At 37.8% G+C, this 57,671-nt stretch carries 58 protein-coding genes and 1 CRISPR repeat array (1 of these 59 running past the window's edge); of the genes, 25 read left to right on the forward strand and 33 right to left on the reverse strand.

Going from position 1 to position 57,671, the window contains the following annotated elements:
• The first annotated feature begins 158 nt into the window (after nt 1-158).
• The 22 genes from ACZ430_RS03000 to ACZ430_RS03105 all read left to right on the forward strand — a co-directional run bounded on the left by ACZ430_RS03000 (nt 159) and on the right by ACZ430_RS03105 (nt 15,059).
• Complete coding sequence (locus tag ACZ430_RS03000; protein ID WP_464910671.1) at nt 159-629, forward strand: hypothetical protein; 471 nt, start codon at nt 159-161, stop codon at nt 627-629.
• Nucleotides 626-1,078, forward strand: coding sequence for a lysozyme (locus tag ACZ430_RS03005; RefSeq protein WP_068861423.1), 453 nt, complete (start codon nt 626-628; stop codon nt 1,076-1,078). Before ACZ430_RS03000 ends, ACZ430_RS03005 begins: the two co-directional genes overlap by 4 nt.
• Nucleotides 1,075-1,572 carry a Gp37 family protein gene (locus tag ACZ430_RS03010; protein ID WP_068861422.1) on the forward strand — a complete coding sequence of 166 codons (498 nt, stop codon included), beginning with the start codon at nt 1,075-1,077 and terminating at the stop codon, nt 1,570-1,572. Before ACZ430_RS03005 ends, ACZ430_RS03010 begins: the two co-directional genes overlap by 4 nt.
• Nucleotides 1,565-1,777, forward strand: coding sequence for a hypothetical protein (locus ACZ430_RS03015; protein ID WP_068861421.1), 213 nt, complete (start codon nt 1,565-1,567; stop codon nt 1,775-1,777). The genes ACZ430_RS03010 and ACZ430_RS03015 overlap by 8 nt, the downstream gene beginning before the upstream one ends.
• Nucleotides 1,767-3,017, forward strand: a complete 1,251-nt coding sequence (locus ACZ430_RS03020; RefSeq protein WP_281321233.1) for a phage tail sheath subtilisin-like domain-containing protein — start codon at nt 1,767-1,769, stop codon at nt 3,015-3,017. Before ACZ430_RS03015 ends, ACZ430_RS03020 begins: the two co-directional genes overlap by 11 nt.
• Nucleotides 3,018-3,029: 12 nt before the next feature.
• The gene (locus ACZ430_RS03025; protein ID WP_464910672.1) at nt 3,030-3,551 is read left to right on the forward strand and encodes a phage major tail tube protein; all 522 of its coding nucleotides are present in this window, start codon (nt 3,030-3,032) and stop codon (nt 3,549-3,551) included.
• Nucleotide 3,552: 1 nt separating this feature from the next.
• Nucleotides 3,553-3,801 carry a hypothetical protein gene (locus tag ACZ430_RS03030; RefSeq protein WP_068861775.1) on the forward strand — a complete coding sequence of 83 codons (249 nt, stop codon included), beginning with the start codon at nt 3,553-3,555 and terminating at the stop codon, nt 3,799-3,801.
• 132 nt (nt 3,802-3,933) lie between these two features.
• The gene (locus ACZ430_RS03035; RefSeq protein WP_464910673.1) at nt 3,934-6,096 is read left to right on the forward strand and encodes a phage tail tape measure protein; all 2,163 of its coding nucleotides are present in this window, start codon (nt 3,934-3,936) and stop codon (nt 6,094-6,096) included.
• The gene (locus tag ACZ430_RS03040; RefSeq protein WP_464910674.1) at nt 6,096-6,611 is read left to right on the forward strand and encodes a phage tail protein; all 516 of its coding nucleotides are present in this window, start codon (nt 6,096-6,098) and stop codon (nt 6,609-6,611) included. Before ACZ430_RS03035 ends, ACZ430_RS03040 begins: the two co-directional genes overlap by 1 nt.
• The gene (locus tag ACZ430_RS03045; RefSeq protein WP_464910675.1) at nt 6,608-6,820 is read left to right on the forward strand and encodes a tail protein X; all 213 of its coding nucleotides are present in this window, start codon (nt 6,608-6,610) and stop codon (nt 6,818-6,820) included. Before ACZ430_RS03040 ends, ACZ430_RS03045 begins: the two co-directional genes overlap by 4 nt.
• Nucleotides 6,808-7,791 carry a phage late control D family protein gene (locus tag ACZ430_RS03050; protein WP_464910676.1) on the forward strand — a complete coding sequence of 328 codons (984 nt, stop codon included), beginning with the start codon at nt 6,808-6,810 and terminating at the stop codon, nt 7,789-7,791. The genes ACZ430_RS03045 and ACZ430_RS03050 overlap by 13 nt, the downstream gene beginning before the upstream one ends.
• Nucleotides 7,784-8,356, forward strand: a complete 573-nt coding sequence (locus ACZ430_RS03055) for a phage baseplate assembly protein V (protein ID WP_464910677.1) — start codon at nt 7,784-7,786, stop codon at nt 8,354-8,356. The genes ACZ430_RS03050 and ACZ430_RS03055 overlap by 8 nt, the downstream gene beginning before the upstream one ends.
• A gap of 11 nt (nt 8,357-8,367) precedes the next feature.
• A complete protein-coding gene (locus ACZ430_RS03060; protein ID WP_068860577.1) occupies nt 8,368-8,697 on the forward strand; it encodes a hypothetical protein in 330 nt (109 codons plus the stop codon).
• Nucleotides 8,681-9,040: a GPW/gp25 family protein gene (locus tag ACZ430_RS03065; protein WP_464910678.1), complete on the forward strand. Its 360-nt coding sequence runs from the start codon at nt 8,681-8,683 to the stop codon at nt 9,038-9,040. The genes ACZ430_RS03060 and ACZ430_RS03065 overlap by 17 nt, the downstream gene beginning before the upstream one ends.
• Nucleotides 9,037-10,146: a baseplate assembly protein gene (locus ACZ430_RS03070; RefSeq protein ID WP_464910679.1), complete on the forward strand. Its 1,110-nt coding sequence runs from the start codon at nt 9,037-9,039 to the stop codon at nt 10,144-10,146. Before ACZ430_RS03065 ends, ACZ430_RS03070 begins: the two co-directional genes overlap by 4 nt.
• Entirely contained in the window at nt 10,139-10,756 is a 618-nt protein-coding gene (locus ACZ430_RS03075; protein ID WP_464910680.1) for a phage tail protein I, read from the forward strand. Before ACZ430_RS03070 ends, ACZ430_RS03075 begins: the two co-directional genes overlap by 8 nt.
• Complete coding sequence (locus ACZ430_RS03080) at nt 10,749-11,660, forward strand: phage tail-collar fiber domain-containing protein (RefSeq protein WP_464910681.1); 912 nt, start codon at nt 10,749-10,751, stop codon at nt 11,658-11,660. The genes ACZ430_RS03075 and ACZ430_RS03080 overlap by 8 nt, the downstream gene beginning before the upstream one ends.
• Nucleotides 11,660-11,980, forward strand: a complete 321-nt coding sequence (locus ACZ430_RS03085; RefSeq protein WP_464910682.1) for a hypothetical protein — start codon at nt 11,660-11,662, stop codon at nt 11,978-11,980. Before ACZ430_RS03080 ends, ACZ430_RS03085 begins: the two co-directional genes overlap by 1 nt.
• The gene (locus ACZ430_RS03090; protein ID WP_464910683.1) at nt 11,980-12,336 is read left to right on the forward strand and encodes a hypothetical protein; all 357 of its coding nucleotides are present in this window, start codon (nt 11,980-11,982) and stop codon (nt 12,334-12,336) included. Before ACZ430_RS03085 ends, ACZ430_RS03090 begins: the two co-directional genes overlap by 1 nt.
• Nucleotides 12,337-12,345: 9 nt before the next feature.
• A complete protein-coding gene (locus ACZ430_RS03095) occupies nt 12,346-13,425 on the forward strand; it encodes a phage major tropism determinant (RefSeq protein WP_464910684.1) in 1,080 nt (359 codons plus the stop codon).
• A 29-nt stretch (nt 13,426-13,454) separates the two neighbouring features.
• Entirely contained in the window at nt 13,455-13,790 is a 336-nt protein-coding gene (gene avd / locus ACZ430_RS03100) for a diversity-generating retroelement protein Avd (RefSeq protein ID WP_464910685.1), read from the forward strand.
• 255 nt (nt 13,791-14,045) lie between these two features.
• Nucleotides 14,046-15,059: a reverse transcriptase domain-containing protein gene (locus ACZ430_RS03105; protein WP_464910686.1), complete on the forward strand. Its 1,014-nt coding sequence runs from the start codon at nt 14,046-14,048 to the stop codon at nt 15,057-15,059.
• Nucleotides 15,060-15,199: 140 nt separating this feature from the next.
• A CRISPR array of direct repeats spans nt 15,200-18,406; the repeat unit is 30 nt; unit sequence GTTTCAATTCCTCATAGGTAGGCTCGCAAC.
• Between the two features lie 199 nt (nt 18,407-18,605).
• On the opposite strand, the gene cas2 is transcribed toward ACZ430_RS03105, so the two are convergent.
• The 11 genes from cas2 to ACZ430_RS03160 all read right to left on the reverse strand — a co-directional run bounded on the left by cas2 (nt 18,606) and on the right by ACZ430_RS03160 (nt 28,993).
• Entirely contained in the window at nt 18,606-18,869 is a 264-nt protein-coding gene (gene cas2, locus ACZ430_RS03110; RefSeq protein WP_297212923.1) for a CRISPR-associated endonuclease Cas2, read from the reverse strand.
• The gene (gene cas1b, locus ACZ430_RS03115; protein ID WP_297212925.1) at nt 18,870-19,862 is read right to left on the reverse strand and encodes a type I-B CRISPR-associated endonuclease Cas1b; all 993 of its coding nucleotides are present in this window, start codon (nt 19,860-19,862) and stop codon (nt 18,870-18,872) included. It abuts the gene before it with no gap.
• Nucleotides 19,863-19,943: 81 nt separating this feature from the next.
• Nucleotides 19,944-20,354 (reverse strand): HEPN domain-containing protein, encoded by a 411-nt coding sequence (locus ACZ430_RS03120; RefSeq protein ID WP_297212927.1) that lies wholly within the window; start codon nt 20,352-20,354, stop codon nt 19,944-19,946.
• A complete protein-coding gene (locus ACZ430_RS03125) occupies nt 20,351-20,842 on the reverse strand; it encodes a nucleotidyltransferase domain-containing protein (protein WP_464910687.1) in 492 nt (163 codons plus the stop codon). The genes ACZ430_RS03120 and ACZ430_RS03125 overlap by 4 nt, the downstream gene beginning before the upstream one ends.
• Nucleotides 20,843-20,866: 24 nt before the next feature.
• Nucleotides 20,867-21,379, reverse strand: coding sequence for a CRISPR-associated protein Cas4 (gene cas4, locus ACZ430_RS03130; protein ID WP_297212931.1), 513 nt, complete (start codon nt 21,377-21,379; stop codon nt 20,867-20,869).
• Nucleotides 21,379-23,874, reverse strand: coding sequence for a CRISPR-associated helicase Cas3' (gene cas3 / locus ACZ430_RS03135; RefSeq protein WP_464910688.1), 2,496 nt, complete (start codon nt 23,872-23,874; stop codon nt 21,379-21,381). The genes cas4 and cas3 overlap by 1 nt, the downstream gene beginning before the upstream one ends.
• Nucleotides 23,874-24,614, reverse strand: a complete 741-nt coding sequence (gene cas5b / locus ACZ430_RS03140; RefSeq protein WP_297212935.1) for a type I-B CRISPR-associated protein Cas5b — start codon at nt 24,612-24,614, stop codon at nt 23,874-23,876. The genes cas3 and cas5b overlap by 1 nt, the downstream gene beginning before the upstream one ends.
• Nucleotides 24,615-24,622: 8 nt before the next feature.
• Nucleotides 24,623-25,612 carry a type I-B CRISPR-associated protein Cas7/Csh2 gene (gene cas7b / locus ACZ430_RS03145; protein WP_297212937.1) on the reverse strand — a complete coding sequence of 330 codons (990 nt, stop codon included), beginning with the start codon at nt 25,610-25,612 and terminating at the stop codon, nt 24,623-24,625.
• Nucleotides 25,599-27,587, reverse strand: a complete 1,989-nt coding sequence (locus ACZ430_RS03150; protein ID WP_297212938.1) for a TIGR02556 family CRISPR-associated protein — start codon at nt 27,585-27,587, stop codon at nt 25,599-25,601. Before ACZ430_RS03150 ends, cas7b begins: the two co-directional genes overlap by 14 nt.
• A 109-nt stretch (nt 27,588-27,696) precedes the next feature.
• Nucleotides 27,697-28,446, reverse strand: coding sequence for a CRISPR-associated endoribonuclease Cas6 (cas6, locus tag ACZ430_RS03155; protein WP_297212940.1), 750 nt, complete (start codon nt 28,444-28,446; stop codon nt 27,697-27,699).
• 16 nt (nt 28,447-28,462) lie between these two features.
• On the reverse strand, nt 28,463-28,993 hold the full coding sequence (locus tag ACZ430_RS03160; protein WP_297212942.1) for a YqhA family protein: 531 nt from the start codon (nt 28,991-28,993) through the stop codon (nt 28,463-28,465).
• Between the two features lie 158 nt (nt 28,994-29,151).
• On the opposite strand from ACZ430_RS03160, the gene yedF reads away from it, so the two are divergent.
• Nucleotides 29,152-29,733: a sulfurtransferase-like selenium metabolism protein YedF gene (yedF, locus tag ACZ430_RS03165; RefSeq protein WP_297212944.1), complete on the forward strand. Its 582-nt coding sequence runs from the start codon at nt 29,152-29,154 to the stop codon at nt 29,731-29,733.
• 151 nt (nt 29,734-29,884) lie between these two features.
• Nucleotides 29,885-30,649, forward strand: coding sequence for a GGDEF domain-containing protein (locus tag ACZ430_RS03170; protein WP_297212946.1), 765 nt, complete (start codon nt 29,885-29,887; stop codon nt 30,647-30,649).
• Here ACZ430_RS03170 and recG read toward each other — a convergent pair.
• From recG to ACZ430_RS03200, 6 genes are all read right to left on the reverse strand, one after another.
• Nucleotides 30,636-32,708 (reverse strand): ATP-dependent DNA helicase RecG, encoded by a 2,073-nt coding sequence (recG, locus tag ACZ430_RS03175; protein ID WP_297212948.1) that lies wholly within the window; start codon nt 32,706-32,708, stop codon nt 30,636-30,638. The two genes, ACZ430_RS03170 and recG, sit on opposite strands and share 14 nt — an antisense overlap.
• Entirely contained in the window at nt 32,708-33,811 is a 1,104-nt protein-coding gene (nusA, locus tag ACZ430_RS03180) for a transcription termination factor NusA (protein ID WP_297212950.1), read from the reverse strand. The genes recG and nusA overlap by 1 nt, the downstream gene beginning before the upstream one ends.
• A gap of 4 nt (nt 33,812-33,815) precedes the next feature.
• Complete coding sequence (locus ACZ430_RS03185; protein ID WP_297212951.1) at nt 33,816-34,310, reverse strand: ribosome maturation factor RimP; 495 nt, start codon at nt 34,308-34,310, stop codon at nt 33,816-33,818.
• A 131-nt stretch (nt 34,311-34,441) separates the two neighbouring features.
• Nucleotides 34,442-34,705 (reverse strand): hypothetical protein, encoded by a 264-nt coding sequence (locus tag ACZ430_RS03190; RefSeq protein WP_297212953.1) that lies wholly within the window; start codon nt 34,703-34,705, stop codon nt 34,442-34,444.
• A gap of 110 nt (nt 34,706-34,815) precedes the next feature.
• A complete protein-coding gene (locus tag ACZ430_RS03195) occupies nt 34,816-35,187 on the reverse strand; it encodes a PA2779 family protein (RefSeq protein ID WP_297212955.1) in 372 nt (123 codons plus the stop codon).
• Nucleotides 35,188-35,196: 9 nt separating this feature from the next.
• Nucleotides 35,197-35,595, reverse strand: coding sequence for a tetratricopeptide repeat protein (locus ACZ430_RS03200; protein WP_297212957.1), 399 nt, complete (start codon nt 35,593-35,595; stop codon nt 35,197-35,199).
• A 112-nt stretch (nt 35,596-35,707) separates the two neighbouring features.
• Between ACZ430_RS03200 and priA the strand changes: the two genes are divergently transcribed.
• Nucleotides 35,708-37,576, forward strand: coding sequence for a replication restart helicase PriA (gene priA, locus ACZ430_RS03205; protein ID WP_297212959.1), 1,869 nt, complete (start codon nt 35,708-35,710; stop codon nt 37,574-37,576).
• Here the strand turns inward: priA and ACZ430_RS03210 are convergent.
• The 16 genes from ACZ430_RS03210 to ACZ430_RS03285 all read right to left on the reverse strand — a co-directional run.
• Nucleotides 37,565-38,518: a bifunctional riboflavin kinase/FAD synthetase gene (locus tag ACZ430_RS03210; RefSeq protein ID WP_464910689.1), complete on the reverse strand. Its 954-nt coding sequence runs from the start codon at nt 38,516-38,518 to the stop codon at nt 37,565-37,567. The genes priA and ACZ430_RS03210 overlap by 12 nt on opposite strands.
• Nucleotides 38,505-39,116, reverse strand: a complete 612-nt coding sequence (gene coaE / locus ACZ430_RS03215) for a dephospho-CoA kinase (protein WP_297212963.1) — start codon at nt 39,114-39,116, stop codon at nt 38,505-38,507. Before coaE ends, ACZ430_RS03210 begins: the two co-directional genes overlap by 14 nt.
• The gene (mutS, locus tag ACZ430_RS03220) at nt 39,109-41,676 is read right to left on the reverse strand and encodes a DNA mismatch repair protein MutS (RefSeq protein WP_297212965.1); all 2,568 of its coding nucleotides are present in this window, start codon (nt 41,674-41,676) and stop codon (nt 39,109-39,111) included. Before mutS ends, coaE begins: the two co-directional genes overlap by 8 nt.
• Before the next feature lie 62 nt (nt 41,677-41,738).
• Complete coding sequence (locus ACZ430_RS03225) at nt 41,739-44,873, reverse strand: EAL domain-containing protein (RefSeq protein WP_297212967.1); 3,135 nt, start codon at nt 44,871-44,873, stop codon at nt 41,739-41,741.
• A 1-nt stretch (nt 44,874) separates the two neighbouring features.
• A complete protein-coding gene (locus ACZ430_RS03230; RefSeq protein ID WP_297212969.1) occupies nt 44,875-45,750 on the reverse strand; it encodes a methyl-accepting chemotaxis protein in 876 nt (291 codons plus the stop codon).
• 9 nt (nt 45,751-45,759) lie between these two features.
• Nucleotides 45,760-46,548 carry an oxygen-binding di-iron domain-containing protein gene (locus ACZ430_RS03235; RefSeq protein ID WP_297212971.1) on the reverse strand — a complete coding sequence of 263 codons (789 nt, stop codon included), beginning with the start codon at nt 46,546-46,548 and terminating at the stop codon, nt 45,760-45,762.
• A 110-nt stretch (nt 46,549-46,658) separates the two neighbouring features.
• On the reverse strand, nt 46,659-47,558 hold the full coding sequence (gene speE, locus ACZ430_RS03240) for a polyamine aminopropyltransferase (RefSeq protein WP_297212973.1): 900 nt from the start codon (nt 47,556-47,558) through the stop codon (nt 46,659-46,661).
• On the reverse strand, nt 47,533-47,940 hold the full coding sequence (gene speD / locus ACZ430_RS03245) for an adenosylmethionine decarboxylase (protein WP_297212975.1): 408 nt from the start codon (nt 47,938-47,940) through the stop codon (nt 47,533-47,535). The genes speE and speD overlap by 26 nt, the downstream gene beginning before the upstream one ends.
• Before the next feature lie 173 nt (nt 47,941-48,113).
• A complete protein-coding gene (gene purL / locus ACZ430_RS03250; RefSeq protein ID WP_297212977.1) occupies nt 48,114-52,019 on the reverse strand; it encodes a phosphoribosylformylglycinamidine synthase in 3,906 nt (1,301 codons plus the stop codon).
• The gene (locus ACZ430_RS03255; protein WP_464910690.1) at nt 52,016-52,414 is read right to left on the reverse strand and encodes a PaaI family thioesterase; all 399 of its coding nucleotides are present in this window, start codon (nt 52,412-52,414) and stop codon (nt 52,016-52,018) included. The genes purL and ACZ430_RS03255 overlap by 4 nt, the downstream gene beginning before the upstream one ends.
• Entirely contained in the window at nt 52,411-53,661 is a 1,251-nt protein-coding gene (gene rho, locus ACZ430_RS03260) for a transcription termination factor Rho (protein ID WP_297213068.1), read from the reverse strand. Before rho ends, ACZ430_RS03255 begins: the two co-directional genes overlap by 4 nt.
• A gap of 196 nt (nt 53,662-53,857) precedes the next feature.
• Nucleotides 53,858-54,220 (reverse strand): preQ(1) synthase, encoded by a 363-nt coding sequence (gene queF, locus ACZ430_RS03265; protein ID WP_297212981.1) that lies wholly within the window; start codon nt 54,218-54,220, stop codon nt 53,858-53,860.
• Entirely contained in the window at nt 54,195-55,151 is a 957-nt protein-coding gene (gene hemH, locus ACZ430_RS03270) for a ferrochelatase (RefSeq protein ID WP_464910691.1), read from the reverse strand. Before hemH ends, queF begins: the two co-directional genes overlap by 26 nt.
• A complete protein-coding gene (locus ACZ430_RS03275; RefSeq protein WP_297212985.1) occupies nt 55,144-55,719 on the reverse strand; it encodes a UbiX family flavin prenyltransferase in 576 nt (191 codons plus the stop codon). Before ACZ430_RS03275 ends, hemH begins: the two co-directional genes overlap by 8 nt.
• 274 nt (nt 55,720-55,993) lie before the next feature.
• A complete protein-coding gene (locus ACZ430_RS03280) occupies nt 55,994-56,617 on the reverse strand; it encodes a Crp/Fnr family transcriptional regulator (RefSeq protein WP_464910692.1) in 624 nt (207 codons plus the stop codon).
• Nucleotides 56,618-56,740: 123 nt separating this feature from the next.
• Nucleotides 56,741-57,671: the 3' portion of an ammonia-forming cytochrome c nitrite reductase subunit c552 gene (locus ACZ430_RS03285; RefSeq protein WP_297212989.1), read on the reverse strand. The gene runs 536 nt beyond the window's last position; the window shows 931 of its 1,467 coding nt (coding positions 537-1,467); its start codon lies off the right edge, out of view — the gene reads right to left on this strand; its stop codon occupies nt 56,741-56,743.

A 57,671-nucleotide genomic window follows, 5' to 3' on the forward strand; every position in this document is an offset into this window, starting at 1 on the left:
CTTATAAGCGATTCTACGAAGCGATTTTAAAAAGTGGACATTTTAAAGTTTTAAATGCCTTTTAAAGGGGGTTTAAGAGGGTATTAAATGGCATTTAAAAAATTGATAAAAAATATTATGTTAAATTTTTTTGTCAGTGACAATGAAGGAGATTTGATATGATACTCGGTACAATTCTGGGGCTGTTAGGGGCAATAATCCCTGAAGGAATTAAGATTTTCAAAGAACGACAGGACCATAAGCATGAAAAAGAGATGCTTGAGCTTCAGATGCAGTACCAGCGAGAGATGATTGAGGCTCGCATTCAGGAAGCAAGGGCTTTAGCAACGCTGGAGCTTGACAAAGAGGCATATCGCTATGCACCAACAGATGTGAAGCCAACCGGTAATTTCTGGATAGACCTTTTGCAGGTTATAGGTGCATTTTACAATCAGACAGTGAGGCCTACTCTCACATACTTAGTCATAGCTTGCTGGCTTATGGTCAAATATGCAAGCTGGCAGATAGCAGGAGGCAATCTTGAGGTGCTCCCTCAGATATGGACAGAGGCAGACAATGAATTCGTTGCAGCAGTGGTCATGTTCTGGTTTGGTGGTAGAGCGTTCAGCAGGACTTTCAAAAGAATATGACTGAAAGAGGCATTGAGCTCATAAAACGCTTTGAGGGCTATAGCCCTACAGTATATCTCTGCCCTGCAGGGTATCTAACTATTGGGTACGGCCATGTGGTCAGGCCAGAGGAGAGGGAAATGTTTGCGAAGGGAATTACAATGGAGCAGGCAGAGGAGCTCCTCAGACAGGATCTCTCAAAATACGAGAAGGCAGTTATCTCACTCCTTCAGCCTGTAGCCTTCAGCCTTCAGCCTCAACAGATAGATGCCTTAACAAGTTTTGCATACAATGTTGGACTTTATGCTCTGAAAGCATCCACGCTGAGAAGAAAGATTTTAAGAGGTGATCTTCTTGATGCAGCGGATGAATTCCTCAAATGGGTCTATGCAGGTGGCAGGAAACTTCAGGGGCTTGTGAGGAGAAGACAGGCAGAGCGAGAGCTATATCTTGAAGGGGTTTTGCAATGACCATAGCAGATATTGAGCAGGCAATAATTGACAGGCTCAAAACAAAGATACAGGGGCTTGAAATCACAGGCTTTCCAGAAAAGCCGAAAGAATACAGGCTTCTACATCCAAAAGGAGCCTTGCTCGTGAGTTATGCGGGCTCAACATTTTCAGAGCCCCAAAGTGTGAATGCGATTGTCCAGGAAAGAAAGATGGAGTTTGATATCACAGTTGCCATGAGACATCTACGGACACACGAAGGAGCATATGCATATCTTGACGCAGTGAGGATTGCGCTGACGGGATATAGAATCACAGGCTGCTCAAAGATGTATCCAGTGAAGGAACAATTTCTTTCAGAGGACAATGGGATATGGCAGTACAGCATTACATTCACTCTGACAGCTCCTGCAGTTGAGCCAACAGAGAAAGAAACAACTGTACTTTTAAGAAAAATAACAGCAACAGATGATTATGATACAACGATAATAAAAAAGGAGGGCTATGATGGCTAAGTATGTGTATCAGGGTCCGCCATCGGGAGTAACACTGAACGATGGCAAAGAGGCTTTGCTTTTCCCCGGTGCTGAGATAGAGCTTCCAGAGGAAAATGATTATGTGAAAACGCTGATAGCAATTGGATACCTGAAAGAGGTAGCAGAGAAAAACGAAATAAAACAGTTTAAAGGTAAAAAGGAGGTAAAAGAAGATGCCAGCTAATTTCTTGCATGGTGTTGAAACAATTGAGATTGAAAAAGGTGCAAGACCTATAAGGGCGGTAAAAACAGCAGTGATAGGTCTTGTTGGAACTGCTCCAATACAGGATGTTGAGAGCGATTACAGAACTGTAAATAGACCAGTTTTAATATTGAATGATAGGGATGCGGCAAAATACTTTGGCACTCAGAAAACAGGCTACACAATCCCGCAGGCACTGGATGCAATATTTGATCAGGGAAGCGGTATTGTCATAGTGGTAAACGTATTTAATCCTGATGTGCATAAAAATGCACAAAATGAGCCAGATCCTTCGCAGGTAACAGTATCTGATATTATAGGCGGGACTGATGCTTCAGGCAATAGGACCGGCATGCAGGCATTCAAAGACTGCTACAATCTCTTTGGCTTCTTCCCGAAGATTCTCATTGCACCTGTCTATTGCACACAGGTAAGTGTAGCAACAGAGCTGAATGTTATGGCAGGAGCAATTAGGGCAGTAGCAATAGTTGATGCCCCAGCAGGAACAACATTTCAGCAGGCAATAGCTGGAAGAGGTCCAAATGGTTCAATCAACTTCAACTTTTCATCTGAAAGGATGATACTCTGCTACCCGCACCTGAAAGTCTATGATCCAGCAACTGACACAGAAAGGCTTGAGCCATACAGCCAGAGGCTTGCAGGAGTGATAGCAGCAAAGGACATTGAAAAAGGCTATTGGTGGAGCCCATCCAATACAGAGATAAAGGGTATTACAGGAGTTGAGAGAAATCTCTCAGCAATGATCAATGATCCGAACTCAGAAGTAAACCTGCTCAACGAAGCGGGCATTGTTACGGTATTCAACTCCTTTGGTACAGGGCTGAGGACGTGGGGAAACCGCTCAGCTGCGTGGCCAAGTGTAACGCATCCAAAGAACTTCATCAACGTGCGCAGAACAGCAGATGTGCTTCATGAAAGCATTGAATACAGCATGCTTCAGTTCATAGACTTTCCAATAAATGATGCATTGATTGATGCCATCTGCGAAAGCGTAAACATGTTCATTAGAACACTCATAGCAAGAGGAGCTCTGATAGATGGCAGATGCTGGTTTGACAAGGCAAAGAATCCATATACAGAGATTGCACTTGGGCATCTCACTTTTGATATTGAATTCATGCCACCAACTCCGGCTGAAAGAATTACATTTGAAAGCTTTATAAACATTGAGCTTCTTAAGAAGCTTGGGGGAAGTCAATAAGGGAGGTAAGAGATGAGCAAGCTTCAGGTAAATAAGCTATACAATGCAAATGTGTATGTAAACGGCATAAGTTTTCTTGGCAGAGCCGAAGAGGTTACACTGCCACAGGTCAAGGCAAAGATGGTTGAACACAAGGGGCTTGGAATGTTTGGCGTAATAGAGACCGCAGCAGGCATTGAAAAGATGGATGCTAAAATCAAATGGGGAAGCCTATATCCAGAGGTTTTAACAGAGGCTGCAAACCCATATAAGGCTGTCTCAATTCAGGTAAGGGCATCCCTTGAAACACATGACTCAACTGGCAGGGTTGATGAGGTTCCTGTAGTTGTGTTTATGACAGCACAATTTAGAAATTTTCCCGGTCTTGGATTCAAACACCAGGACAATGTAGAGGTTGAGACAGAGCTAAGCGTGAGCTACTACAAACTTCAGGTTGACGGCAAAGACATCATTGAAGCAGATGCCTTTGCAAACATCTGGAAAGTGGAAGGTGAAGACATTCTCGCTACATACAAAGCGAACTTAGGAGCATAAGATGAAAGAGATAAAACTTCCAAGTGGTAAAAAAGCAAAAATCAGGGAAGGCAAAGGTAAGGATCTACTTAATGCATGGAGAAAGGCAAAAAACAATGATGAAATAGTTTTTGCCCTTATTGCAGAGCTTGTTGAGATTGATGGCAAAAAAGTAATCTATGAGGATTTGCTCGAGATGGACCTAAAAGATGTGCTTGCAATTCAGGCTGAGGTTGTAGGGGATTTTTTATCCCTACAACAGGGCATATAATTTTTCTGATCAAGACAACAGGAATGACGCTTGCAGAAATAAAAAAAATGAGCATTGAAGAGATTGCTTTCTGGATAGAGGAGGCAAAAAAATATGAACAGCAGAGAGCTGAAGCAATAGAGGAGATTTTAAATGGATAAAACACTCCAGATAGGGTTAATTCTGGTTGCCTATGACAAGATGACAAAAGTCTTAAAGGCTGCCACAGGAGAAGCTATTGAGTCTTTCAGTAGGCTTCAGGAAAAGATCAAACAGACATCAGAAAAGCTCGCTATGGTTGGAACAGCCTCATATTTTGCAGGCTCTCAAATTTTATACAGCATGAAAAAACCGATTGATGCTTTTATGGAGCTTGAAGATGCTTCTACCCAGCTTAAAGTCACACTTATGAAAGATACAGGAGAAATCTCAGAAAAATTTGAAGAGATAAACAAAATTGCTGCAAAACTTGGAGCTGAACTACCAGGAACAACCTCTGACTTCTACAGGATGGCATCATATATGAAAGCACTTGGAATTACAGAGGAATCAATTGCAGGCGGAGCTCTTGAAGCAGCTGCAAAGCTCGGTGCAGTGCTAAAGCCCTTTGGGGTTACATACGAAGAGGCTGCCATATCAGTGGCAAAATTTAAAGAATCACTTGGCATTGCAGATAAAGAGTTAATCTCATTTATGGATATTATTCAGAGAGTTGCACATCAGGGCGTTAAACTTGAGGAGATGAGATACGTCTTTGCAGACCTTGCAGGAACACTTCAGCCTCTCGGGATTCAAGGGCTTGAAGCATCAAAAAGCATAACTTCTCTTGTTGCGATGCTTATAAAGACAGGAAGAACAGGGATGGAAGTTGGAAATGCAATCTCGGACATGATAAGACAGAGCATGGATATAGAGCGTGTTTCAAAGGCAAATCAAATGCTATCGCAGTTTGGAATACAGCTTAATTTTGTAGATGAACAGACAGGCAAATTCAAAGGCATTGAGAATCTGATTGTTCAGCTTGACAAACTCAAAGAGCTTCCAGATGCGGTCAGAATGGAAGTATTCAAGGCGATATTCGGCGCTGGCTCTGCAATGGCTGTGGCAAACATTATTGCGACAAAAGGCATAGAAGGCTACAACCAAATGATTGACAGGATGAAAGAGCAGGCAAGCTTAAACAAAAGAGTTGAGGAATCTCTTGGCACACTCAGAAACATGTGGGAAGCATTTACAGGGACATTTCAGAACGCACTTGCTGCAATCGGCAAAGGGGCCGCTCCATTGCTAAAGTGGCTTGCAAATACACTAAACAACATCTCAGAGGCGATAGGAAACTTTGCAGAAAAGCATAAAACCCTTACCACAATAATATCATCAGGAGCTGTAATTCTTGGTGGAGCATTGATGGTATTCGGCTCTCTGGGGATAGCGCTGTCGGTAGTATTGAGGCTTTCAGGCGCAGCGATAAAAGGTTTCATGATATTTGGCAGTCTTGCAAAGGCAGTAGCGCCGATATTGATATCTTCATTAAAAGCAATCACCGTTGCTTTCAGAGTTTTCAGCGTGACTGCAATTGCAGGGCTTAGGGCTGTAGCAGTTGCCATGCTTACAAATCCAATTGGGTGGATACTGCTTGGTATTACTGCTCTTGTTGCAGCTGGATATCTGCTTTATAGAAATTGGGATAAGGTATCAAAAGCCTTATCTTCAGCGTGGAACTGGCTCAGAGAAAACTGGAAAAAGCTTTTGCAAGTCTTTATGTGGGTCAATCCTATAACAATGCCCATTATGGCTTTAAACAAGCTTGTTAAGTATGTTTTTGGTATAGACTTATTCAGCGCAGGCAAAAAGATCATAGAAACGCTCTGGAAAGGCATTCAGTCTGTGGCAATGAAACCTGTTGAGGCTGTAAAGAACATCGTGCAGAAGATAAGAAACTTTCTGCCTTTCAGCCCTGCAAAAGAAGGACCATTCAAAGACCTGCATAAAATCAGGCTAATAGAGACAATAGCTGAAGGGATGAAAGCATCACCGCTTGTAGTTGCAATGAAGCAGGTACTTGAACCAGTGAAAGCAGTAATGCAGCCACTCATTCAACCTGTAAAGCAAGTGCTTGAACCAGTGAAAGCTACAGGCACAGCTCAAGCAGTAAGAGCATCAAACATTACAGTAAACTACTCACCGAGCATAAACATCTCTGGAGCAGTAGCTCAAGCAAAAGAGGATCTCATGGCAATGCTCAGACAGCATCAGGCAGAGCTTCTCAAGCTTATTCAGGATGCACAGGCTAAAGCCCAGAGGGTGGCATACTGATGGCAAGATATGCATGGCTTGGAGATATACAGCTTGACCTGATCACCTACTTTGACAGCCTTGAGTCCACATCAAGGGTCAATTATGCAGAGCATGAAGTCATAGAAGGAAAACCAAGACTGCAGTACATTGGTGAGGCTCTGGATGAGATCACCATAAAAATTTCACTTCATACAGGCTTCTGCAAGCCCGAAGAGGAGTTAAAAAAAATCAAAGAAGCAATGAAGAAATACGAACCGCTTGATTTCATCTTTGCAAGCGGTGCTTATAAAGGCAAGTATGTGATAGAGGAGATCACATCTACAGTTATACAGACATTTGAAGATGGCACAGTGCAGGCAATAGAGGCAACGCTAAAGCTCAAAGAGTGGGTTCAGGATAGGCCGCTCGAATACAAAAAAGAAGCAAAAAAGAAAGCACAACAGAAAAAGAAAACAGTAAAGAAAACAGAATTCACAACTGTTACAGAAAAAAACAAGGAAGGCATTGAATTTAAAAAAATAGTTAGGCAATGAATCAGTATATAGAATACATAACAAAAGAAGGAGATCGCTGGGATTTGATAGCATACGACTTTTACGGAGACGCAACCATGTATGAACCAATCATAGTTGCCAATCCCGATGTACCAATTTATCCAGTGCTACCATCTGGCATAAAACTTAAAATTCCTGTGATAGAGATAAAAGACACGATTGAGGAGCTCCCACCGTGGAAAAGGTAAGAAAGCCTCTATTTTTCATAGAGTATGAGAAAAAAGATATAACAGCATACATAACACCATATGCGCTTTCAGTCACATACACAGACTATGTGCACGGCAAATCTGATGAGATAGAGATACAGCTTGAAGACAGAGAGCACCTCTGGAAGTCATCGTGGTATCCACAGAAGGGCGACCTTATCGCGCTTAAAATAGGCTACGAAGGGGAAAAGTTGCTTCCATGCGGAAGCTTTGAGATAGACGAAATTGAGCTTTCAGCGCCACCAGACGTGGTGAGCCTTAAAGGGCTTGCAACAAATATTAAAAAAGCGCTAAGACAGGCAAACACAAAAGCATACGAGAACAAAACACTCAAGCAGATTGCAGAAGAGATAGCCAAAAAGCATGGATACGAGCTCGTAGGAGAAATAAAAGACATAAAAATCAAAAGAATCACACAGAAACAGGAGCGAGGCGTAGCATTTTTAAAAAGACTTGCGGAAGACTACGGCTATGTATTCAAAATTACTGATGGGAAGCTGGTTTTCTATGAGATTGAAGCTCTTGAGTCTCAGAGCGTGGTGTATATCATAGACAGAAAAGACATGATTTCATTCAGTTTTAGAGATAAGACTTATGAACTATATAAAGCCTGTGAGGTTCAGTATCATGATCCAAAAACAAAAAAAGTTATTACTCATACAGTTAATGCAGATGGCGTTACAAAGGGAGATACTCTTAAGATCAATGAAAGAGTTGAGAATAAAGAGCAGGCTATTGCAAAAGCAAAGGCACATCTTAAGGCAAAAAACAAAATGCAGACAGAGGGAAGCATTGTCATAATTGGAAATCCAAAACTTGTAGCAGGCTCAAACATAGAAATTACAGGGTTATACATACTCAACGGCAAATATCACATTGAATCGGCGAAACATACAATCTCAAGAATGGACGGATACAAAACAGAGCTGGAGGTAAGAAGAGTTGCTTAGGTTCGGCGTTGTTGTTGGGGTTGACGAATCAAGAGGTATGGTGAGAGTACAGTATACAGACATGGATGGAGAGGTTTCATACTGGCTTGCAGTGCTCAAGCAAAAGACATTGAAAGACAAGGTATACTGGATGCCCGATGTAGGCGAGCATGTTGCGGTGCTGATTGATGAAAATGCTGAAGAAGGCGTTGTTCTTGGAGCAATATATTCTTCAGCTGATTCTGTCCCGGTCAGCAACAAAGACAAATGCCACATCAAATTTGAAGATGGCACCTGGATTGAGTACGACAGGGCAAAGCACAAACTCAGAGCAGAAATACAAGGAGATATTGACGTAAAAGCAACAGGAAGATGCGATCTGGATTGTCAGAGCCAAATATATATCAAGAGTGCCAGCAATATCACGATTCAGGCACCTACAATAAATATGAAGGGTGGCTCACCTGCTGAAGGCTGGTTTGAGGGTAATTTCAGGCTAATAGGCAATCTCGAAGTGCAAGGAAATATATATGTTACAGGGTCAATTATTGACGAGGGTGGCAACACCAATCATCACAGCCATTAGGGAGGGTAAATATGTTAGAGAAAATGCTGAAACTATGGAACAATAAAATTAATCCTTTAGGAAACTTTGATGATGGTTTACCATCTCAGTATCGCTCAATAAAAGGTTTTATTTATTGGTACTTTATCCGCAACCCATTCCATAATTTTTGTGCCTATTGGATAGGCTTTAGAGGGAAAAATATTGATTATTCTCAAATTTGGAACAAAAAACAAAAATGGAATTTAGTGTTACCATTTTTTTCCTTTAAAGGTAATCATTGGGAAATGTATATTGGCTGGAGGCCTGATTCAAAAATGTTTGGTATATCTATCCGGAGAAAAGATGAAAACAATAGATAACATAGAAAGCGTAGATTTTCAGCCAAAACTCGGAGAGATTGGCGAGGTTGTTGAAAATATTGAAGACATCAACCAGTGCATCAGGATCATCCTTTCAACCCCAAAGCGAAGTGACCCACATCGCCCTGAGTTTGGTTCAGACATATGGAAATATATTGACTATCCAGTGAATGAGGCAATCCCGAATATAATTCGTGAGGCAATAGATGCAGTCAACACATGGGAGCCCCGTGTGGAGATTAAAAGCATTCGTGCAAAAGTGGAGCAGGCAAATGTAATTTTACAGATTGAATGGGTGCTTAAGGGCTCAGAAGAGCCTACTTTACTGGAGGTGATAGTATGAGTTTGCCAGAGCCAGAATTTATAGAGCGTGATGCAGAAAAAGTTACAAGAGAGCTAATCTCTTTGTATGAGCAACTTACTGGCAAAACCCTTTATCCAGCCCAGATAGAGCGTCTTATCATTGATCTGATTGCTTATAGAGAAATGCTTATTCGTATTGGTATACAGGAGGCTGCAAAACAGAATCTATTGGCATTTGCACGCTATCCAATGCTTGATTATCTCGGCGAACTGCTCGGTGTGACAAGGCTTCCTGCACAGCCAGCAAGGACAACACTTAGATTTACACTCACTGAGGCACTCTCATTTGACCTTCTAATCCCTGAAGGGACACAGGTTGAAACAAAGGACGGCAAATATATATTTGAGACAGACAGAGACCTCACAATCACGGCAGGGCAAACATATGGAGATGTAACAGCAACATGCACCGTAGCAGGCACAGGCGCAAACGGATATATGCGAGGAGATGTCAATACGCCAGTATCTACGCTTCCATACATTGGGAAAGTTGAAAACATCTCAGTCACCTATGGGGGGGTAGACAGGGAGGATGATGAAAGATTGAGACAGAGAATCAGGGAAGCTCCAGAGAAGTTTTCAGTCGCTGGTCCAAAACTCGCATATCGTTTCTGGGCAATGACAGCTCATCAGGACATCGTAGATGTGGCTGTAGTATCTCCATCACCTGGAGTTGTGAATATATATCCTCTTATGAAGGATGGCAACCCATCAAATGAAATACTTGAGCTTGTATCTCAGGGACTCAATCATGAAAGGGTGCGCCCTCTAACTGATTACGTTCAGGTGCTTACACCTACACGGGTAGATTTTTCAATAGATGCAAGGCTTACGCTATACATAAATACAGATTCTGGAATTGTTCAAAAGATTTGTGAAGAAAAAATCAAGCAATATATAGCTAATATGAAATCAAAGCTTGGCATGGACATAGTGAGAACACAGATTATAGCACTTTTAAACAGCGTTTCAGGGGTATATAAATGCGATTTAATAGCTCCAGAGCAGGACAGAACTCTTGCAGAAAACGAATGGGCAAACTGCACAGGATATACACTAACCATAGTGGGGTCAGTAGATGGCTGATAAAAGACTTATTCCAGCAGGCATAAAAGATTTAAGCGCAGAGGCGTTCAATGAACTCATAGATAGACTTGGCAGCATAGACCTCACGCCTCTTCTTATCTATATTATTGACCATGTAGACTCCTCAGCCCTTCCCCACCTCGCCTGGCAATTCCATATTGAAGGCTGGGAGCTTGCAGAGACAGATAAAGAAAAGCGTACACTGATTAAGCGTGCAATTGAGTTGCATCGCTACAAAGGCACACCCTGGGCGGTGAAAGAGGCAATCAAGGCTTGTGGGTATGAAGCAGATATTTCAGAGTGGTTTCAATACGATGGACAACCCTATATGTTTAGGGTCTATATTCAAAAGCCTGTTCAGAGTGAAGACACATATACAAAGCTCCTCAGGCATATATACGACTACAAAAACGAACGAAGCTGGCTTGACAGCATCGGCACACATCACAGCCATGAGGGAAAGCTGTATGCAGGCTCTACAGTGTGGCTTGGCAGTAGATACATCATTCAACCAAACATGCCAGAAGTAAATGTAAGCCCTGCGCAGGCTCATGAAGGATTTTATTATCGCATGGGCAACTATATGATGATAGGAGCAGCAAATGGCTAACTTTTCGGGGACAATCATAACAAATAAAGGGCTTAACCTGCTTGCAAAGGCATTACAGGGCACACGACTAACATTTACTCGTCTTGCACTTGGTGATGGAGTCTGGCCTACGCCGCATGCTCCAGAACAGATGGAGGCACTTGTATCAGAGAAAAAGAGTATTCAGATACAAGGCATAGAAATCACAGGCAACGGCACAGCACGAATCAGGGCAGTGCTTTTGAACAACGAGATCCAGACTGGATTTTTTGCCCGTGAGCTTGGCATCTTTGCCCAAGACACTGAGCTTGGAGAGATACTCTATGCAGTAAGTTATGCTGGTGAGCAAGCAGATTATATCCCAGCGGGTGGAAATATTGTTCTTGAAAGCATTATAGATGTATTTGTTATTGTCTCCACCGCAGAGCATATCTCTGCATGGATAAATGATACTGTAGTAATTGCAACCAAAAAAGATATTGCAGAGCATAACGAATCTCAATCTTCTCATCAGGATATCAGACAGCAATTAAACACGCACCGCAATTCTCCTGATGAACACAATATCCCTCAGCAAATACAGTATGCCATTACGAATCATGAACATGCTCAATACGCAAAGAAATATTTGCATGCCCAATCATCTGCAAGCACCGAATGGGATATTTTACATAATCTTGGTGTCACATATCCTGTTGTGCGAACATATTCTGAAGACACAGAGCAGGTGAACATGGATGGATTTTGTGGAGCTGGAATATATTGTGGACAGGAGAATGTATATTGTGGTGGCGGAGCAACTGTGCAGGCTATTGTGTTGACAGATATTCCGTATTCGGAAATAGTAATCATTTCTCAAAATAGACTGCGTGTGCGATTTAGCACAGCACAGCAAGGAAAAGCGATTATATTAGGAGGTGTATAATGAAAGGGATGCCCAAATGGTTGAATTCAAAAGAAGATGTATTTAATTGTATGGAACTTGCTATAGAAGGGCAATTGGATAAGAGAGAGTTGAAAAAGAAACTGCAAGACCTATTGAGTGATGAAAAAGTATATAAGTTTTCTAAGATTGTAAATGAAGGATACACTTCTGCAGCAAATGAAAGAGTTTGCGAAGTAAAAAAAGAAGATGGCTCTGTTGAGTATCATTGTTATGTATTGCAGGATAATCCTGATGCTCGTTATGTCCAGATGGGATTCAGTAAAGAGGAAATACAAAGCTTGATTAGAGAATTAGAGTGATGGATATTGTAAAATTTTTGAAAAAAAATAAAATTATCTGGGCAATATTTGGGAATGACGATGACCCCTATCCACCCAGTTGGTTTATGAAAGAACGCAGTGAGTGGTTAAGGCAGCTTATATGGTATTGCAGAAATCCATTGCATAACTTTTTCTGGAATATAATAGGATTTCGGAAATATCCTCTCGATTACAGCCAGATATGGAATCAAAAACAGAGGTGGAATCTTGTATTACCATTCTTTTCGTATAGAGTTTCGTATAGAGGGAAAAAAGTTGAATTCTATCTGGGCTGGCGTCCAGATAGAAAAGCTTTGGGTTTTGCTTTCAGAATAAAAAAATATAAGGAGGAATAAAATAAAAATATGGCACTTTTATGGCAAGATTCATCAGCATATCCATTAAACGCATCATTTTTAAGCCGACCTCACGATGTCCGTGCAGGCGGTGGAGACCATTACCTTGAGCCTAACTCTCAGCTAAATGGAGTGAAGTTGCTTGCAAGAACTATTATCCCTTTGTTCAACGGCACCGTCTGGAAAGTATATGAATTTACAAGCGATGTCAATATCACAACTCTTGACACTGGTAGTTTTCAGTTTGGTAAAGATTATTATGTGTATTTATGCGATAATGGTAGCGCAAGCGGATTATTATTACTCTCATTAAACTCAACTGCACCTTCTGGATTCAATGCTAACAATAGCAGAAAAATTGGTGGGTTTCATTTTGGGAGAAAAAGAAACTCTATGACAGCATCAGATGTAACAAACAATGTAGTTGTGCCAAATAGTGTATGGGATTTAGTCCATAGACCGAAATGCTCACCAGAAGGCATGGTTTATATTGGAGCTGGTGTGTGGGTAGATATATATCTTGTAAGTGTAAACGAAGCAATAACTTTCTCAGCTGGAAATGGATCGCCACTACTTACAGGGACTGGGAAGTCAACATACAACAGCACACCGCTGACAGGAACAGAAGGGTTAAACGGCTACAATTTTATTGAACTTGCCCATAGAACTGGTAAAAGACTGCTTACATATGCAGAATGGCTCAGAGCCGCATATGGGAGTCCTCAAGGAAACAGTAGCGATAACCTGAATGCATGGACAGCTACATCTAACACTCAAAGACAAAGCACAGGATATGTTGAAAGAGCTGTTTCTCTTATGAACTGTATAGACTGTGTTGGTAATGTGTGGGAATGGCTTGATGAATTTAGTATCAGGCAAGATAGCACATCGTGGGCATGGAGAAATCCTATGAGCGGACAAGGAGTTGGACAACTGTATCTGCCAAATGATTACGGTTTAGTTCAATTTGTTTGCGGCGGCAATTGGCACGATGGCGCTTATGCTGGCTCTCGCGCGGTGGCCCTGAACAACTACCCCTGGGACGTGGACCCGATCATTGGCTCTCGCTTTGCCTGTGACTCGTTGTAAATCTGAATTCTGCTTTCTGGAGTTCTGTTTTGGAGAATTTGAAATTATATCAAAAATTATATGACTTTGCGATTTATTTATTCCCAATAATAGACAGATTCCCGAAATTTGAGAAATTTGCATTATGTTCGCAGCTTAAAAATAGCGTGCTTGATGCAATTAGATTAACAGTTAAGGCAAATAAGGTTTATAATAAAAAGCCTGTTATGTATGAGATTGATGTTAAAATTGAAGAGATAAAATTTCTTCTCAGATTCTCACACGAGAAAAGATATTTATCACATAAATCATATAGCCATAGCTGTGAAAGGCTAATAGAAATTGGGAAAATTCTCGGCGGATGGATTAAAAGCATTCAGGGCTAAGGATATTTGCGGCGGCAATTGGAACGATGGCGCTTATGCTGGCTCTCGCACGGTGAACCTGAACAACTACCCCTGGAACGTGAACCCGAACATTGGCTCTCGCTTTGCCTGTGACTTCAACTATATACAGAGACACAGCTTTACGGAGCTATGTCCATTCCTTTGTGAAGTCAGATCCTTAGTCCTTCCCTTATTGGGAAAAGATATACAAACCCCTGCGGTGAGTAAGCAAATGCTGAAAATGGCGGGGGTTAAATGCCTATAACTTATTCTAATTTGTATCCGCAAATTTATGATTTTCAAAATTTATATGATGCCTACTTAAAAGCCCGTAAAGGCAAAAGATATAGAAAAGAGGTTCTTACTTTCTCTTCAACCCTTGAGGAAAATCTTATTATTTTACAAAATGAGCTTATCTGGAAAACATGGATTCCTTCTCCATTTAGAGAATTTTATGTATATGATCCCAAAAAACGATTAATTCAAGCGCCCTGTTTTAGAGACAGAGTGATCCATCATGCTATATGTAATATAATAGAGTCATTATTTGAGAGAAAGTTTATATATGATAGTTATGCGTGCAGAAAAACAAAAGGAACACATGCAGCGGTTAAAAGATGCCAGGCATTTATGAGAAGACTGCCACGAAACAGTTATGTGCTTAAGGCAGATATAAGCCAGTATTTTCCAAGTATAAATCATGATATATTGATGAAGATTATAAAAAGAACAATTTCATGTAAAGATACCTTATGGCTTATTGAAAAGATTGTGAGAATTGATGATATAGGGCTACCAATTGGTGCTTTGACAAGTCAGTTATTTGCAAACGTGTATCTTTCTATGTTTGATCATTTTGTTAAGGATTATCTCGGGGTTAAATATTATGTCAGATATATGGATGATTTTATTATTATTCATCATGATAAACAATATCTCAAATCATTGTTATCAGAGATAGAAAGCTTTCTTTCAGAAAAACTTATGTTAAAGCTCAATCCTAAAACCCATATCTATCCCATGAGACATGGTATAGACTTTTGTGGCTATCGCATCTGGCCTACGCATATATTACCGAGAAAAAGAAACATTAAGAGGGCAAAAAAGCGTTTTAAAAAATTTATGAGACTTTATAATGAAGGCGAAATAACATTAAATAAAATTAAAAGCTCTATAATGAGCTTTATTGGCTATATGAAGCATTGTAATGGATATAGAAGCTTATCTTATATACTCTATGAAACTGTTTTAACAAGAACCCCAGTCTAAACATGTAGTGTTCCAGAAATTTCCAGGAAAATCCCTCCTGATCCCGAATCCTATATTTTTTAACTAAATATTCTCAAATCTCTGTTACTTTTTCTCAAACCTTTTGTTAAGTTACAGCAGAGCAAGCCCGAAAGCAAGAAGTTTCAATTCCTCATAGGTAGGCTCGCAACTATTCCAGAAAAGAAAAGGTTGAGGGATGTCCTTGAGTTTCAATTCCTCATAGGTAGGCTCGCAACGGCCTTGACTTTGGGGGTTGGGCTTGTATATACTTGGTTTCAATTCCTCATAGGTAGGCTCGCAACGATGGAAGCGTCAAGCGCACAAGGACGCATACGTGGGTTTCAATTCCTCATAGGTAGGCTCGCAACCTCGGCGTAAGCCATCAAACGGTAAAAAAAGCCTGGTTTCAATTCCTCATAGGTAGGCTCGCAACAAATTTGATTGCATCAGGGTTATCACAGATTGTGAGTTTCAATTCCTCATAGGTAGGCTCGCAACGGCCTTGACTTTGGGGGTTGGGCTTGTATATACTTGGTTTCAATTCCTCATAGGTAGGCTCGCAACGATGGAAGCGTCAAGCGCACAAGGACGCATACGTGGGTTTCAATTCCTCATAGGTAGGCTCGCAACCTCGGCGTAAGCCATCAAACGGTAAAAAAAGCCTGGTTTCAATTCCTCATAGGTAGGCTCGCAACAAATTTGATTGCATCAGGGTTATCACAGATTGTGAGTTTCAATTCCTCATAGGTAGGCTCGCAACAATTGTTACTACAATTTGTCCGTTTGAAATTCTCTGTTTCAATTCCTCATAGGTAGGCTCGCAACGAAACAAATACAGGCATTCAGGGAGCACCTGATTGCAAGTTTCAATTCCTCATAGGTAGGCTCGCAACTTAGCTTTTATTATGAGAAGGCCTTGCAAGAGCTGATGTTTCAATTCCTCATAGGTAGGCTCGCAACGCATACGGCAACCATTTGCCGTCCGCCCCATTAATAGTTTCAATTCCTCATAGGTAGGCTCGCAACAAAACCAAGGAGGGAAAAAATGAAAAAGCAAACAAAGTTTCAATTCCTCATAGGTAGGCTCGCAACACAACACAAGCGAAGTGACTGGCACGGTGGTAGAAAGTTTCAATTCCTCATAGGTAGGCTCGCAACTGTCATAATGCCACGGACAAAGGTCCCTCATGACAGTTTCAATTCCTCATAGGTAGGCTCGCAACTTATAGCCATCAATCAGCTCTTGCAAGGCCTTTTCAGTTTCAATTCCTCATAGGTAGGCTCGCAACAAAAAGCCCCTGTGGCTGAAATATCAAAGAATTTTTGTTTCAATTCCTCATAGGTAGGCTCGCAACACCCTCATTTTTGGTTGTAACCTTGTCATTTTGGTTGGTTTCAATTCCTCATAGGTAGGCTCGCAACATGGCACAGATGCGCTTTTTTTGTTGTTAGAGACTTGTTTCAATTCCTCATAGGTAGGCTCGCAACTTGCACCCCTCACGGGTGAAGGCATAGGGAAGGTATTGTTTCAATTCCTCATAGGTAGGCTCGCAACCGTGCGATGTCTTGTGGCAAGGTATTGATTTTCTTAAGTTTCAATTCCTCATAGGTAGGCTCGCAACGCTAAAGCTTGCCTTCAGAACTGATTGGATCAAACGCGTTTCAATTCCTCATAGGTAGGCTCGCAACGATAGCTTTGTCAAGAGGAAAATTGCAAAATGGATGTGTTTCAATTCCTCATAGGTAGGCTCGCAACGGTTGGAAAGAAAAGAGGTTGAGAGGTTGCTCGGCGGTTTCAATTCCTCATAGGTAGGCTCGCAACAAGGCTTGGTAAACATCCAAAAGTTATATACATAGAGTTTCAATTCCTCATAGGTAGGCTCGCAACGAGCAAAGAAGGCTTGAGAAAAAGACAATTCAGGCAGGTTTCAATTCCTCATAGGTAGGCTCGCAACACTCAGCGCCCTTACCCTACACCTGCAGTTGTAGCCGTTTCAATTCCTCATAGGTAGGCTCGCAACTGATACTTGGAGCAGTTTTAGGACTACTTGGCAGTAGTTTCAATTCCTCATAGGTAGGCTCGCAACCCTTATTGCATAGCCGATTTTGATATTCTTAGGATTGTTTCAATTCCTCATAGGTAGGCTCGCAACCCTACTGTATAGATGAAACACCGCCAGATCTACTGGTTTCAATTCCTCATAGGTAGGCTCGCAACGAAGAGGTTGCAACCGACCTTCTCAGAGTCGGCCTGTTTCAATTCCTCATAGGTAGGCTCGCAACAAGCTGCAGTGCTGCATCTCTATGCTCAATGCCTTTGTTTCAATTCCTCATAGGTAGGCTCGCAACCTTGTCAGGTTTTTTAGTCCCTTCCTTATAGTGCCTCCTGTTTCAATTCCTCATAGGTAGGCTCGCAACGATTTGTGTATGTGTCTGGAGTGCCAGGCGTCTTTGGTTTCAATTCCTCATAGGTAGGCTCGCAACCTGGTGTGAGCCTGCCATCCCTCATCAGTTCTTCACAGTTTCAATTCCTCATAGGTAGGCTCGCAACGAGGATTTTTGCTTTCAGCTTGATTGGGATGAGGCGTTTCAATTCCTCATAGGTAGGCTCGCAACGGTTTACACTTTGGTTTACACTTTCAGGCTGAAAGTGGTTTCAATTCCTCATAGGTAGGCTCGCAACTAAATATATAGGTGAAGACTATGTCCTGATACCTATGGGTTTCAATTCCTCATAGGTAGGCTCGCAACGCCTCAGACAATGGTTGACAGGCGAAAAGAAATTAGTTTCAATTCCTCATAGGTAGGCTCGCAACAAACCGGGTGATGATGTTGTAGATGCATCGGATACTAGTTTCAATTCCTCATAGGTAGGCTCGCAACCCACAGAAATTGACAGTGTCGTTGTCTCTGCTGTCTGTTTCAATTCCTCATAGGTAGGCTCGCAACGCAACGACCCTCTTTCAGTACGATCCGCTTCCAGTAGGTTTCAATTCCTCATAGGTAGGCTCGCAACTATTACCCTGCCATTTTTTCTCAGATTTCAATTTCAGTTTCAATTCCTCATAGGTAGGCTCGCAACTGTGATGTAGTTCAGTATTAGATTGATTATCATGGTGTTTCAATTCCTCATAGGTAGGCTCGCAACTCATGTTGGAAAACTGATAACTGATACCGAAGCAGGTTTCAATTCCTCATAGGTAGGCTCGCAACCGTTATTATTGTCAATCAACTCTTGCAGAGCTTTTTCAGTTTCAATTCCTCATAGGTAGGCTCGCAACTCCAGTTGCAATTTTCTTCACCCACTTCACCCAACCGTTTCAATTCCTCATAGGTAGGCTCGCAACCAATTGGGATATTGTAATATCAATAGTTTCGCCTTGTCAATGAACGTGTAAATTTTTTAAATTTTATCAAAATAAAATTGATTTTTCAAGACAAATCGTGTTGTCGAAATAGCGGAATTTTTGCACTATTGAGGGCAGACGAAATTCGCAAACTAAAACCTCTATGCCACCAAAGTAGCTAAACTTAAGCAGATAAACCCTAAATTATTAACTCCTCTCCTCCTTTCCTGACACCCATCGTCTCTCTTTTTGTATACCAGGCATTGCGAAATGTATAGATTATCACCGAATCTTCTTTTTCATTAATGATTTTCCTGAGTTCCAGCTTAAGTTTCTCAAGTTTGGCCTCACTTATATCTCCCTCAAAAACGGAATTTTGAACCCAGTGTAGATACTTCCTGCAGGTCTTAAGCACTTTTGCTACTCTCTTTTCATTTATATCGTATACAAGTATTATCTTCATTTACCATCCCGTGACAAAAGGTTTATAATCTTCCTCTTCCATGATATGCTTCTGAATTTTGTAAAGCTCGAGCCTAATCAGTTCCCTGTATGAGACATGTCTTCCAAGCCTTCGATGCTGAATTGTGCTCCTGAGTCGCTCATCCATCTCTTGTATAATCAGCTGCTTACCCTTGTCATTTAGCACCACTCCCTCAAGTTTCTTCTCAAAGTGTTGTGCTTTTATAATTCCTTTGTTTACCAAACTAAAAATGACTCTATCCGCAATAATTGGCTTAAAAATCTCTGCTACATCAAGATTTAAAGTGAATCTTCTAAAGTTTGTCGTATGAAGAAATCCAATTCGAGGGTCGAGATGGGTCTGATAGATTTCGCTTAGACAAACAGTATAGATAAGAGAGTTGGCAAAGCTTATGAGTGCATTAAGCCTGTTTTTCGGAGGACGCTTTGTTCTCGACTCAAAAATGAAATGTTCGTTATCAAGTATGATGTCAAATGTCTTATAGTAATAATCTCTTACATTGCCCTCTAAAGCCATCAGCTCCTCGGTGCTCTGACAATCAGGCACTTTCTCATAGAGGCTTTCAATTCGCTCAATGCTCTCTCTGAGAGATTTTCCACGATTGTCATAGTAGATGAGTACTTTCATTATGTTCTCAATTCCGCCAGATACAAACTTCTTTGCAAGAGTTAGCCTTCTGTTTTCATCAAGATAATGCTCTGCCTGCCTGAGTATCATGTAACCAGAGTTTAAATGCTCTCTTGGATAGAAAGAACCTACATAGTAGCCGTAGTAATTAAAAAAGTGAAGGATTATTTCAGATTCCGTTAGAAACTCAAGGAGACGTTTGTTTATTGTGACTTCACCAAATACTAAAATCTCACGAGTGTTTTCAACGGGTATGTATTTTTTACCTTCTTCTGTTTCAAAATAGAGAGTGTTATCCTTTCGCTTGAGCTCGCCATCTGAGAATATGTAGATTGATTTTTTCAAGAAATTATCCTCATTGAACAAATCAATTTCATCTAATCCATAAAGACTATCTTATGCCGTGACATCCTCAATAAACTTAAATCATTCGCTCAATAATCTATATGCAAGTTCGATTACAAATTTTGTCTCTTCGATGGCAAATTTTGCATCTTCGTTAGTATATTCCTCCGTGGGTATGAAGTCTATGTCTCCGTAAAAAGCTAATTCCCTCTCCTTTCTGAGTTTTTTTGAAATTCTAACAAGTCTCTCGATTTCGTCTTCACCAATTTCGGGGAAACTTTCTTTGTGCTCAATGAACAGAAAACTTACGTCGTGAAATTTTGGAGGGTCAATGCCTCTCAATCGAAGCATTGCCTTTGTAACAAGCTCTACTACCTCTTGAGCCTCTCTAATTACGTCTGAGAAAGCTTCTTTTGAAAGCAAAAATTCCAGCATTTGAAATCTTACGTTTGCTTTCTTCATATAACTTATTGCAAGATTTCTTTGGTTCATAGGTCTATATTCTTTCCAGATTTTGTGTGTGACTTAATTATCCAATACCAGGCACTACCAAGCCAGACTCTCTTTGCATCAATAAGTTTGAGTTTCTCTCTAAGGTTATGAATGTAGTCTTTAAAAAAATCATTACGATCAAAAAGAATCCTTCCATCTTCTATTAAGTCTAAAAAAAGAAAACTACCCTGTCTAATCTCCTCGGGAGCACGAATTATTGGTGATAAAGAAGTAAAGATTCCCTCTTTTCTTAATCTACCTATAAGAGGGTCTACTTCTTCTTCAACTTTATCAAACTCTTCAATACGTTTTAGTCTTGACTTTGGTAAGTTCTCAACAACTATCAATAAATCAATATCTGAGTCTGGTCTGTGTTTTTTTCTAGCCACTGAGCCAAAAAGAACAACTGATATCAAACGTTCATTATAATGTTTTTTTAATGCTTCAACTGTCTTGTCAAGTAATTCGTTAAATTTTTCTCTAAGCATTCTCTATTTTACCATTCTTTTAATTTAAGCCCAACATAGCTCCTGATAACCACATTTTTTACAAAACTTTATTAATTTTGGCTTAGGAGCTCTATCCTGTTCAATAATTCTTTTAATTTCATCAATTGCAATTTTTAACTCTTCTTTAATATCCTCTGTGAGCTCTACAGTTACTTTCTTTCTCTCTTTTGGAAAAAGGAGCTCTCCCCGTGCCTCAATCCCAAGCATCTTAAGCCTCATAAGATAATAGGCAAGCTGCATACGAGCAGATTTTTCAAAACGGGAGCTTTTCTTTACCTCTGCCACAACGACCTCAGCACCTTCAGTTTTTACCAAATCTATCACCATGCCTCCAGATTGCTCTGGTGTTTGGATTATCACTTCTTTTCGCTCTTTTGCATATGCTTCATTACTTATAAGCCTTCCAAGCTCGATGAATGGATTTGCTTGGTAGGGCTCAAGATGCCTACTCATGAGCCAGACCTCTCTGGGACAGATGTAGTAATACCATATGAGAGTGGGTGATGGAAGAGTCATTAGAGAATATCTACAGTTGAGATATGCTTATAACCTGTTTCAATATCATAGTAGCTTTCAAGCTGTAAGTAAGGTACAAAATAAAATTCAGATTTTTCAATTCTTGGAGCTACATTATCCATTAATCTTCGTTCTCTTACAGAAACTACATATTCATAGAATTTTCTTCTCAATTTAAGGTAAGATTTTTTCCGCTCTGCAATGTCTTTTTGATTCAATACACATTCAATAAATTTATCCTTTATTTGAGAGCTATTGTCATCTAATTCAACAAAAATATCAACAAATCTTCCTTTTTCACTAATAATCTGAAAATCGCTAATATTTCGTAAATTACTGTGATAAAAGTTTAGTGACTCAATAGCTTCAAGGATATATTTTGATTTATCATTGCTAATTTTCTCTTTGACTTTGGAAAAATATTGATTTATCAGTTCGTAAAAATTTTTCTCCTGTATGGTTGTCTTTAAAAGCTCCCTGGCAATCCAAAGATGAATTTTACCATAAACATATTCTGATTTACCGTCCATCAGATTTAGTATATAAATGTCCCTTGGTTTATCAAATTTATAATTTCTATTACATCTACCAGCAACTTGAATGACTGAATCTAAAGGTCCAATGTCCCTGAATACTAAATCAAAGTCAAGGTCAACGCCCGCTTCAACGACTTGGGTTGAAACCAAAATTGGTTTTTTCCCCTGTCTCATAAGTTCATTAAGAATTTTTATTCTTATAGCCCTTTGAAGAGGAGTAATGTTTGTTGAAAGATAGAAAATCGTCTGTTTGTTTTTATAAGTCTCCATCAGTTCCTCATACTCAAGTCTTCTTTTCTTACCATTTTCTTTTTCTAATTCTGTGAAGCCTTCGTAGTTTAATTTTCCTTTGAGGGTGATATAAATCTCTATTGACTTAGCTATTGTATTTGAAACAATCAAAGTTGCCTTATTCTCGATCTCATACTTGAATTTTTCTATAAATTCATCAGTTGATATTTCTTTAACAATAGGTTTAAGACACACTCTGTTTAATTCTCTAAAATATCTTTCATTATCATCAATGAGCTCTACTGCTTTTTCATGTAGAAGTAATGGCTTTGTTGCTGTCATTAATACTACCCAGCAACCAATAAATTCTGTTAATTTGTGAAGTACTTTATCTACTAAGTTCCAATATTCAATAGGTATATTTTGAACTTCATCTAAAATAATTATGCTTCCTGCAATGTTGTGAAATTTTTTTAAAAAACTATTTTTATAAGCTATCACACTGTGTAAAAATTGAATAAATGTTGTAACAATTATCTCAGAATCCCAAGATTCTTTAAGCAGTAAAGCTTCTTCAATCGGTCTGTATTCATCATTTTCTCTATACTCCATATCAGCTAAATGATGATGTTTGATTATGTAATTAGATTTATTTTGAAAGAAATCGTCTCCTAATAAACTTAGAACATCGCAAAAGACATTGTAATTTTGCTCAATTATTGTTATGAAAGGCAGAGAGTAAATAATTTTTGGTTTTAATCCTGTTTCTTTATTTATCTTATCACGGAGTTTTAAAGCAAATGATAGAGCCGTAAGAGTTTTCCCACATCCGGTGGGTGCAGTTAAGGTAAATATTCTCTGTTCATCCACTGATATACTATTAACTTTTTGATTCACTCTCCTGTATATTTCCCATCGAATACTATTTATTTTAGAATCACTAAGCATAAATTTCTCTCGTAAATATCTATCTACTAAATCAAATGGAATTTCTTTACTTGAAGATTGAACAGCCCTTTCTCGTCCTGCTGATTTTTTGTCGGCATCAATCAAGGCTGAAAAAAGGAGTAATGTGATGAAATAGAGATTCATTTTGTCATCGCTTTCTAATCGATCTCCTTCTAAAAGTTGATATTTTAACATATCAAGATGTTTAAAGATTTCTATTATTGTTTTGTCCTGAAAAAAAGCTTCATCAATGTCTAACCCAATTGAAATCAACTCATCTTTGATGATAGGAAAATTTTTATTTATATCTTTTATCTGCTCACTCAAGATGGATATTTCTTCCTTCACAGAAACTGAGATTTTCTCTAACTTGGGATAATCCTCAATTTCTTTTGCTCTTGGAATTATCTCATCTGGACTTTTTAAATCTCCATGATGTCTGTACACAACTAAAAATGAAATTATAGGAAGGAAATCTTTATATCTTAAATTTGAAAAGAATTTCTCTTCTAATTTCTTTTTTATTATATATGCTGCAAAAATAGCTGATAAAAGGGAGTGATGTGCTCTTGAATCAGACGGTTTCCCTAATAAATGGTTCTGAAAAAATGATGTAAATTTACCGAAATCATGACAATTACCTATTATTAAAGCTAATTCCGAGAGTTCGGATAATTTTCCATTTATTTGAGAAACATAAAGTTTAGCATTTTCTCCTACAATTCTAAGATGATCCTTTAATAAAATTTCAGGATGTGAATAAAAATAAATTTGAGTCATTACAAAAAAATACCGTACTCTTGAACTTTATTCAGGCCTTCTGTGTAGGAGACGATGAATAGTTCTCCTTTAATTTTTACATTTGGTATTTTTTTACAATTTTTTTCAAAAATATATGCTCCAACCTTAGTAATTCTTCTTTCTGTGCTGAACTCTGTAGGAACTCTGTCTTCTTTTATAAATTTATAGCTTGCCTTGAAATCAATTGATTCAATGTTTTCTGTTGGTATGATTGTGCATATTTCAAATCTTTCTGAAGTTGATATTAGTTCAAAATCTGATGTTAAATCTAAGTATTTCAAAACTGCAGGGCATTCTGAAATGCCGAGATAAGGAGGATAATAATAATTGCCTGTCATTATTGTATCGTAGAGTTTGTTTACTATGTTTAGATCATTGTGTAAAAAATATACTCTATATTGCAATATATCTTCAATTGGCAGTACAAATTCAACCGGAACTTGAGTGTGTCCGCCATAACCGGTCACCTCTTTTTCATTTTTAGTTCTTATATAGTTTACTGTTTGTATAATCTTACGAATTGGCTTTCTTATTGCCAAACCAATCTTACAGTTATCCGAACTAAAAATCTCATAATAAGAGTCACGCTCATGTCCAAGAACTGCAGCAATTAAACCAGTTAAGACAGTCCTCGGAGGAAAAGAGTAAGACAGAGAAGATGAATTTGTATAGAATCTCCTAAAATGTGCAATTGTCCCTTCTAAATCAAAAATTAACATACTTTTTGTCATTTTTCTTTATGTGGAAGTAAGGCAATCTTGTCTTTTAATTTTTTTTCATCCTCTTTAGATTCTTTTAACTTATCCTCAGCAATAGATAATTCAGGATGAATCCACAGATAAATGGAGTTAATCCTTTCACTATTAGATTCAAAAATTTTATAGAGCTCATCTATATTTAGCTCAAATTCATTTATATCTCTTATGCTCTCAAGATTGAAGCCATTTTTAGCTTTTAAAGAAATATATCTTCTTAAATCTCCAATATAAGCTCCTTCCTTATACTCAACACGCATAAGTAGTCTTGGAGTTTGTCCTAATTTACTTCTTGTAGTTGCTTCTGACGGAATAGCTTCAATCAATGCGTTGTCAAGTGTTTTTATGTCATTTAGAGATAAACCAGTTTTTTCAGCTCTTTTTGAGCTAATAATTCCATAAAATGCTATAAAAGAGTAATAAACTCTCCAATCTTTACCTATAGTCCCATATTCCTCTCCCCTTCCTGCAAATGTTGAAGTAATTGATGAGGATGGAACTATTTCAACAGGATTTAGAGAGTATCCCCATGCAAACTGTACAGGGCCGGTGAAATTGACTCCTCCTCCTCTTTCTTCACCACCTTTTATAGGCATTGTTGCGCCAAATAATCTAACATCAATGAGAGTCTTTAATAACCAATCTATAAATTCTTTATCAGGCTTTTTTATGTCAACCTCTTTGTGTGTTTCAGTCTTATACGTTCCAGCTAAAGCTTCTAACCTTTTTGTAGCATCAACTATTTCATCATCTAATTTTGAAATCCATATTTCCAAACCTTTAGATTGCAAGTAGTCTCTTATATATCTCTTCAATCTAACATCACTTACAAGATTTCTATTCGTGATATAATCCATGCGTGGCTTGTTTTCTTCATCTGGGTCTCCATTGGGATTACACATTTTTGCATCATAAAGAAAAATTATTTCACTGTCTAATATTTTTTGACTATTCTTTTCCATTTGCTTCCTCCTCTTTATTCTCTAAGCTTTCTTTTTGTATTCCACTAATAATTGCCTTGTAAGTTTTAAAACTGTATCCTGAAAGGACATAAAATACATTGTCTTGAGGAGTTAAACTCCATTTAAGTTTGTTTGTCTCAAATAAATTCTTTGCCAAACAGTATATTTTTTCATTTCTTGATATCAAAATCCTATATTGTCTCATCTTTTCATAAACATCATTAAATAATCTTATGAGTTTGTTCAAATCCATTCCTTGAAAACTCACCTTATTCAATATCGCTTTCTTTTTATCTCCCTTTTTATATTGTTCAGCTCCGATTTCTCCAATAAGTAAGCCTAATAAAAAGAGTGATGCCATCTGTTCAGAGTATTTAGACTCTCTGAGAAAAGTAGTAATATTTTCATCTAATTCTAAAGAACTTAAATATTCTTGAGTATCATTCATTCTTTCACCTCTATCCAATAATTTTAGTTTTTCAAGATAAATCAGAAGAAGATTTTGGAATACTAAAGTCTGAGAAAAATTATAATCTTTAAAATCTGTATCAAATCTTATTTCACGAATTCTTTCAATGAATTCTTTTATCAAAACTTGATAATGGAATGGAATATTACTAAAAACTTGATAATAAAATGTTAATGTAAATTTCGTTTTTTTACTGATACTCTTTCCAATAGAAAATAAGTAATAAATTTTTCCAAGAGAAAGATACATATTGCGGTCATTAAAAATATTGAAACCTAAATTTTGAACCTCAATTGCTTTTTCTCTTATCTCATCTAACCTGCTTGGGGGGACATCCTGTATCAATTGATAAACTTTTAATTCAGCCTGTTTTTTCTCAGCAAAAAGGAAGTTTAACATAAAATTGTCCTGATAATTTTCATAAATTATGTAATCTTCTATTCTCTTCTGGAATTCATGTAAACCACCAAGGCTCGCTGATGCTGAAAACTTATCCTTGAAATAGTTAGACCATCGTTCAATTTTAAAAAATGGGAGCTTTTGAGATAGATGAAATGCAGGCAAAATATAGACATTTGATTTAGCAAAATAGATTTTCATTTTGTTTTTAATGAATGACTCAGCCGCTAATATGGATTCATAACAATTCCTGCAAATCGCATAATTTTTCAAAAAATTTTTATTTCCCTTTAGGTTACTCGAGAAACCAACTTTGTCAGTTATATAGAACTTAAACCAAAACTTTGTTGTATTCCAAGTTACCTCGCCTTCTGAACCACATACATGACATAATCCTTCATCTTTATTGTTGATAAAAATATCATCTATTAGACTACTGTAAATATATTTTTGGTAGTTATCATAGTTGATTAGTAATTGTCCATTCAAACTAAGAGTAAATAGAGATATTTCATTTTTATTCAAGTTTGTCTCTTTCTTTATATGATTCATTAGTTCATTTGATACGATCTCTACAGCTTTTTTTGCCCTTCTTCCAGAATATTCCTCTTTAACCTTGTTGATTACTTTTTCGGGGTAAAAATCCATTCCTATTTTAGATAAATCCCATATGTATCTGTATCTTTCGTATTGATTCTCTGTTGAACTAATTGATTCTTTATCTCCCAGATCAAAATAAATGGATTCTTTTAATTTTTTTAAGGTTTCCTTCAAATCACAATCAGGCAATTTTTTAATAAGATTAGGAATTGTTTGAGATATTAAGTATTCTAAATTATTAGTTGTTAACTTGTCTTGTTCAGAATTTGAAGGGGAGTTACCAACCCAAAGATATTTAACAGGGGTTTCATCTGATATTTCCTCGAGTTCAATATCAAGACTATAGCTCTCTAAGTCACCACTCCGTGAAATATTCAATATTACTAAATGTTGCTTTTTGTTATTTTTTTCTTTTGAAATGTCTTCTGCTAAAGCTCTGACAAAATCACCAACATCTGCTTGTTCTCTCAAGAGTTCTTTTCCGATTTGAAGCAATGATTCTATCATTTCTCTTAAAAATATCAAAAATTAGGACTTAAATTCAACTAAATTTCTAAAAAATTTTTAATTCAAATATTGGTAAAATTGTTCTGAAGTCTATATTTTCGCTTCTTATCTACCCCCTCCGCGACTCAATACATCCAAATCCTTGACTGTTCTTTGCACCGAGTCCTGTGTCAAAGGCAAGATTAAAGAGCTTTTCAGGCAGTCTTAGTTCAAAAATGCCATCCCATCCTTTTATTACTGTGCCTTTGTAAAACACTATCTTTTGATTCCTCGAGTTAACTCTTATTGGTCTGATTGAGCCCTCGTTCATCTCCTCTCCTGTGAGAGCCCTTAATTTCTTACTTAAATTTTCAATGATTAAGCGTTCGAAATCCTCCTCAAAGGGGCTAAAGTAGTAAGTCTTCTTCCTTCCATCATGAGTAAGAAGTGTGCTGTAAACGGTAATTGGCGATAAAGTTTCAACTATTATGTTTTCCTTGTATTCTGGCAATCCCTCAACTGAGACAGAATTTACGATAAATTTCTGCCCCGCTAAAGTAAATACTTGAGTTCGAATCATGTTCATTGCAAAGGACTCAATGAATTCTCCAAGTGGAGATGCTACGGTAAGATTAATATTTCCAAAAATTCTAATCTTGCCACTTCTAATTTCAAATTTTCCCTCTGGAATAAGTCTTGAAAAGGTGAACATTTTAAATCTTCTTTCTGTTTCAGGGTCTATAAAACCTTGATTATGTAAGTGTTCTGCTATCCAGCTTTCAAGTGACGAGTAAATAAATCCCTGAATTATTTCATTGTAGTGCAGTGGAAGATTTACAGGTTTCAAATTCTCAGCACAAAAGTTTATTTTAACACGCATTTTTTATTGCCAACTTCTAACTTCCATCTGATTTTTTTATATTTACCAGATAAAATGAAAAGGCGATTAGAAGAATGCCTATGGCAAGGAAAAGCAGATTAGTCATATTCCAGCTTTCTTGGCTTATAGAGTATTTGAAAAAAGTTACTATGAGAACCATTATTATTACCTTTGCAATCTTGTCTTTTAACTGGTCAAGAGAATGAATCATGAGAATTTTGGACGATTTAGTATCTTCCTCAATATGCTGAATTTTGCTGATAAACAATTCATATAAGCCTAATCCAAAAATCAGGAGTACAGTGGCTATTAAATAATTATCTATAGCGCCAATTATCTTTGTTATGGACTCTTTCTGGAGGTATTCTATGCTACTAACCTCAAGAAATAAAGTTTTTTTTATCAGAAGCAAAATATCATATGTCCCCAATAAAACAAGAAATGTGGCGGCAATGAGAGAAGATATGACGGCAAGAATGAGAATTAGTCTGCTTTCCCAAAGAAGTCTCTCGAGTATCCTTATTATGACTATTTCTAATCTTTTCATAGTTAATATTCTACCATCTAAGTTTAAATATTAAAAGAGACAAACTCTACTCCTAACGAAAAAATCTATACTTAATCAGAAATCAATCAGTAATATCTATTTCACAAATTATCTCGAAAGATGATAAATTTTATCAATCTATAGCAATAGGAGGAGCGATGCAAACTATAGATGCAAGAGGGCTTGGCTGTCCAAAACCAATTATTCTCGCCGAGGAAGCTTTGAGCAAAATTGAAGAAGGTTTCATTAAAGTTATTGTTGACAATGAAGCTTCAGCGGAAAATCTGAAAAGATATGCCGAAAGATTTGGCTATTATAATGAAATAGAACATCAAGATAATCTCTGGATTGTTAAAATTATTAAAGGCTACGCATGTAGAATAACAAAGAGTGAGGACAAAAAGAGCAAAAAACTACTCCTTGTAATAACATCTGATGTTATTGGTAAGGATGAAAACCTTGGAAAAATATTGATGAAAGCTTTTCTCGAGACCTTATTAGCTACTAATCAGATTCCTGACATGATATTTCTCATGAATACAGCTGTAAAACTCTCAACAGTGGATGAAGAGTTTATCGATATATTAAAAAAGATTGAAGAAAAAGGCGCCGAGATATTCACCTGCGGAACATGCCTTAAGTTTTTCAATCTTGAAGAAAGCCTGAAAGTCGGCTACCGAGGCACAACCAATCATTTTGTTGAAGGGTTGTTTGACTTTGAAAAAACCGTATGGCTTTAGTTTTTTCATCGTTAGAGTGGAAAAATTGACCCTATGGGTTAAAAAATGCCTAATTTTTGACAGTCCGATTTAGAAAAATCAACAAAATTTAACCACTAAATTCTGGCACATCTCTTGCAACTAATTAAAGAAAATACTCAAGGAGGCACAAATGAATCCGAGAGCTGTTGTGTTTACTCTATTGAGAGATTTAAATAAATTCATAGTTCTTAACATCGTGTTTTTCCTATTAACGCTTTCAGGAATACTCTATCTCTTAGGCTACGACTACAAAGAAACAATGCTGATGATCACATTCTCTTTCATATTTGCTCTTTCTTTTAATTTTATATTAGCAAGAGTAATGAGGAGAAATGTTGAAAAAATTATTCAAAAATCTTTTGAAAAGGTAGAAAATCAGCTTTATTTTGATGAGTTAACTTCTGTATACAACAGAACTACAGGCATAAACAGGCTAAAAGAGGAAATTTCAAGAGCTCATAGAAGTGGGAGTCCTCTCTCAATTGCAATGGTCGATATTGACAACTTTAAGTCAATAAATGACACATATGGACACGTTATTGGTGACAGGGTCTTAAATCATGTGGCAGTTCAGATGAAAAACTTTTTAAGAAGCTGCGATGTCGTTTCTCGTTATGGCGGAGAGGAGTTTCTTGTGGTGCTTCCAGAAACCGATGAAATAAAAGCCTATATGGCTATGGAAAGAGTAAGGCGTGGTATTGCAAAAAAACCAGTCAGAGTTGGACAAGAGAAAATTTACATAACAGTAAGCATCGGCATCACAGAAGTGCAGTATAATGAAGATATAACAGAGTCAATAAATAGGGCTGATATGGCTCTTTATCAAGCTAAAAAATCAGGAAAAAACAGAATTGACATTCAAAACAGTTACTCCCAGAGCTTCAGGCTGTCATAAAAATGTCAACTCTATCTCGCCAGTATTCCTGCAGTTGAGCCTGCAGAGATGAAACTGCTTTCAAAGTAGGGTTTTCTTGCAGAAGTCTCTCTGCCTCTGTTCTTGCAATTTCGAGTATGTCCCTGTCTCTTAAAAAATCAGCAATTTTTAAATCTGGCATGCCAGACTGTTTTACTCCAAATATTTCACCAGGACCTCTTATCTTCATATCTTCTTCGGCAATTTTAAAACCGTCAGTATAATTAATCATTGCCCTTAGCCTCAGTTTTGCCTCTTCAGTTGTTTTGTAAGGAATTAGAATACACTTTGATGGCCTTTGTCCCCTTCCAACTCTCCCCCTCAGTTGATGAAGCTGAGCAAGTCCGAATCTTTCAGCATGCGTTATTATCATTAAAGTAGCATTTGGAACATCTACGCCAACTTCAATGACAGTAGTCGCAACCAAGATATCTATTTTGCCGTTACGGAAATCTCTCATTACCTCCTCTCTCTGTTTTGCCGGCATTTTCCCATGAAGTAGTCCGACCTTGAAAGAGGGAAAAATCCTTTGTAAAGCCTCATATCCCTGCGTAGCAGATTTTAAGTCCATAGTCTCAGATTCTTCTATGAGTGGATAGACTACATATACCTGCCCGCCAGAATTTATTTCATCTTCAATCATTCGGTATATTAGTTTTTTGTTTTCAGAATCTACTACTTTTGTTATTACAGGTTTTCTTCCAGGAGGAAGTTCGTCTAAGACGGAGTAGTCTAAGTCGCCGTATACTGTAAGAGCCATAGTTCTTGGTATGGGAGTAGCAGTCATTACAAGAGTGTCTGGAGATGTGCCTTTCTTCTTCAGCAAGGCTCTCTGTATGACTCCAAATCTGTGCTGTTCATCGATTACAACAAGCCCTAATTTTCTAAAAATTATCCCCTCTTGAATAAGAGCATGCGTTCCTATAACGATATCTGCAGCACCAGAGGCAATCAGATTCGCTCCTCTGTTGTATAGGGAAGTTAGGATTGTAACGTTTACGGGCAATCCTTTGAGCATGTTAGATATGTTAAAAAAGTGCTGCTCCGCTAAAATCTCTGTAGGTGCCATGAGAGCAGACTGATATCCGCATTCAACGGCTGTAAGCATTGCTGCGAGAGCTACAACAGTCTTTCCTGAACCTACATCTCCCTGCAGTAGTCTATTCATAGGAGTAGGTTTCCCCATATCCTCAACTATCTCATCGATAACCCTCTTCTGAGCAGAAGTGAGCTTGAAGGGAATTTGCGAGAGAAACTTCTGTAAAAGTTTACCTTCTGGTTTTAGAGATAACCCCTTCTCAGCAAGTCTGTTCCTTTTCAGAAGAAGAATTCCTAATTGCAAAAGAAACATCTCATTGAAAACAAGTCTACGGTGATATATAGATTTCCATTCATTTAGAAGCTTAATGTCAACATTTTCAGGAGGAGAATGGACATTGCTGATTGCTTCTCTGAGAGATGGCATCTCTAATTTTTTTATGATATTCTCTGGGACATAATCTTCTATGAAAGGCAATGCAAAATCTAAGGTATTTTCAATTATGGATTGAAGCTGTTTTTGAGAGACACCTTCCGTTAGACGATATACTGGAACAATCTTACAGTCCGTAGAGTTAGAATCGTCGTCTGTTAATTCATAGTGAGGATTTAAAATTTCAAGATATACTCCTCTGAAATCAAGTTGGGGCTTTCCAAAAATTCTGATACTTTGCTTCTCTTTAAAAATTTTCTTAAGATAACCTTGATTAAACCACTTGGCCTTTATAAAACCCGTTTTGTCTGAGACTACTATTTCAAGGATTGAAAGGTTCGGTTTCGGTTTGGTCTCATTTATCTGAACTATCTTTCCTTCAATAGATACGGGCTCGCCTGGCTGTATCTCAAAAATTTTCTTTCTGTTTCTTCTGTCTTCATATTGAAAAGGTAAATAATAGACCGCGTCTTTTACTGTTTTGATGCCTAACTTTTGAAGAAGAAGGGCTTTCTTAGGACCTACTCCTTTTATGTATTGAATGGGAAGGTCTAATCCCTTTGAGTTCATTAATCCTTTGCATTTTCTTCTTTCTGCAAGTTTTCTTTCAGTGTTTTATCAACTTCCTTTATCTTAATCTGTGCGTATTCGGATTCACTTAACACATCTATGCTCCACCCTGTAAGCCTTGAGGCAAGTCTGACATTCTGCCCTTTCTTTCCTATTGCCAGAGAGAGTTGTTCGTTTTCCACAACAACTACGGCAGTCCTTTCTGCCTCGTTTATTCCAACTTTTAAAACCGTCGCAGGAGTTAAAGCTTTAGCAATAAAGAGGCTCATGTCATTGCTGTAAGGAATTATGTCTATTCTCTCTCCCTTTAACTCTCTTACAACAGCCTGAACTCTCGTTCCTTTCATGCCAACACAAGCACCAACGGGGTCAACAGCAGAGTCTTTAGAAGTAACGGCTATTTTAGTTCGCTCACCGGGGTCTCTTGCAATGCCAATTATTTCTACAATACCGTCTTGAATTTCTGGCACTTCAATTGTGAAAAGCCCTTTTACAAAATTGGGATGTGTCCTTGAAAGTTTTATTATTGGCTCTCTCGATGTTTGTTTTACTTCTACGATATAGGCTTTAACTATATCTCCTCTCTTTAAATTGTCCTGGGGCAGAAGTTCTCTTTCTGGCAGTATTGCTTCTGCATTACCAACGAGAATGTAAAGATTACCCTTTTCCTTTCTTAAAACAGTTCCGCTTACAACAGTTCCGACTTTATCCTTAAATTCCTCGTAGATTACAGAACGTTCAATCTCTTTAATTTTCTGAAAAAGAACATGCTTTGCCGTCTGCACAGCAATTCTACCAAAATCCTGAATTGAGAGAGGAACTTCTACAGTGTCTCCAATGCCTTTGTCAACATATTTCTGTTTAACTTCATCTATTGAGATTTCCGTATAGGGATCGTTAACTTTTTCAACTACTTTCTTTAACTCAAATATATTTATGTCAAAACTCTGTGAGTCAATTTTTATCTTAATTGAAGATTTATTTCCGTATTTTTTTCTTATTGCCGAAATAAGAGCTGTCTCAAGGAGCTCTATCACTGCATCCTTTGAAATGCCCTTCTCTCTCATTATTTGTTCAACAAAAAATTTAAGTTCCTTGCCCATATCCCTATCCTAAAAAAATTTGTGCCTTTAAAATTTTTTCTATAGGTATAAATAACATTTCTCCTTTTTCTTTCCTCTTCTGTCCCTTTGTGGTCTGTTCGTCTATCTGTATTCTCACCCAATCGTCACCAACATCAACAATCTTACCTATAAAAAAAGTCTTGTCAGCAATTTTCTCTTTAGTTGTTATCTTTACTTGGCGACCCAAATTTCTAAGAAAATCCTTCTTCTCTCGTAAAGGTCTATCTATTCCTGGCGATGAAACTTCGAGAGTATAGGAGCTTTTTATCGGGTCTTCTACATCAAGAATTGCCTCAAGAGCTCTTGAGAAGTTCTCACAGTCCTTTATGGTTACTCCATTTTCCCTGTCAATAAAAACTCTAACCATTAAACCTTTTCCTCCTGGATACACTTCAACTTCAAAGAGCTCAACTCCTTCTTGCTCACTGACTTCCCTTGCATAATTCGTTATTAATTCCTTGAGTTCTCTAATGTTCATGGCTTTTCTCTGTTCAACTCAAAATAAAAGAGTGGGTTAACCCACTCTCATAAAATTTTAACACTTTTAGAAAATTTAAAGCAACACCAGGAATAAATCCCAGTGTTGCTTTCACACTGTATCCTGCCAGATTATTTTTTCTTATCAGCAGGCTTTTCAGGAGCTTTCTCAGGAGCCTTTGGTGCCTCAGGAGCTTTTGGTGCTTCAGGAGCCTTTGGAGCTTCAGGAGCTTTTGGTGCCTCAGCAGGTTTCTCAGGTGCTGGAGCTGGTGCTGGAGCTGGTGCTGGGGCTGGTGCCTCAGGCTTCTTTGGTTCCTCTGCCTTTTTGCATCCTAAAGCTAAGCTAAAGGATACCATAAGAATCAAAGAAAGAACTAATGCTAATATTTTCTTCATCTTATTTTGTCACCTCCTTTCGCCTTTAATTTTGCCGCCACAAACTGAAATCCCTTTGACTTTTATTTTTTACCATTGAACATGTTTTTTTGTCAACTATCAGTTTTTCCTTATTTTACAACTACTCTATGTCCTGTAAGGTTGATAATCAACACAACTAAGGCAATTATAACAAGGGCAAGAACAATTGCCAAGCCAGCATCGCCAGCAACTTTTATCTCATCTATCTTCAATGCAAGACTGTGAAGAGTCTGTTCATCAAGACTGTTAAGTCTGTCCATTATTTCTTTTTCTGAATATCCAAAATCTTTCAATCTCTGTGATACAATCTTCATCTCAAGAAACTTTTGCACCTTCTGCATGTCTTCGACCTTGCTGTTCAGAGACAATTCGGAAGGAATGAGCGCTGCTCCAGCAGACTGGACAAATCCAATGATAAAAATTGCTACACACAAATAGACGGCAAGAGCTTTTCTTAACATAGAGACCTCCTATTTTGTTTTTATTTTATTGATTTTTTCCAAAGTATCTTCATAAATTTTTAGTCTATCCTTATTGTCCTTCTCAAGTTCAATGGCTTTTTTTACTAAGCCTTCAGCCTCCTCGAGCCTCTCACCTTTAATACAATAAAGCCATGCCAGATTATTATATGCATCGGCAAGCTTATTGTCCTTTTTAATGGCCTTTTTATAATTTTCCTCAGCGTTATCATACTTACCCTCTTTTAAAAACAGATTACCAAGAAAGAGATATCCTCTTGCATCCGTCTTTGAAGCCTCTTTATACTGTTTTATCGCTTCCTCAAGAAGCCCTTTTTTCTCGTAACTAAGACCGAGTTGAAGATGTTCTTCTGGAGTTAAGGGGTCATTGAGAACAACTATTTGGGGCATACTACAGCCTAAAGTGCAAAGAAATGTAAAAATTAAAAAGAGCGAAAACAAGCCATATTTAACTTTTAAAAACATTGTGTAAATTATAACATAAAACTGTTAAAATTAGGTTATGCCCTACTATGATGTATCTATCCCCCTCAAACTCAAAATTCTCACTTACTACGACGAAAGAGATGAAGATTTGACAGGATATGCCGTAAAGGTTCCGTTAAAAAACAGACTATGTTATGGAATTGTTATAGAGAAAAGGAAAGAAAAGCCAGAAGAGGTTGAAAGTATTAAAAAAATAGAGAAAGTTTTAGGATGGATATATTCCAAAAATTTCATCGACTTTCTTCGTTGGATGAGTTTCTACTACATTTGTGAATTAGGAAGCATCGTAAGGCTTACTTTTTTTGATGAACTGATAGCTTTTCTCGAGGGTAAAACAGGCAAACCAAGAGGGTCAAAACATTCAAAAAATCGTCTCATCGAAAAAATAGCAGTTAATGAACAAACATTAGCTACAATTTTAGAGGCATTTAAAATAAGGGATTACAGAGCATTTCTCCTGCACACTCCAAATGTTTCTTATGAAAAAAGCTTATTCTTACACATAGCTGAGATGGTCAGTTTTATGGAAGGCCAAGTTTTATTCATTCTTCCAGAAATAAGAGAAGTTGAATCACTTTACCACTCAATAGTGGACAGAATTGGAGACAAGGCAGTCATGCTTCATAGTGAAATGAGAACATCTGAAAAGCTAAAATCTATTGAAAGATTGATGAAAGAAAACATAAAGGTAATAGTGGGAACAAGATTTGCTCTTTTTACTCCAACAAAAAATTTATCCCTAATTGCGCTTTCGCAAGAATCAAGCTGGCTTTACAAAGCAGAAGAAGCTCCCCGATATCATACGAGAGAATCTGCTATAATGAGAGGATTTATCGAGAAATGTCCCGTTGTTCTATGCGATACCATGCCTTCTGTAAGTTCCTTCTGGAATTCTACTAAGGGAAAATTTGAATATATCGATGATTTCAACAGATATCCTCATCCAGAGATATTAATTCTCAAACAACCTCTCAGCAGTATTTTTCATCCAGAGGCTCTTCTCAATCTAAAACTCAACAAAAAAGAAGGTGTAATAATCGTATCTCCCAGAACAGGATTTAGTCTTTTGAGATGTTCTGAATGTGGTGAGGTAATTAAGTGTCAGGGTTGTGGTGGTAGCATGCTTTTTCATAAGGAAAAAAACTTTACAGAGTGCAAGAGATGTAATTCAACAGAAAAAACTCCCGAATTTTGCCCTACTTGTGGGGGTGCAGAACTTCATTATGTTGGCACAGGAACGGAGAGACTTCTGGAAGAGCTTAAAAAAACAATCTCGGACAGTGATGTAATCTTGAAGGATTATTCTATAGATGACGAACAGATTGAAGGCATTTCAATTACAACTTCAGCAAAGCTAAAGAAGAGTAGTGTTCATATTTTTAAGACTGCTGTTTTTGTTGATTTTGATTTCTTTCTATCTCTACCAGATTACAGAGCATTAGAGAATGCCTTTTCAAAGGTTCTTTCATTGTGTCATCTTATAAGAAATGATGGAAATATAACAATTCAAACTCGAAATCCTGAAAATGAGTTTTTTCGATATCTAAAAAGTTATGATTTTAAAGGATTTTATCACTACGAATTGAAGCACCGTAGAGAAACCCTTTTCCCCCCTTTTGTCAGGCTAATTAAAATAGTATTAAAAACAAACAAAAAGAACACAACAGAAAAACTCGATGAGATAAAAAATTTAATTAAAGAAAAAACAAAAGCAGACCTAATAGGACCTTTAGGTAACAGAGATGAGAGTAAATTTTCCTATATTCTACGGTCTCAAAACAAAAAGGAACTCACAGAAGCTGTAAATAACTGCATTAAATGGTTGAGGAAAATGAGAGGGATTGAGATAGTTGTTGAAGTAGACCCTGCGAATTTAAAACAATAGAAAGAGTCTTGTTCTGTCTTTGCTGAATATATTTTTTGCCTTCTGTATATCCATCGCTATTTGCTGTTTCAGTTCTTCAGGAGAAGAAAATTTCTTTTCATCTCTAATTCTATCAATGAAATGAACCCTTATGGTTTTTTCAAGCAAATTCTCTCTAAAATCTAAAATATGAACCTCGTAGCTAAGCATTCTATTACCAAAAGTCGGATTTTTACCAATATTTGCAACACCTCTAAAAGTCGCAGAAAGGTGTGGTATGGTTACTTTTACAGCATAAACTCCCTCTTTAGGTATAATCTCCTGAACAGGTTCGATATTTGCCGTAGGATAACCTAAAATTGTTGACCCTCTGCCTGCTCCTTTAAATACAGTGCCGTCTATATGATATGCCCGTCCGAGAAATATATTTGCCTCTCTAATATTTCCATCGGCCAATGCATTTCTTACTGCGGTGCTACTTAATATCTTGCCTTTTCTCTTGTAAGCCTTGAGAACTTTTACTTTAAAGCCATACTTTAGGCCAAGCTTTTTTAACAGTAATCTGTCACCTTTTCTGTCTTTACCAAATCTGTAGTCATATCCTACAACAACCCATTTGGCATTGAATTTTTCTATAAGAATGTCTCTCACAAAACTCTCCGCCTCAATCTGAGCAAACTCGGTGGTAAAAGGTATTAGAACTGTTATATCGACCCCACACTTTTCAATTAGCTTCAGTTTGTCTTCTGTTGTTGTGATAACCCTCAGGGGATGTTCTTTGAAGAGAACCTTTATTGGATGGGGATGGAAAGTAATTACTACGCTTTTACTATTTGTCTGAGAGGCCTTTCTATTTATGTAATCAAAAATTTTTTGATGTCCTCTATGAACTCCGTCAAAATTTCCAATGGTTATTACTGTATTTTCTGCATCTAACTTTTCAATTCCTCTAATTACCTGCATACTTCCTCTCCATAGCTATTAGTTTCTGAAATATTGCTTCTACCTGCTGGGCAGTCTCCAAAATTGAACCAGAATTATCTATTATATAATCGGACTTTAATTTTTTCATCTCAATAGGAAATTGACATTTCAATCTTTTCTCCGCCTCCTGTCTTGAAAATCCTTTTTTTTCAAGACGCTGCAATGCGGTCTCCTCTGATGTAAACACAGTAATAACATAGTCAAATCTGTTTTGATATCCTCTCTCGAAGATTAATGGTGCTTCTATGACTACAATTATAGGCTCTCCTCTATGGGGTATGCTATCGACTATTTTGTCCACTTTTTCAAAAACTCGTGGATGAAGAATATTCTCAAGATAAATTCTCATCTGGGGATTTTCAAACACGATATTTGCAATCTTTTCTTTGTTTATTCTGCCATCTACAAAAACTTCCTCACCAAATAGTCTCCTTATTTCCTCCAAAACCTCCGGCTCTTCGAAAAGAGTTTGAACAATTTTGTCCGTATCTATAACAAAAGCTCCTAATTGTTTGAAAAGTTCTGCCACAGTGCTTTTTCCCATCCCTATATTGCCTGTAAGACCTACTTTAATCATTGTTTAAAAGCTCCTTTAATTCTTTTAGTTTTTTTAGTGCCTTCTGAGGACTAATTTTATCTATGTCAATTTTTGCAAGTTCCTCCTTTATCGGGTCTCCTTGAAAGAAAAGGTCAAGCTGCCTTGCCTTCGGAGAAAATATCTGAAATTCCTTTTTTTCCAACTTGAATAAAATCTCTTTAGCCCTCTCTAAGACTTCCACAGGAAGCCCTGCGAGACGGGCAACCTGAATTCCATAACTTTTATCAGCACCACCCTCTTGAATTTTTCTAAGAAAAATTATTTCTTCACCCCACTCCTTTACAACAACTGTAAAGTTTTTTACACATTCAAAATTAAAGGCTATGTCTGAAAGTTCGTGGTAATGGGTGGCAAACAAAGTTCTTGCCTTTATTTTTTCAGCTATATATTCAACTACAGCCCAAGCAATGCTTATTCCGTCAAAAGTGCTGGTGCCTCTGCCAACCTCATCGAGTATTATAAGGCTTTTATGGGTAGCATTATTTAAAATATTCGCTGTTTCAATCATTTCAACCATAAAGGTACTTTGCCCCTTTGATAGAAAATCTGAAGCTCCTATTCTTGTAAAAATTCTATCAACAATTCCTATTTTGGCAGACTTTGCAGGAACAAAAGAACCTATTTGAGCCATAAGAACAATAAGGGCATTTTGTCTCATATAAGTCGATTTTCCAGCCATATTAGGCCCAGTAAGGATGATTATCCTTTGATTGTCTGAGCCGATTATGAGGTCATTGGGAATAAATCTATCTTCAGAAAGCCTGCCTAATTGAATTAGCCTTTCAATCACAGGATGTCTTCCATCTTTTATTTCTATGAGTTCATCTTCATTTATCTCAGGCCGGACATAGCCATACTTGGAGGCAACTGATGAAAGAGAGAGAAAAAAGTCAATTTGAGCAATGGTCTCAGCAGTTTTTATTATCTTTTCAGTATATGGCGTTATAGAGTTTATCAAATCTTCAAATAGTTCCTGTTCAAGTATTTTCAGTTTTTCCTCAGCGTTTATTATTTTTAACTCAAGCTGTTTCAACTCTTCAGTAATAAATCTTTCTGCATTAGCAAGAGTTTGCTTTCTTATGTAATGAGACGGCACAAGGCTGAGATTAGGTTTTGTTACTTCTATGTAGTAGCCAAAAACCCTGTTATATCCGATTTTTAGAGAATTTATGCCTGTTTTTTTTCTCTCCTCCGCTTCCATACTAAGTATATACCTTTTGCTGTCTCCGCTGAGCTTTCTAAGTTCATCTATCGTTGGATTATACCCTTCCCTGAAAATTCCTCCTTCTGTAGTGGTAGTTGGTGGATTATCTGATAGGGCATTCTGTAATTTTTCTGTGAGTTCGGTGAAATCATGCAGGGATGCAGACAAATTATTCAATATCTCCGATTCGTTCATCAAAATTTCTTTTAATCGGGGGATTAACTTTAGACCTTTATGGAGAGAACTTAACTCTCTTGGATTTATTGTTTTAGCTCTGATTTTAAAAGCTATCCTCTCAATATCCGGAAAATCCTTTAAAATACTGGCAATACTCTCTCGCAAGATAAAATCTCTAAAGAAAACCTCAACGCCATCAAGCCTCTGTTGTATCTCTGAAACATTCAATAAGGGACAAGAAAGAGCATTTCTCAGAAAGCGAGTTCCCATAGCAGTATGAGTTTCATCTAAAACCCATAGAAGACTACCTTCTTTACTGCCATCTAAGGAGGAAAAAATCTCTAAATTCCTTTTTGTGGCGCTATCAATAAACATGAAATCACTAAGATTTAAAACTTTTAACTCTTTAAATTTCGTTGGCTGTTTGTTATCTTCAAGATATCTTAGAAGAGCTCCTGCAGCAGAAATGGCATTAGAAAACTCCTCTGCTCCAAAACCTTTCAGGGAGGCCACTCGGAAATGCTCAAGAAGAGTCTTATATGCACTTATATAATCAAACTTCCAGTCTTCAACGTATGTTCTCTTACATGAAATTGACTCGAATCTCATTCTGTCTTCAAAACTTGAGGGAAGTAAAACCTCACCAGGTTCAAATCTCTCCACTTCGTCGGCAATCTCTCTATTAGTCTCGTATATAAAAAATTGGCCTGTTGTCGTATCTGCCATAGCTATTCCTGTTGTGCCCTTTGAAGGATAAAGCGCCATAATATAAACATTTTCATTAACTCCCTCGGGCAGATATGTTCCGGGAGTAAAAACTTTAACCACTTCTCTTTCGACTATACCTTTTGAACTCTTAGGGTCTCCAGTCTGTTCGCATACTGCCACTTTATAGCCTTCTTTTATAAGTTTTTCTATATAAGAAGACGATGAAAAGTAGGGGATACCGCACATAGGAATCGGATTTTCTTTTGATTTATCCCTCGACGTCAGCGTTATTCCAAGTATCTTAGAGGCAATGACAGCGTCTTCGCCAAACATTTCATAAAAGTCTCCAAGTCTGAAGAAAACTATAGTATCCCTGTATTGCTCTTTAATCTTTAGATACTGTCTCATCAATGGAGTGAGTTCTTCCTGAGAGATTTCCACGAAGCTCATTTTTTTATTATAAATTAAAAACTACACTCTTTACTTGCAGAATTTATATGTTTTTTAGAGATTTACTTTAGAAATTGCAAAATTTCCCTTTCAGGAAGAGGTTTTGAGAAGAAATATCCCTGCACCATATCACATCCCATTGACTTAAGAGTTTCATATTGTTCTTTTAATTCCACACCCTCGGCAAGTGTTTTCTTGTCAAGTCTTTTTGCCAATTCCACTATTGTCTGAACAATGGCAAGGCTTTTATTGTCAATCAAAATGTCTTTAATAAATGCTCTGTCTATTTTAATGATGTCTACGGGCAAATCTCTCAAATAAAGCATAGATGAGTAGCCCGTGCCAAAATCATCCATGGCTATTTTAGGTGAATTTTCCATTGTTTTTATCTGCCTTAAAATCTCCATCGCATATTCAGGATTGTTTATAAAAACCCTCTCGGTTATCTCAATTGTCAGTCTGTCCCTGACTTCCTCGGGGATAGAACTGAGAATAGTTAGAAACATGGGATTTCCAAAAGTTTTACCCGATATGTTTAGGGAAATATTCACATTCCAACTCTTTATTTTTTCTGTAACCTCCTTGACTGCCCAGTTTTCAAAGGAGTTTAAATACTGACTGTTCTCTAAATAATCAATAAAAAGGCTGGGCATGTAAATTTTATCTCCTTCAATAATTCTCACAAGAGCCTCAAAACCAGCTACTTTTAAGTCTTGCGAATAAAAGTAAGGTTGATAGTAAAAACTGAAAAGTTCCTCTTCGGTAGCTTTTTTTATAAGATTAAAGACTTTCCACAGTTTCTCAGCCTCTTTTTCTATGTCATTATTAAAAAACTGAATTACTCCAGGACCTGATTTTTTAGCTTGTTGAAGAGTGATATCTGCTCTTTCATATAAAACTTTAAAATCCGAGCCATCCTTAGGAAAAATTGCTATGGAAGCATTAAAAAGTATATTTACTGCACTTTCTCCTACAGTAAAGACAGAGTTGTTTAATTCATAGAGCTTGGAATAGGTTTTGTATATGTCCTCAGAGGTCTCAGCCATAAGATAAATTCCGAAGCTATCTGCGGATATTCGTGCAATTATTTCAGTGGATGTAAAAGTTTTTTTAAGTCTTTCTGCAAATATTTTAAGTATTTGGTCTCCTGCCTGAATGCCGTAAATCTTGTTAACATAAGTCATATCATAAATATCTAACAAAACCAATAAGCCTATGAACCTCGTTTCATATAATTTCTGAGAAACATTAAGCAAAAAACCATTCATATTTAAAAGACCCGTAAGAGCATCATAATTCTGAAGGATTTGGATTCTCTCTGAAAGCATTAAATTTTCCGTAACATCCTTTGCTACGGCAACAAATCTCAAGAGGTCTCCTGGAAGTTTTACAGGAATTATTTTTAAGTCAACATGAAAAATCTCTCCATTCTTCTTTCTGTTAGGAGTTATGGCATTAAAAATTTTGCCTGAAAGTATTGTGCTCCACATCTCTTTGTAAAACTCAGGCGGATTTAAGCCGGATTTAAATATTCGTGGATTTTTTCCAATTAATTCGTCTTTCCTATATCCGCTTATTCTCTCAACAGCTTCATTAACATATACTATCTTTCCGCTTTCGTCTGTAACCAATATCCAAGTATCGGAGTTTTTAAGAGCTTCTGATATAATTGTATTCTGCCTGATTCTATCAACTCTCTCTAAAGCAAAGGATATGTCGTGTTGAATTTCTTTAAGAATAGGTAAAATTAATTCATTGAAAAATTGTGGGTAATCTGAATAAAGCTTGAGCAGGGATACAATCTTTCCGAATTTAAAAAGTGGAATAGTACATGAAGACATGAAACCTCTGCTTATCAGTTCTGAGGCGCATTTCTGCTTCTGTAGATATAACCTTGAATCTGAATTTATCGAGATTTCTCCTTTAAACAAAGCATCAGATGTAAGAGTTTCTCCTTCTGGAATTCGATAATCGAAAACATCAAAAATACCTCTATCCTCTCCATATCTGAAGATAGGAATAATTTCACTTTTTGCATCATTAATCTCTCCCACCCATGCCAATTTCAAATTCAGCTTTTCTACAAGGGCTACACAAATCTTATGGTATATCTCCTCTTCTGTTAATGACTCGGTAATTATTCGGTTTATCTGCATTAGCATTTCTTTAAATCTTTCTGAGTATTTTTTTGAACTCATGTCATAGAAAACTATAAATCCGCAGTATAGCCCTCTGAAAAGAATGGTGTTAGTCAAACACTCTACAAAAACCACCGAACCATCTTTTCTCTGAAAACGAATGTCGTATATCTGAGAGAATTTTTCTCCTTTAAGCCTTCTCTTAATATTATTTACAACCATTTGTCTGTCTTCAGGATAGACAACATCTTGGCTACTCATTCTCTTTAGCTCTTCCTCCGAGTAGCCGAGAATATTTCTTGTATACTCGTTGGTGAAAATAATTCGCTCATGATAGATTATGATTCCAATATTTGGAGAGGTAATCAGAGCTTCTGAAATATCGTGATATGCCCAGTCTCTAAGTAGGTCTTCAAGCTGACGGTAGAGAGCCTTCATGTTTTCAATCTCTTCAGAGGAGACATGTCGAAAATCTTCTATCGACAACAGAAGCTCTTTGTATTGTTCTAAAGATGGATGTATCGTAACGAAATGAGAAAGGGGAAAGCAGAAATCTCCAGAATAATTTACCGAATAATCATGAGCCGAAAATTCATCTGGTGAGGTATAAATAAAGCCGATATCAGCCTTTCCTTTTATTACAAGCTCTGTTATTTCATCAAAATTTCTTGCAAATGTGAGTTTGAATTTTCTGTATTCCTTCTTGTGAAGCAACAGTGGCAAGAAAAAATATCTCTGATTTACCATGGCAACTCTTATAACTTCACTTTCGGAGGTGTAATCTTTAGAGGTAATACTGCAAATGCTTCCTTCTTCGTCTCTTAGCTTACCTAAAAGCAAAAATCCTCTATCTAAAAGCTCAAGAGTAGTATCTGGATTTGAGTAAAAGATATGATATTTTTTGATTAGTTCTTCTGTTATAGAGAAATCGGCAAGTATCTCAATCTCGACCTTCTTTTGCAGAACTTCAGCTATGAGACCAGCTAAATACTTCCATTTTTCAAGCTCCTTTGTCTTTATGTGGGGACAAAGGGCTAATCTTATTGTTTCTTCGGACATATTAGAATTTTGTCAACTTAGAAATTTCGTCATTAACCTTTATAACTGTAGAGAAAACTTTATATGTTTCGTTTAGCATGGAAGCTGTATTAGTAATTCTTTTTGATACATCTGTTAATACCTGGCTTTGCTCCTCAATAGCTGTAGATAGAGTGCTTACAGCGTCTCCAACAGTGTCAGACATTGCCTTTGTCTTTTCAAAGGATTGTCTTATATTTTTCATCTCATCCTCTATACTTGAAAATAACTCTCTTATTTTTTCAACCTCTCCTACGGCATAGGTCACTCGGTCTCTAAGATTGCCGAGAATCTTGCCTATATCCTTTGTAAGAGCCTCTGTTTTCTGAGATAGCTTTCTAATCTCATCGGCCACAACTGCAAATCCTCTTCCTGCCTCACCTACCCTGGCAGCTTCAATGGATGCGTTGAGAGCAAGCAGATTTGTCTGGTCTGCCACATCAGATATGGCTGTCACCACATGGCCGATGTTCTCTGTAGCATGACCAAGGTCTCTTATGTTGTTTACAACCTCAATAATCTTGGCATTCTGAAGCTCTATGTCTCTAACTCTTTTCTCCAGTTCCTCATCCATTGCTTCATTCTGATTGACCATAGTCCTTACTTCTTCATTAATTGATGCAACACTCTTAGACATATCTCTTATTGTTACGTCAATCTCTTCCATGGCAGTGGCAATTGAAGAAACCTCGTCTTTGATTCTCGTGAAATTTGAATCAATAAGCCCCATTGTATTTGATATGGTAGAGCCTACAATATTGGATTTTATTATCCCTGAAGAGAGAGTTTTAATTAGAGAGAGATTTGTATCAACATACTTCTTGTTATCAGTATTAAGCTTTTTCTTTTTGAAAAACATATGTTCCTCCTATCGATAAAATTCATCGGCAATATCAACGCCACACCTCAATCCACTCAGCCAGTTAAAGAATTTTTGAATGTGGTCTTTTTTGTAAATTATAGCACCGTGCTGCGGAGCAACTATATTTATATCAAGCTTTGATACTTTTTCAAGATATTTCTTTACAACACTGTTTGAAGCAAGGTATCTACGGTGAAAACCCTCCATTAACTTCAGGTGACTTTCAAAATCTTCAACGTAAGTATATCTCTGGCCTTTAGGGAAAATGGCTGCACCTAAGTCTCCTGTAAACAGAGTTTTAGAACGAGGGTCGTAGACGTGAAAGTTTGCAACGGAGTGAAGAAAATGGGCAGGAATTATTTCCAGATAGTCACCGCCGGGAAGGCTTATTTTTCCCCCTCCCTCTTCTATGGGCACTATTTTGCTCATATCAAATATTCCGTAGTGAGGTAAAAATCTCACCCACCACTTTGATATGTATACCTTTGCACTGGTAACGCTTAACCAAAGGGCAACACCTGAAGATACATCGGGGTCTTGATGGGAAAAAAATAGATGCTGTATTCTATCAAGCTCTACGTATCTTGACACATTTGCCACAACTCTTGGAAAAACATGGACACCTCCAGGGTCGAGAATAACTCCTACTCCACTGTTTTCAATCAAATACTGATTTACCTGAACAAGCCCTTCCTCTTCATGTTCTTCCCATCCGAGCCATATGAATTTATGTTTTCCATCGTCATAGAGAGTGTCTCCCCTTACAATATCAACTTCTTTACCTAAAGATGGCATAAGTTCCTCCTGTTGATTAAGAATGGATATTACGTAAATTTTAAAATAATGCAGGGAAAACTGTAAAGCAAATTAATTTTTTAGGAATGTTTGGCCGTTGATTGTAATGTTTAATAAAAAGACAGAGGAGAGTTGTCACTTATAACAACTCCCCTATTTTCTATAACAGTTCTTATATGCTTTGGAAGAGAAAACATGGATTTATGGCTCTCTAAGTCATAAAATCTGAGTTTTCTCTCTATGAAACTCAATTTTTCATTTAATGCTTCCTCAGCCTTGCCTGGGTCTTTTCTCTTCGAAGCGATGGTAAAGCCCCATGGAGAGAAGAAGGATGGAATATAGGCGATGTATGGTTTTACATAGGGAAAAACTTCTCTCAAGGTTCTTATGATGGATGAAAAAACCTTTAAATTTATCAACGAAGCAGATGCAGACTGGGTTACCATCATTCCGTTTTCCTTCAGACATTCCTTTACTTTCTCGTAAAATTCCTTTGTATACAGTAAAAAAGCTGGCCCTTCATCTTCAGGTTCAGGTAAATCTATTATGACTACATCGAAGTATCTACTTGTTTTTTCAATGTATGCCCTTGCATCATCTATGATTAACTTAACCCTCGGATCTTCAAATGCTTTCATGCTCCACTCTGGCAGATATTCTTTTGATATCCTTATAACAGTTTCATCAAGGTCAACCATTACCACCTCTTCTACGGGATGCTTCAGCACTTCTCTTAAAGTAGCACCTTCTCCACCACCAGCTATCAAAACTCTCTTTGCCGAATCACTAAGAAGCATTACAGGATGAACAAGTGCTTCGTGATAAATAAATTCATCGGCCTCTGCAGATTGCATCCTTCCATCGAGAAAGAGGCATTTGCCAAAGTTTCCTGCCTGAATAATCTCAATTCTCTGATAAGGAGACTTTCCTGAATAGATTATCCCCTTCAGAGAATGGCAGAGTATTTCATCTTCTGATGTCTGCTCAATATACCATCTGGAGTTCTTCATGGCATATCTTATGAGGCAACTTTTCATTATTATGAGATATTATTCCTCTTTTCATTTCTACAATAGAAGGACTTTTGCACTCAAAGGCTTCGATTATGTATTGGGCTGCAATTTCAGGTTTGATAGTATCTCCGCATGTAAAAACATCAACAGCAGCAAAACCATACTCTGGCCATGTGTGAATAGTAAGATGCGATTCAGCGATAACAACAACACCACTGATACCAAAGGGGCTAAATTCATGGAAATTGATGTTAATTATTGTGGCGTTTGCTTTTTTTGCTGCATCAACCAGAATGGTTTGAACACTGTCAAGATCCTTGAGGATCTCGGGGTTGCAGTTTTTTAATTCAATTAAAAGATGGGTCCCTAAAGCATACAATTTTCGCCCTCCTCCCACAGAGATGAAAACAGAGACAAAGTCCCTGCAAACTTTATATATTAATGGATAATATTTTTTTTTGTCAATTTTTTTGTTGCTCGGTGTGGTTATGCTAATAAAATCTTATGGCAATATGCGCAATGCTCAATTATGGAGGTATCCCTTTGAAAATCTTAAAGGCTGTCGCACCACTTTCTTGCATTCTGAAAGAGTTTAAGCCACGGAGAAACTTTTAATTTCTCCCAACCATCAGGCATCCATTGCCACTGCCACAACATGAAAGACCTCTCTGGATGAGGCATCATTGCAAGATGTCTACCATCTTCTGTGCATAAAGCAGTAATACCTAATGGAGAACCATTAGGATTAAAAGGATAAAGCTCTGTCTCATTTCCATCATCGTCAACATAACGAAGAGGTGCAAGATTCTTTTTTAGAACATAATCAAAAATCTCTCTGTCTGGGAAATATGCTCTTCCCTCTCCGTGCGCTATCCAAATACCTAACTGGGAGCCCTCCATTCCTCTTAGCATGATAGACGGCGAAGGTAGTATTTTTACAGTAGCCCAGCGTGATTCAAATCTACCTGACTTATTCCATATAAAGCGAGGCTGCTTTGTATCCTCTATGCCATACCATGGAACCCATCCGATTAAGGCCATCAGTTGACAGCCATTACAAACTCCTAAACTGAAAGTATCTGTTCTCGTATAAAACTTTTCGAATTCACTCTTTAGATGAGAAAATTTAATACAACCCGCCCAACCCTTCGCTGAATCAAGAACATCGGCAAAACTAAAGCCTCCAACAAAAGCAATTCCCTTAAAATCCTCAAGAGTTATCTTTCGGTCAATCAAATCCTGCATACACACATCCCAAGGCTCAAAGCCTGCCAAGTAAAAGGCTGCGGCCATCTCTCTATCTCCGTTACTGCCTTCTTCGCGAATAATTGCAACCTTTGGTTTTACTTTCCTCCGTAGGACAATAGATGGGGTTCTCTCAGGGATAAAATTTAATTTATAAGTTGGAGACTTTCTATGATAGATTACCCTCTTTTCTTCGTCAACACACTCTGGATTTGCTTGAAGCCTGTCAATTCGATAACTTGTCTCTTCCCATAGGTCTCGCAGCTCTCTCATGGAATAATTAAAAATTATCTCTCCCTCATGCTCTATAGTTACAATATCTTCTTGACAGGTCTCAGCAATTTTGCTGTATGGAATACGGCTTTGCTTAAGTAAATCTTTAACTATCTTAAATTTACTATTAGATACTTCAATGAGTAGACCTGGTTCTTCACTAAAAAGCTCTTCTATTATTCCTGATTGAGAGCAATTTAGTTTAATTTTAATTCCTGAAGAACCTGAAAAAGCCATCTCAAGAAGGGCTGTTATTAGACCTCCATCGGATATGTCATGACCGGCAAGTATCAGTTTTCTATCAATGAGTAACTGGACTAAACTGAAGGTTTTTTTAAGCAATACAGGGTCTTCAAGGTCAGGGCAATCATTGCCAAGCTGTCCAAAGCATTGAGCAAGGGCTGTTCCCCCTAATCTTCTCTTCCCTTTTGACAAATCTATGTGTATTATTAAACTCTTACCGCTTGCCTTGATATTAGGTGTTATTATTTTATTTATGTCAGGACATGGTGCATAAGCTGATATTACAAGCGTGCCTGGAGACTTAACAATCTCAATTCCCTCAGGAGTTTTCACCTTAGCTGCCATTGATAGAGAGTCCTTTCCTCCATCAATGGCTATTCCAAGTTTTATCATTAGCTCAGCCATTGCTTCTGCTGCTCTGTAGAGCCTCACACCTTCTCCAGAAAGCTTTGCTGCCCACATCCAGTTGGCTGAGCATTTTATGTCTTCCAAGGCAGTTATTCTTGCCCATACTATATTTGTCAAGGCCTCAGTTACGGAAAGCCTTGCCATTGCCTCTGGATTTATCAATCCCTTTATTGGTTGCTCACCTATGGCATGGGCTATGCCTGTTTTGTCAAAGTAGCTCTGAGCAACAACGCATACATCTGAGACGGTAAGCCCCACAGGGCCTGCACACTGCTGCCTTACAATTAAACCTGTGACTGAGCGGTCAACTTTGTTTGTAAGGAATCTCTTTGAGCCAACAGATAAAAGTCTTAATACCCTGTTTAAAGCCTCTTTTATGGTTATGTTTTCCGGTAGTCTTAAAGGGCTGAGTTTTCTCTCTAATGTTTCAAGCCTGAATTCCTTTTTTGGTATCTCACCGAGAACATCTTTAAGATTAAAATCTACGGCAGTCAATCCTTCTTTGCTATCAAAAACTATCAGCCTGCCATCTCCTGTAACCTCTCCAATAACTGACCACGGAAGACGCTCTCTTTCGCAAAGAAGTTTAAACGCTTCAAGACTATCTTTTTTTATCAAAAGAGCATCATTTTCTTGATATTCGGCACCCCATATTTCAAGTACTGAAAGGCTTTCATCGCCGACTATTACTTTTCTAATATCTATTTTTGCACCTTCTGGATAGACAAGTTCTTTCACCACATTACAGTTGCCACCTGCACCTTGGTCATGAATGCTGACAATAGGATTTTTGTCTCCCAGCTCCACACATGCTCTAACAACTCTGTTGAGTTTGTTCTCCATCTCCGCATCACCCCGTTGAACCGCATTGAAATCAAGCTCTTCACTGAGCTCTCCCGATACAACTGATGATGCTGCTCCACCACCCATTCCGATTCTGTATGCAGGTCCGCCTATCTTTACAACAAACATACCCTTCTGAGGAGAGTCTTTCTCTGTATGCCTTGAGTCTATCTGTCCGATTCCACCTGTAAACATTATTGGCTTTACCCACTCTACTCTCTCTCCATCTTTCAATCGCATGCCAAAAGAACGTGTAAAACCTGCAATGAGAGGTTCACCAAATTTATTTCCGTAGTCAGAAGCACCATTGCTCGCTTCTATTTCTATCTGAAGAGGATTAGCAAGATTGGTAGGATATTTAAATGAGCTATCCTCCCATGGAAGTTCATAATTAGGAATATAGAGGTTTCCCACACAATAGGCTGCTGTGCCTGCGATGGTTAATGCACCCTTACCAGTTGCGTGGACATCGCGAATTCTACCTCCTGTGCCTGTTTCTGCACCAGGAAAGGGCGCAACACCTGTAGGGAAATTGTGTGTTTCTGCTGTAAAAATAAGATGATTAAGCTGCTTTCTTAGCTCAAACTTACTTGGGTATCCTGGTTTGGAGGGTTTCAAATATCTAACTTTCGCTCCGTAAATCGCACTGGAGTTATCTTTGAAAGCAATAACAGAATTGCCAGGATTTCTTCTCAATGGTTCCTTTACAATATCAAATAGGGTTTTCTTAAGAGGCTTTCCATCTACTATTAGAGTTCCTCTAAAAAACCAATGTCTTGAATGTTCGCTGTTAGACTGGGCAAGGTCAAAACATTCAACATCCGTTGGATTTCGCTTTAATTTATCTCTAAAAAGTTTTAGATAAAACTCTATGTCCCAGTCATCCCAACCAAGACCAAGTTCATTATTTATTTTCTCAAGAGCTGTCCTTCCCTCTTCAATGACAGGCACTTCTTTTACAGCTCTTGGAACTATGCCGTGGGAGAAGTCCTCTAAAGGCTTTTCGTAAAGGCACTCGGTCATTCTATCATGAATCATGTCAAGAAAGGTTTTTACGGGAAAATTATCAATCTTAGGAACAATCCTGTATCTACGAGAACGTTCTATTCGCTGAATTTTGTTTATTCCAATACTTTGAAATATTGAAACCGCACAGGTAGACCAAGCAGTTGAGAAATTAAGGCGCGGTCCAACTTCAAAAAGCATACAATCATCTTTTAAAAGAAAGCTTTGGGAGGAAAAATTATCTGGTTCAAAAGTTTCAGACAGAAGCCACTTTAAGACTTGTTCTTCTTTACTGTCAAGTTTAGAACTTACAAGTAGATTAAAACAAATCTCCGTTTCAATATCCCTAACTTCTGTAGTAATTTCTCTCTTGATTTTATCTAAAAGTTGTTGCCTTTTGTATTCTGATAGAGCGCCTTTTCTGTAAAATCTTATTATCACTCTCTTTTTTCCTTTATGATTAGCTTACTTTCAGCTTCGGCAATAAGACTTCCCTTTGAATCTTTTATTGTAGCCTTAGCTTCAATCAGTTTTGATTTTAAAAGATTTGCATGAGCTTCTACAAGAATTTTTTCGTTAGGACTTAAAGGTTTTCTAAACCTAATCTTAAGTTCCGCTGTAACTGTACTGTACCCTAAAGAATTACCTGCATAAACACAGGCTTCATCAAGAAGGGCTGATATGATGCCTCCATGAATAATACCGCTCCAACCCTGATATTCTTTTGAAAGCGTTAACTCTGCAGAGGCTCTGCCCTTATCATGTTTAAAATTTGCTTTAAGTCCGACAGGATTAAGTTTTCCACAGACAAAACAGTAATCCTCAGTTTTCATCATTTGTTCATAAGTTCGAGAAACTCTTTGTTCGTCTTTGTTCCTTTTAACTTACTCAGTAGAAACTCCATCGCCTCTATAGGACTAAGAGTGCTCAAAACTTTTCTAAGAATCCATACTTTATTTAGAACATCGGGAGGCAGGAGTAGCTCTTCTTTTCTCGTGCCTGAAGCACCTATGTCAATGCTTGGGAATATTCTCTTGTCAGCAAGCTTTCTGTCCAGATGAACTTCCATATTACCAGTTCCCTTGAACTCTTCAAAAATAACATCATCCATTCTACTGCCTGTTTCAACAAGGGCAGTGGCTATTACTGTAATAGAACCTCCCTCCTCTATGTTTCTGGCTGTGCCAAAAAATCTCTTCGGCCGCTGTAAAGCCGTTGCTTCAAGTCCACCGGATAGAACCTTTCCAGAGGCTGGAGTAATAGCGTTGTATGCTCTTGCAAGCCTTGTAAGGCTGTCAAGAAGAATAACAACATCTATACCTTCCTCAACAAGTCTCTTAGCTCTCTCAATCACCATTTCTGATACCTGGCAGTGCCTCTGAGCAGGCTCGTCAAAGGTCGAACTTATTATTTCAGCTCCCGTTACCTGCCTTTTCCAGTCTGTTACTTCTTCTGGTCTTTCGTCAATGAGAAGAATCATTAAGTATATCTCGGGATGATTTTTCTTTATTGCCTTTGCAATAGATTGAAGTAACATAGTCTTACCAGTTCTTGGAGCAGCAACGATAAGTCCACGCTGTCCTTTTCCCACGGGAGTTAGTAAATCCATGACTCTCGTGGAAAAATCAGAGGGAGAATACTCGAGTTTAATCCTTTCTGTAGGATAATAAGGAGTTAAATTATCAAAAAGAGGTCTCGTAATAGTCTCTTCAACATCTTTACCGTTGATAGTCTCTACCTTAAGTAAAGCAAAATATCTCTCATTTTCCTTTGGCGGTCTGATTTGACCAGTAATTAAATCTCCTGTTCTAAGTCCAAACTTTCTTATCTGAGAAGGAGATACATAGATATCGTCCGGACTTGGCAGATAACTGTAGTCTGGGCTTCTCAGAAAACCAAAGCCTTCAGGAAGAATTTCTAATACACCCGAACCATAGACAGTTCCTATTTTTTCAATCTGGCTCTGGAGAATAGCGAAGATTAAATCCTGTTTTTTCAAAGAAGTGGCATTCTCGATATTGAGTTCATTTGCCATTTCAAGGAGGTCAGGAATTTTCTTCTGCTTGAGTTCAGAAATAGAAATCGGAATGCTGTTGTTTTCCATTTACTTTTACCTCAAAATTGGATTTTTAGCAGGAAAATTATCACTTTTTAAATAGAGACTTTTAAATTTCCCTTATAAAATTTTTCTGTAACCCTTCAGGAGGGCAACCATTGACTTAATTTAAGATTACAAAATTTGTGAAATTTTGTCAATAGCATTTTTGGTAAGGAAGACCTCACTCGCTGCTAACTCTTATAACGGTCTTTACATTTCCTCTTGGGTTAAAATCTCCGATTACCTCAATAAATCTCGGACAGAGAAGTTGTTTTAGGTCATCGTAAATTTTATTTGTGACTGCCTCATGGGATATATGAATATCTCTGTAAGAGTTTAAATAGAGTTTGAGAGATTTTAATTCTACTATTTTCTTGTCTGGAATATAGTTTATCTTTATAGTTGCAAAATCAGGATATCCTGACCGTGGACAAAGACAGGTAAATTCGGGGAAATTTATTTCAATTCTGTATTCTCTGTCAGGATAAGGATTATCCCAAGCCTCAAGTTTTGCTTCTCTAATTTCTTTCTCGCCATAAAGCATGCTTTCCTCCATTTATTGATTCTAATACTATTGCCTTAAGAGCATCTATAAATTTTTTTGAAGTATTTAAAGATTGCACTCTGAGCAGATTTAAACCTAAGCTACTGGCCATTTTCTTGTATACTATGTCTATCTCAAAGAGAGTTTCAATGTGGTCTGAAACAAAGCTTACCGGCACTACAAATATTTTATCAAATCCCTCTCTGGATAGGTCATGCAAGGCTTTTTCTGTTGAGGGTTCAACCCATTTTACCGGCCCTGTTCTGCTTTGATAGGAAATACGCCAATGAGATAACGATAAATTCTTAACTATTGCATGTACTGTTTTCTCAACCTCAGCAACATAGGGGTCTCCGCTTTCATGTAAAGACTTCGGTATTCCATGGGCGCTGAACAAAACAAAGCCTTCTCCATGTGCATTAAAAGCTTCTTTTATATTCTCACACCAAGCATCAATAAATAGGGGATGTTCACACCAAGAGCCAATTATGGAGTATTCAAATTTACCTTCCGCATATCTCTTAAATGCTTCAATAGCTGAACCTGATGTTGCCCGACAGTATTGAGGATATAAGGATAAAGCAATGATTCTCTTTACACCCTCTTTTTCAAACTCTTTCAATGACTGACTTATAAAAGGATACCAATAATTCATCCCTACCTTTACTGAAAACTCCTTTCCCAATTCTCTTTCAAACAGCTCTGCCTGCTTAAGTGTAATCTCCTTTAGAGGTGACTTACCACCGATTTTTTTATAAGCTTTCTCTATCTTTCCGCTTCTCAAAGTCGAGATTAACCATGCCATAGGCTTCTGAATTATGCCAAAATTGGCTATATATGGGTCTTTGAAAAGATTATACAGAAAGGGTCTCACTGCTTTGAGACTGTCTGGACCACCCATGTTAAGAAGAAGCACTCCGATTTTATCCATTCCATCTCCTGTAAAGGTCATTTTCTATGCCCATAAGGTCAAGAAGTTTGCCTACGACAAAATTTATCATATCCTCAAGACCTTGCGGATTGTGATAGAAAGCAGGAACGGGCGGAGCTATTACTACACCTAAACGGGATAATTTCAGCATATTCTCTAAATGAATGCTGCTGAAAGGCATCTCTCTTGGTGACACGATGAGTTTTCTTCCTTCCTTTATCATAACATCGGCTGCTCTTGTTATAAGATTGTCCGCAAAGCCTGAAGCAATAGCAGAAAGGGTTTTCATGGAACAGGGAACGATGAACATTCCATCGATTTTATTGGAGCCACTTGCAATAGGCGCATAAAAATCCCTCTCCGAATATACTCTGACGTCTAAATCTTTTGTTTTAAGCTTTACTGACTCAATATCTTTAAGCTCCGGTGAAAGCTCATGACTCATAACTGAGAAAGCAGACTCTGAGATTATTAAATCGACATTATAGGCTTTGGCAAGAAAAATCATAAGTGTCATTCCGTAGACTATTCCCGAAGCGCCTGTAATGGCCACGACATATTTCTTCATTTTCCTTATAATAACATTTTACTGATAAAAGAGAGAAAGGGAGACCAGGGCGGTCTCCTCTTCTCAGGGAGGGGCACCCCTCAGGGGGCAACTAAGGGGTGAGGGACATGTATGGAAGCCAAAAAAAAACCATGAAGTTACCGGGGTTCATCCCCAAGCCTTCATGGTTGTTGTTATAAATCCAACTTCAGTTGGATTTAAATTAAGTATAGGTAAATTAGTGAACTTCTGTCAACAGTTACCTTAGAGTTCGTTTTTAAATCCTCTACATTCTCTATCCGTCAAATAAAGCTGCCAGTGCTCTTATATCTTTTATTATAAACTTGTGATTTATCTCGGAAAGATAGCCCATTTTTTTCAGTTTACTAATCACCCTAATGGCTGTCTCTGTTGTTGTTCCTGTCATCTCAGCAAGTTCCTGTTTTGTTATTCTGAGGTCAATAATAACTCCTTCTGACAACGGTTTTCCGTATTTGTTTGCCAGCTTAAGAAGCTGGTAGGCTATTCTTGATGAGACATCTTCTAAAGCTATGTTCTTTAAACTTTCAATACCCGATTTAAGTCTTACAGTTACATGATGTAATATTTGAGCTTCAATATTGGGATACTTAACTATCAAAGGAAGAAAAATTTCTGATGGTATCCTGGCAACTTCACAGTCCTCAACAGCTATAGCATTTGCCGGATAGGGAAAACCCTTTATTACAGCAAGGGCTCCGAAAAAATCCTGAGAATCAATTATCTCAAGAACAATCTCTCTTCCGTCTGAAGAAAGCTTAGATATTTTAACCCTACCTTTTAGCAGTATGTAAAACCATCTTGGACTTTCACCTTCTGAAAATATTGTTTCTTTCTTTTTAAACCTAATAATTTTCAGACTCGCTTCAAGGGTCTTCAAATCGTCTTCTTTAAAATCTTTAAATAAAGGTAGTTCGCTGAGCATAGATAATTTTAACAGATTATACGTTAAAAAAAGATAAGGCCTTTACCACAGAAAAGCAATGGTAAAGGCCTTAAAAGCTTACTTAAGCAAATTATCTATATTCTGCTGAGTTCCGTAAGGGTCTTTGAATTCCTGCTCTGGTTTGAAGTTAAGCTTCTTCTCTCCACGATTATTGAGGTATTTCTTAAGTTCAAGGTCTACGTTCACAGGAACGCTTACTCCTGCCTGAGCAAGCATTGTTCTTAAAACTGCTTCAGCCTTTGATGCATAGGCTGTTGCATCACCAAGAATTCTTCCTGCCTCAGTAGGATTATGAAACCCAATTGAGTTTTCAGCACCTATGAATACTACCCTGTAAAATGCTTCAAGGTATAGGTCTTTTGCTTTGTTGTAAAGATTTTGGTCAAGTTTTTTGCCCTGCTCCTGTGCTTTGTTTGCAATCTCAAAAAGCTTTGCCGTAACTGCTGTCTGATATCCTGCCCTAAGCAGTAGACTTATTGTTCTGTCCTGGATGGTTAATACTCTCTGCTTAAGCCATTCTGGAGTCTCACTGTGACACTGCAGACACGCTTTCATATCAGATTTAAGAGGGCTCATTATTCTGTGTTCCGATACTTTGAAACCACCCATTTTTTTGTAAGGCATGTGACAGTCTGCACAAGAGACACCTGCATTCCAGTGCGTTGAGTTATTTGAGAAAAACTCAAACTCAGGATGTCTTATGTAAGCAAGTTTAAAACCTGTGACAGCTTGCTTCCACTCTGCGTAGGCAGGGTCGCTTTTTAGAACTTTAATAATATTTTCAATAGTAATTCCACCAAATTTGCTTCCCTGCCATGGGAAAAAAAGTCCTGTAGGTTTCATGTCTTTGTCTCTTGGAACAACGTATGTAACGTGACATTGGGCACAAATAATGCTACGCATCTCTTGATGAGGAATATTGTTTGTATCTACACCCATTGTCTGAAGGGCTTTAACAAGTGTGAAACCTCTTCTTATCTGAAGTGAG

Source organism: Thermodesulfovibrio sp. TK500a (genome assembly GCF_055381765.1).

Excerpts from the sequence above, each read along its gene's own strand:
- ACZ430_RS03005 (WP_068861423.1), top strand. The coding sequence starts at position 626 with ATGACTGAAAGAGGCATTGAGCTCATAAAACGCTTTGAGGGCTATAGC.
- ACZ430_RS03000 (WP_464910671.1), top strand. The coding sequence starts at position 159 with ATGATACTCGGTACAATTCTGGGGCTGTTAGGGGCAATAATCCCTGAA.
- ACZ430_RS03120 (WP_297212927.1), bottom strand. The coding sequence starts at position 20,354 with ATGAACCAAAGAAATCTTGCAATAAGTTATATGAAGAAAGCAAACGTA.
- queF (WP_297212981.1), bottom strand. The coding sequence starts at position 54,220 with ATGCTTTATGGCGAGAAAGAAATTAGAGAAGCAAAACTTGAGGCTTGG.
- ACZ430_RS03225 (WP_297212967.1), bottom strand. The coding sequence starts at position 44,873 with ATGTCCGAAGAAACAATAAGATTAGCCCTTTGTCCCCACATAAAGACA.
- ACZ430_RS03090 (WP_464910683.1), top strand. The coding sequence starts at position 11,980 with ATGGATATTGTAAAATTTTTGAAAAAAAATAAAATTATCTGGGCAATA.
- ACZ430_RS03035 (WP_464910673.1), top strand. The coding sequence starts at position 3,934 with ATGGATAAAACACTCCAGATAGGGTTAATTCTGGTTGCCTATGACAAG.
- ACZ430_RS03065 (WP_464910678.1), top strand. The coding sequence starts at position 8,681 with ATGAAAACAATAGATAACATAGAAAGCGTAGATTTTCAGCCAAAACTC.
- ACZ430_RS03230 (WP_297212969.1), bottom strand. The coding sequence starts at position 45,750 with ATGTTTTTCAAAAAGAAAAAGCTTAATACTGATAACAAGAAGTATGTT.
- nusA (WP_297212950.1), bottom strand. The coding sequence starts at position 33,811 with ATGGGCAAGGAACTTAAATTTTTTGTTGAACAAATAATGAGAGAGAAG.
- ACZ430_RS03255 (WP_464910690.1), bottom strand. The coding sequence starts at position 52,414 with ATGATGAAAACTGAGGATTACTGTTTTGTCTGTGGAAAACTTAATCCT.
- hemH (WP_464910691.1), bottom strand. The coding sequence starts at position 55,151 with ATGGATAAAATCGGAGTGCTTCTTCTTAACATGGGTGGTCCAGACAGT.
- ACZ430_RS03185 (WP_297212951.1), bottom strand. The coding sequence starts at position 34,310 with ATGAACATTAGAGAACTCAAGGAATTAATAACGAATTATGCAAGGGAA.
- ACZ430_RS03190 (WP_297212953.1), bottom strand. The coding sequence starts at position 34,705 with ATGAAGAAAATATTAGCATTAGTTCTTTCTTTGATTCTTATGGTATCC.
- cas2 (WP_297212923.1), bottom strand. The coding sequence starts at position 18,869 with ATGAAGATAATACTTGTATACGATATAAATGAAAAGAGAGTAGCAAAA.
- ACZ430_RS03020 (WP_281321233.1), top strand. The coding sequence starts at position 1,767 with ATGCCAGCTAATTTCTTGCATGGTGTTGAAACAATTGAGATTGAAAAA.
- ACZ430_RS03125 (WP_464910687.1), bottom strand. The coding sequence starts at position 20,842 with ATGCTTAGAGAAAAATTTAACGAATTACTTGACAAGACAGTTGAAGCA.
- ACZ430_RS03025 (WP_464910672.1), top strand. The coding sequence starts at position 3,030 with ATGAGCAAGCTTCAGGTAAATAAGCTATACAATGCAAATGTGTATGTA.
- recG (WP_297212948.1), bottom strand. The coding sequence starts at position 32,708 with ATGAACTCAAAGGGATTAGACCTTCCCATTCAATACATAAAAGGAGTA.
- ACZ430_RS03210 (WP_464910689.1), bottom strand. The coding sequence starts at position 38,518 with ATGCAGGTAATTAGAGGAATTGAAAAGTTAGATGCAGAAAATACAGTA.
- ACZ430_RS03095 (WP_464910684.1), top strand. The coding sequence starts at position 12,346 with ATGGCACTTTTATGGCAAGATTCATCAGCATATCCATTAAACGCATCA.
- ACZ430_RS03105 (WP_464910686.1), top strand. The coding sequence starts at position 14,046 with ATGCCTATAACTTATTCTAATTTGTATCCGCAAATTTATGATTTTCAA.
- cas6 (WP_297212940.1), bottom strand. The coding sequence starts at position 28,446 with ATGCGTGTTAAAATAAACTTTTGTGCTGAGAATTTGAAACCTGTAAAT.
- ACZ430_RS03015 (WP_068861421.1), top strand. The coding sequence starts at position 1,565 with ATGGCTAAGTATGTGTATCAGGGTCCGCCATCGGGAGTAACACTGAAC.
- cas4 (WP_297212931.1), bottom strand. The coding sequence starts at position 21,379 with ATGACTCTTCCATCACCCACTCTCATATGGTATTACTACATCTGTCCC.
- ACZ430_RS03075 (WP_464910680.1), top strand. The coding sequence starts at position 10,139 with ATGGCTGATAAAAGACTTATTCCAGCAGGCATAAAAGATTTAAGCGCA.
- ACZ430_RS03010 (WP_068861422.1), top strand. The coding sequence starts at position 1,075 with ATGACCATAGCAGATATTGAGCAGGCAATAATTGACAGGCTCAAAACA.
- cas5b (WP_297212935.1), bottom strand. The coding sequence starts at position 24,614 with ATGTTAATTTTTGATTTAGAAGGGACAATTGCACATTTTAGGAGATTC.
- ACZ430_RS03085 (WP_464910682.1), top strand. The coding sequence starts at position 11,660 with ATGAAAGGGATGCCCAAATGGTTGAATTCAAAAGAAGATGTATTTAAT.
- ACZ430_RS03070 (WP_464910679.1), top strand. The coding sequence starts at position 9,037 with ATGAGTTTGCCAGAGCCAGAATTTATAGAGCGTGATGCAGAAAAAGTT.
- speE (WP_297212973.1), bottom strand. The coding sequence starts at position 47,558 with ATGAAGAACTCCAGATGGTATATTGAGCAGACATCAGAAGATGAAATA.
- cas7b (WP_297212937.1), bottom strand. The coding sequence starts at position 25,612 with ATGGAAAAGAATAGTCAAAAAATATTAGACAGTGAAATAATTTTTCTT.
- mutS (WP_297212965.1), bottom strand. The coding sequence starts at position 41,676 with ATGAGCTTCGTGGAAATCTCTCAGGAAGAACTCACTCCATTGATGAGA.
- ACZ430_RS03170 (WP_297212946.1), top strand. The coding sequence starts at position 29,885 with ATGAATCCGAGAGCTGTTGTGTTTACTCTATTGAGAGATTTAAATAAA.
- ACZ430_RS03200 (WP_297212957.1), bottom strand. The coding sequence starts at position 35,595 with ATGCCCCAAATAGTTGTTCTCAATGACCCCTTAACTCCAGAAGAACAT.
- yedF (WP_297212944.1), top strand. The coding sequence starts at position 29,152 with ATGCAAACTATAGATGCAAGAGGGCTTGGCTGTCCAAAACCAATTATT.
- ACZ430_RS03040 (WP_464910674.1), top strand. The coding sequence starts at position 6,096 with ATGGCAAGATATGCATGGCTTGGAGATATACAGCTTGACCTGATCACC.
- ACZ430_RS03235 (WP_297212971.1), bottom strand. The coding sequence starts at position 46,548 with ATGCCATCTTTAGGTAAAGAAGTTGATATTGTAAGGGGAGACACTCTC.
- coaE (WP_297212963.1), bottom strand. The coding sequence starts at position 39,116 with ATGATTAAAGTAGGTCTTACAGGCAATATAGGGATGGGAAAAAGCACT.
- ACZ430_RS03080 (WP_464910681.1), top strand. The coding sequence starts at position 10,749 with ATGGCTAACTTTTCGGGGACAATCATAACAAATAAAGGGCTTAACCTG.
- ACZ430_RS03060 (WP_068860577.1), top strand. The coding sequence starts at position 8,368 with ATGTTAGAGAAAATGCTGAAACTATGGAACAATAAAATTAATCCTTTA.
- ACZ430_RS03195 (WP_297212955.1), bottom strand. The coding sequence starts at position 35,187 with ATGTTAAGAAAAGCTCTTGCCGTCTATTTGTGTGTAGCAATTTTTATC.
- ACZ430_RS03045 (WP_464910675.1), top strand. The coding sequence starts at position 6,608 with ATGAATCAGTATATAGAATACATAACAAAAGAAGGAGATCGCTGGGAT.
- ACZ430_RS03150 (WP_297212938.1), bottom strand. The coding sequence starts at position 27,587 with ATGATAGAATCATTGCTTCAAATCGGAAAAGAACTCTTGAGAGAACAA.
- priA (WP_297212959.1), top strand. The coding sequence starts at position 35,708 with ATGCCCTACTATGATGTATCTATCCCCCTCAAACTCAAAATTCTCACT.
- ACZ430_RS03275 (WP_297212985.1), bottom strand. The coding sequence starts at position 55,719 with ATGAAGAAATATGTCGTGGCCATTACAGGCGCTTCGGGAATAGTCTAC.
- cas3 (WP_464910688.1), bottom strand. The coding sequence starts at position 23,874 with ATGACTCAAATTTATTTTTATTCACATCCTGAAATTTTATTAAAGGAT.
- ACZ430_RS03030 (WP_068861775.1), top strand. The coding sequence starts at position 3,553 with ATGAAAGAGATAAAACTTCCAAGTGGTAAAAAAGCAAAAATCAGGGAA.
- ACZ430_RS03160 (WP_297212942.1), bottom strand. The coding sequence starts at position 28,993 with ATGAAAAGATTAGAAATAGTCATAATAAGGATACTCGAGAGACTTCTT.